The sequence below is a fragment of the Moorena sp. SIO3A2 genome (genome assembly GCF_010672265.1).
In the GTDB taxonomy this organism is placed as follows: domain Bacteria; phylum Cyanobacteriota; class Cyanobacteriia; order Cyanobacteriales; family Coleofasciculaceae; genus Moorena; species Moorena producens.
The window spans coordinates 113,334-171,004 of the sequence record NZ_JAAHHC010000002.1 but is presented as its reverse complement, the minus strand read 5'-3'; the positions used below and the strand labels follow the sequence as shown (position 1 = coordinate 171,004).

The 57,671-nt window shown below is 44.0% G+C and carries 55 protein-coding genes (1 of these 55 only partly in view); 19 read left to right on the top strand and 36 right to left on the bottom strand.

The window, feature by feature from the left end:
• The 3 genes from F6K64_RS03905 to F6K64_RS03895 form a co-directional block, all read right to left on the bottom strand.
• Positions 1-1,918, bottom strand: partial view of a CHAT domain-containing protein gene (locus F6K64_RS03905; RefSeq protein WP_287264885.1) — the 5' portion only. It extends 1,352 nt beyond the left edge of the window; the window shows 1,918 of its 3,270 coding nt (coding positions 1-1,918); the start codon lies at positions 1,916-1,918; its stop codon lies beyond the left edge, outside the window.
• Entirely contained in the window at positions 1,915-3,207 is a 1,293-nt protein-coding gene (locus tag F6K64_RS03900; protein WP_287264883.1) for an AAA-like domain-containing protein, read from the bottom strand. Before F6K64_RS03900 ends, F6K64_RS03905 begins: the two co-directional genes overlap by 4 nt.
• An 88-nt stretch (positions 3,208-3,295) precedes the next feature.
• Complete coding sequence (locus F6K64_RS03895) at positions 3,296-3,631, bottom strand: XisI protein (protein WP_287264881.1); 336 nt, start codon at positions 3,629-3,631, stop codon at positions 3,296-3,298.
• A 281-nt stretch (positions 3,632-3,912) separates the two neighbouring features.
• Here F6K64_RS03895 and F6K64_RS03890 point away from each other — a divergent pair, with 281 nt between their 5' ends.
• The 3 genes from F6K64_RS03890 to F6K64_RS03880 all read left to right on the top strand — a co-directional run bounded on the left by F6K64_RS03890 (position 3,913) and on the right by F6K64_RS03880 (position 7,495).
• On the top strand, positions 3,913-4,053 hold the full coding sequence (locus F6K64_RS03890; RefSeq protein ID WP_154659944.1) for a hypothetical protein: 141 nt from the start codon (positions 3,913-3,915) through the stop codon (positions 4,051-4,053).
• A gap of 470 nt (positions 4,054-4,523) precedes the next feature.
• Positions 4,524-6,497: an iron uptake porin gene (locus tag F6K64_RS03885; protein WP_229414746.1), complete on the top strand. Its 1,974-nt coding sequence runs from the start codon at positions 4,524-4,526 to the stop codon at positions 6,495-6,497.
• Between the two features lie 608 nt (positions 6,498-7,105).
• Positions 7,106-7,495, top strand: a complete 390-nt coding sequence (locus tag F6K64_RS03880) for a mannose-binding lectin (RefSeq protein ID WP_075873683.1) — start codon at positions 7,106-7,108, stop codon at positions 7,493-7,495.
• A gap of 250 nt (positions 7,496-7,745) precedes the next feature.
• Here F6K64_RS03880 and psbA read toward each other — a convergent pair whose 3' ends face one another.
• The gene (psbA, locus tag F6K64_RS03875; RefSeq protein ID WP_287247966.1) at positions 7,746-8,825 is read right to left on the bottom strand and encodes a photosystem II q(b) protein; all 1,080 of its coding nucleotides are present in this window, start codon (positions 8,823-8,825) and stop codon (positions 7,746-7,748) included.
• Between the two features lie 496 nt (positions 8,826-9,321).
• Here psbA and F6K64_RS03870 point away from each other — a divergent pair, with 496 nt between their 5' ends.
• Together F6K64_RS03870 and F6K64_RS03865 are read left to right on the top strand one after the other, a co-directional pair.
• Positions 9,322-10,317 (top strand): LysR family transcriptional regulator, encoded by a 996-nt coding sequence (locus F6K64_RS03870; protein ID WP_008182619.1) that lies wholly within the window; start codon positions 9,322-9,324, stop codon positions 10,315-10,317.
• Between the two features lie 30 nt (positions 10,318-10,347).
• Positions 10,348-11,457, top strand: coding sequence for an anthranilate phosphoribosyltransferase family protein (locus F6K64_RS03865; protein ID WP_008182617.1), 1,110 nt, complete (start codon positions 10,348-10,350; stop codon positions 11,455-11,457).
• A gap of 118 nt (positions 11,458-11,575) precedes the next feature.
• Here F6K64_RS03865 and F6K64_RS03860 read toward each other — a convergent pair whose 3' ends face one another.
• The gene (locus F6K64_RS03860) at positions 11,576-11,707 is read right to left on the bottom strand and encodes a hypothetical protein (RefSeq protein ID WP_267872019.1); all 132 of its coding nucleotides are present in this window, start codon (positions 11,705-11,707) and stop codon (positions 11,576-11,578) included.
• A 1-nt stretch (position 11,708) separates the two neighbouring features.
• Complete coding sequence (locus F6K64_RS03855; RefSeq protein ID WP_008182615.1) at positions 11,709-12,251, bottom strand: hypothetical protein; 543 nt, start codon at positions 12,249-12,251, stop codon at positions 11,709-11,711.
• A 498-nt stretch (positions 12,252-12,749) separates the two neighbouring features.
• Here F6K64_RS03855 and F6K64_RS03850 point away from each other — a divergent pair, with 498 nt between their 5' ends.
• Positions 12,750-13,430, top strand: coding sequence for a hypothetical protein (locus F6K64_RS03850; RefSeq protein ID WP_131827039.1), 681 nt, complete (start codon positions 12,750-12,752; stop codon positions 13,428-13,430).
• Between the two features lie 443 nt (positions 13,431-13,873).
• On the opposite strand, the gene F6K64_RS03845 is transcribed toward F6K64_RS03850, so the two are convergent.
• The 12 genes from F6K64_RS03845 to F6K64_RS03790 all read right to left on the bottom strand — a co-directional run bounded on the left by F6K64_RS03845 (position 13,874) and on the right by F6K64_RS03790 (position 26,866).
• Positions 13,874-14,803, bottom strand: coding sequence for a hypothetical protein (locus F6K64_RS03845; RefSeq protein WP_287263428.1), 930 nt, complete (start codon positions 14,801-14,803; stop codon positions 13,874-13,876).
• 879 nt (positions 14,804-15,682) lie between these two features.
• Positions 15,683-16,726 (bottom strand): D-alanine--D-alanine ligase family protein, encoded by a 1,044-nt coding sequence (locus F6K64_RS03840; protein WP_287264880.1) that lies wholly within the window; start codon positions 16,724-16,726, stop codon positions 15,683-15,685.
• Between the two features lie 48 nt (positions 16,727-16,774).
• On the bottom strand, positions 16,775-18,184 hold the full coding sequence (locus F6K64_RS03835; protein WP_071104738.1) for a sodium/proline symporter: 1,410 nt from the start codon (positions 18,182-18,184) through the stop codon (positions 16,775-16,777).
• Positions 18,185-18,358: 174 nt separating this feature from the next.
• Entirely contained in the window at positions 18,359-18,550 is a 192-nt protein-coding gene (locus F6K64_RS03830; RefSeq protein WP_137985527.1) for a hypothetical protein, read from the bottom strand.
• A 25-nt stretch (positions 18,551-18,575) separates the two neighbouring features.
• Positions 18,576-19,553 carry a DMT family transporter gene (locus F6K64_RS03825; RefSeq protein ID WP_071104739.1) on the bottom strand — a complete coding sequence of 326 codons (978 nt, stop codon included), beginning with the start codon at positions 19,551-19,553 and terminating at the stop codon, positions 18,576-18,578.
• Between the two features lie 273 nt (positions 19,554-19,826).
• Positions 19,827-20,828: an NAD(P)-dependent oxidoreductase gene (locus F6K64_RS03820; RefSeq protein WP_287264919.1), complete on the bottom strand. Its 1,002-nt coding sequence runs from the start codon at positions 20,826-20,828 to the stop codon at positions 19,827-19,829.
• Positions 20,829-21,013: 185 nt separating this feature from the next.
• Positions 21,014-22,339 (bottom strand): ATP-grasp domain-containing protein, encoded by a 1,326-nt coding sequence (locus F6K64_RS03815; RefSeq protein ID WP_071104740.1) that lies wholly within the window; start codon positions 22,337-22,339, stop codon positions 21,014-21,016.
• A 71-nt stretch (positions 22,340-22,410) separates the two neighbouring features.
• Complete coding sequence (locus tag F6K64_RS03810) at positions 22,411-23,244, bottom strand: O-methyltransferase (protein ID WP_071104741.1); 834 nt, start codon at positions 23,242-23,244, stop codon at positions 22,411-22,413.
• Positions 23,245-23,255: 11 nt separating this feature from the next.
• Positions 23,256-24,587 (bottom strand): sedoheptulose 7-phosphate cyclase, encoded by a 1,332-nt coding sequence (locus F6K64_RS03805; RefSeq protein WP_071104742.1) that lies wholly within the window; start codon positions 24,585-24,587, stop codon positions 23,256-23,258.
• A gap of 1,280 nt (positions 24,588-25,867) precedes the next feature.
• On the bottom strand, positions 25,868-26,080 hold the full coding sequence (locus F6K64_RS03800) for a type II toxin-antitoxin system HicB family antitoxin (RefSeq protein WP_071104743.1): 213 nt from the start codon (positions 26,078-26,080) through the stop codon (positions 25,868-25,870).
• Positions 26,070-26,330, bottom strand: coding sequence for a type II toxin-antitoxin system HicA family toxin (locus F6K64_RS03795; protein WP_071104744.1), 261 nt, complete (start codon positions 26,328-26,330; stop codon positions 26,070-26,072). The genes F6K64_RS03800 and F6K64_RS03795 overlap by 11 nt, the downstream gene beginning before the upstream one ends.
• A 170-nt stretch (positions 26,331-26,500) precedes the next feature.
• Complete coding sequence (locus tag F6K64_RS03790; RefSeq protein ID WP_229419995.1) at positions 26,501-26,866, bottom strand: hypothetical protein; 366 nt, start codon at positions 26,864-26,866, stop codon at positions 26,501-26,503.
• Positions 26,867-27,256: 390 nt separating this feature from the next.
• Here F6K64_RS03790 and F6K64_RS03785 point away from each other — a divergent pair, with 390 nt between their 5' ends.
• A complete protein-coding gene (locus F6K64_RS03785; RefSeq protein ID WP_287264874.1) occupies positions 27,257-27,382 on the top strand; it encodes a hypothetical protein in 126 nt (41 codons plus the stop codon).
• Between the two features lie 132 nt (positions 27,383-27,514).
• Here F6K64_RS03785 and ftsH4 read toward each other — a convergent pair whose 3' ends face one another.
• From ftsH4 to F6K64_RS03740, 9 genes are all read right to left on the bottom strand, one after another.
• Entirely contained in the window at positions 27,515-29,395 is a 1,881-nt protein-coding gene (ftsH4, locus tag F6K64_RS03780; protein ID WP_287264872.1) for an ATP-dependent zinc metalloprotease FtsH4, read from the bottom strand.
• A 625-nt stretch (positions 29,396-30,020) separates the two neighbouring features.
• Positions 30,021-30,212 carry a DUF2949 domain-containing protein gene (locus tag F6K64_RS03775; protein ID WP_287264871.1) on the bottom strand — a complete coding sequence of 64 codons (192 nt, stop codon included), beginning with the start codon at positions 30,210-30,212 and terminating at the stop codon, positions 30,021-30,023.
• Positions 30,213-30,223: 11 nt separating this feature from the next.
• On the bottom strand, positions 30,224-30,454 hold the full coding sequence (locus F6K64_RS03770) for a photosystem II protein, Psb35-related (protein WP_271970252.1): 231 nt from the start codon (positions 30,452-30,454) through the stop codon (positions 30,224-30,226).
• Between the two features lie 52 nt (positions 30,455-30,506).
• Positions 30,507-30,677, bottom strand: a complete 171-nt coding sequence (psb34, locus tag F6K64_RS03765; RefSeq protein WP_287264918.1) for a photosystem II assembly protein Psb34 — start codon at positions 30,675-30,677, stop codon at positions 30,507-30,509.
• A gap of 137 nt (positions 30,678-30,814) precedes the next feature.
• Positions 30,815-31,045, bottom strand: coding sequence for a photosystem II protein, Psb35-related (locus F6K64_RS03760; protein WP_287253274.1), 231 nt, complete (start codon positions 31,043-31,045; stop codon positions 30,815-30,817).
• A gap of 55 nt (positions 31,046-31,100) precedes the next feature.
• Positions 31,101-31,271: a photosystem II assembly protein Psb34 gene (gene psb34 / locus F6K64_RS03755; RefSeq protein ID WP_149031424.1), complete on the bottom strand. Its 171-nt coding sequence runs from the start codon at positions 31,269-31,271 to the stop codon at positions 31,101-31,103.
• 124 nt (positions 31,272-31,395) lie between these two features.
• On the bottom strand, positions 31,396-31,626 hold the full coding sequence (locus tag F6K64_RS03750) for a photosystem II protein, Psb35-related (protein WP_044492705.1): 231 nt from the start codon (positions 31,624-31,626) through the stop codon (positions 31,396-31,398).
• A gap of 52 nt (positions 31,627-31,678) precedes the next feature.
• Complete coding sequence (psb34, locus tag F6K64_RS03745) at positions 31,679-31,849, bottom strand: photosystem II assembly protein Psb34 (protein ID WP_287264917.1); 171 nt, start codon at positions 31,847-31,849, stop codon at positions 31,679-31,681.
• Between the two features lie 763 nt (positions 31,850-32,612).
• Entirely contained in the window at positions 32,613-33,854 is a 1,242-nt protein-coding gene (locus F6K64_RS03740) for a vWA domain-containing protein (RefSeq protein WP_008180349.1), read from the bottom strand.
• Between the two features lie 225 nt (positions 33,855-34,079).
• On the opposite strand from F6K64_RS03740, the gene F6K64_RS03735 reads away from it, so the two are divergent.
• The 3 genes from F6K64_RS03735 (at position 34,080) to F6K64_RS03725 (ending at position 37,141) form a co-directional block, all read left to right on the top strand.
• Positions 34,080-34,736: an ATP-dependent Clp protease proteolytic subunit gene (locus tag F6K64_RS03735; protein WP_044492366.1), complete on the top strand. Its 657-nt coding sequence runs from the start codon at positions 34,080-34,082 to the stop codon at positions 34,734-34,736.
• A 230-nt stretch (positions 34,737-34,966) separates the two neighbouring features.
• Positions 34,967-35,563 carry an ATP-dependent Clp protease proteolytic subunit gene (locus tag F6K64_RS03730; protein ID WP_008180354.1) on the top strand — a complete coding sequence of 199 codons (597 nt, stop codon included), beginning with the start codon at positions 34,967-34,969 and terminating at the stop codon, positions 35,561-35,563.
• Positions 35,564-36,517: 954 nt separating this feature from the next.
• Complete coding sequence (locus tag F6K64_RS03725; RefSeq protein WP_287264868.1) at positions 36,518-37,141, top strand: J domain-containing protein; 624 nt, start codon at positions 36,518-36,520, stop codon at positions 37,139-37,141.
• A gap of 34 nt (positions 37,142-37,175) precedes the next feature.
• Here F6K64_RS03725 and F6K64_RS03720 read toward each other — a convergent pair whose 3' ends face one another.
• The 4 genes from F6K64_RS03720 to F6K64_RS03705 form a co-directional block, all read right to left on the bottom strand.
• On the bottom strand, positions 37,176-38,282 hold the full coding sequence (locus tag F6K64_RS03720; RefSeq protein ID WP_287264866.1) for a T3SS effector HopA1 family protein: 1,107 nt from the start codon (positions 38,280-38,282) through the stop codon (positions 37,176-37,178).
• 17 nt (positions 38,283-38,299) lie between these two features.
• Entirely contained in the window at positions 38,300-39,481 is a 1,182-nt protein-coding gene (locus F6K64_RS03715; RefSeq protein WP_287264864.1) for a phosphotransferase family protein, read from the bottom strand.
• Positions 39,482-39,645: 164 nt separating this feature from the next.
• The gene (locus tag F6K64_RS03710) at positions 39,646-39,921 is read right to left on the bottom strand and encodes a hypothetical protein (RefSeq protein WP_287264863.1); all 276 of its coding nucleotides are present in this window, start codon (positions 39,919-39,921) and stop codon (positions 39,646-39,648) included.
• A gap of 353 nt (positions 39,922-40,274) precedes the next feature.
• Positions 40,275-40,703: a hypothetical protein gene (locus F6K64_RS03705; RefSeq protein WP_287264861.1), complete on the bottom strand. Its 429-nt coding sequence runs from the start codon at positions 40,701-40,703 to the stop codon at positions 40,275-40,277.
• On the opposite strand from F6K64_RS03705, the gene F6K64_RS03700 reads away from it, so the two are divergent.
• A complete protein-coding gene (locus F6K64_RS03700; RefSeq protein WP_287247625.1) occupies positions 40,684-41,199 on the top strand; it encodes a hypothetical protein in 516 nt (171 codons plus the stop codon). The two genes, F6K64_RS03705 and F6K64_RS03700, sit on opposite strands and share 20 nt — an antisense overlap.
• On the opposite strand, the gene F6K64_RS03695 is transcribed toward F6K64_RS03700, so the two are convergent.
• Entirely contained in the window at positions 41,162-42,808 is a 1,647-nt protein-coding gene (locus tag F6K64_RS03695) for an acetolactate synthase large subunit (RefSeq protein WP_287247623.1), read from the bottom strand. The genes F6K64_RS03700 and F6K64_RS03695 overlap by 38 nt on opposite strands.
• Before the next feature lie 159 nt (positions 42,809-42,967).
• Between F6K64_RS03695 and F6K64_RS03690 the strand changes: the two genes are divergently transcribed.
• Positions 42,968-43,114: a hypothetical protein gene (locus F6K64_RS03690; protein WP_154659688.1), complete on the top strand. Its 147-nt coding sequence runs from the start codon at positions 42,968-42,970 to the stop codon at positions 43,112-43,114.
• Between the two features lie 592 nt (positions 43,115-43,706).
• Here the strand turns inward: F6K64_RS03690 and F6K64_RS03685 are convergent.
• Positions 43,707-45,074 (bottom strand): NAD-dependent succinate-semialdehyde dehydrogenase, encoded by a 1,368-nt coding sequence (locus tag F6K64_RS03685; RefSeq protein ID WP_008180367.1) that lies wholly within the window; start codon positions 45,072-45,074, stop codon positions 43,707-43,709.
• 792 nt (positions 45,075-45,866) lie between these two features.
• On the opposite strand from F6K64_RS03685, the gene F6K64_RS03680 reads away from it, so the two are divergent.
• Both F6K64_RS03680 and F6K64_RS03675 read left to right on the top strand, forming a co-directional pair.
• Positions 45,867-47,474, top strand: coding sequence for an adenylate/guanylate cyclase domain-containing protein (locus F6K64_RS03680; protein WP_287247619.1), 1,608 nt, complete (start codon positions 45,867-45,869; stop codon positions 47,472-47,474).
• Between the two features lie 442 nt (positions 47,475-47,916).
• Positions 47,917-49,188: a serine/threonine protein kinase gene (locus tag F6K64_RS03675; RefSeq protein WP_044492365.1), complete on the top strand. Its 1,272-nt coding sequence runs from the start codon at positions 47,917-47,919 to the stop codon at positions 49,186-49,188.
• Between the two features lie 161 nt (positions 49,189-49,349).
• Here F6K64_RS03675 and F6K64_RS03670 read toward each other — a convergent pair whose 3' ends face one another.
• Entirely contained in the window at positions 49,350-50,252 is a 903-nt protein-coding gene (locus tag F6K64_RS03670; protein WP_008180375.1) for a Tll0287-like domain-containing protein, read from the bottom strand.
• Positions 50,253-50,312: 60 nt separating this feature from the next.
• Between F6K64_RS03670 and F6K64_RS03665 the strand changes: the two genes are divergently transcribed.
• From F6K64_RS03665 to hetR, 3 genes are all read left to right on the top strand, one after another.
• Positions 50,313-51,176, top strand: a complete 864-nt coding sequence (locus tag F6K64_RS03665) for a phosphate/phosphite/phosphonate ABC transporter substrate-binding protein (protein ID WP_287247616.1) — start codon at positions 50,313-50,315, stop codon at positions 51,174-51,176.
• Positions 51,177-51,650: 474 nt separating this feature from the next.
• A complete protein-coding gene (locus tag F6K64_RS03660) occupies positions 51,651-51,896 on the top strand; it encodes a hypothetical protein (RefSeq protein ID WP_008186642.1) in 246 nt (81 codons plus the stop codon).
• A 295-nt stretch (positions 51,897-52,191) separates the two neighbouring features.
• On the top strand, positions 52,192-53,091 hold the full coding sequence (gene hetR / locus F6K64_RS03655) for a heterocyst differentiation master regulator HetR (RefSeq protein WP_287247612.1): 900 nt from the start codon (positions 52,192-52,194) through the stop codon (positions 53,089-53,091).
• A 190-nt stretch (positions 53,092-53,281) separates the two neighbouring features.
• Here the strand turns inward: hetR and F6K64_RS03650 are convergent, their stop codons facing one another.
• A complete protein-coding gene (locus F6K64_RS03650) occupies positions 53,282-54,046 on the bottom strand; it encodes a TIGR00297 family protein (protein ID WP_008186648.1) in 765 nt (254 codons plus the stop codon).
• Positions 54,047-54,281: 235 nt separating this feature from the next.
• Between F6K64_RS03650 and F6K64_RS03645 the strand changes: the two genes are divergently transcribed.
• Positions 54,282-54,455 (top strand): hypothetical protein, encoded by a 174-nt coding sequence (locus F6K64_RS03645; RefSeq protein ID WP_154659852.1) that lies wholly within the window; start codon positions 54,282-54,284, stop codon positions 54,453-54,455.
• Positions 54,456-54,489: 34 nt separating this feature from the next.
• Positions 54,490-54,921 carry a VOC family protein gene (locus tag F6K64_RS03640; protein WP_008186652.1) on the top strand — a complete coding sequence of 144 codons (432 nt, stop codon included), beginning with the start codon at positions 54,490-54,492 and terminating at the stop codon, positions 54,919-54,921.
• A 223-nt stretch (positions 54,922-55,144) separates the two neighbouring features.
• Here F6K64_RS03640 and F6K64_RS03635 read toward each other — a convergent pair.
• Positions 55,145-57,671, bottom strand: a 2,527-nt coding sequence (locus F6K64_RS03635; protein ID WP_287247607.1) for a Calx-beta domain-containing protein, incomplete at its 5' end; no start/stop codon positions are given.

Below are 57,671 nucleotides of genomic sequence, written 5' to 3'. Positions count from 1 at the left end.
TATTATCTGCATTGGCTAATAGTTTCAAACTTTCTGAAACTGCCTTATTTGCCTGATCAAACTGTTCAAGTTGCTGATAGGCAATAGCAATATTGCTCAGCAGCATGGCTTGTTTGAGTTCATAGTCTTGAATCTCAAAGGACAGAGCTGCTTTTTTCCAGGCTCTTTCTGCCTGAGAGCGCTTATTGGCTTTGTAAAGTTTTCCAGCTACTTCAGATAGCTGCGAGACATTTTGAAATTCTTGCTTTACCTGGTTAAGTTCTATCTTGGCAGAATCAACCTGGCGATTCGCGTTTACCAATAGAATTACTGTTAGTATTCCAGAAATCCCAGCTCCCAATAACGCTAAAATTAAGACACCTAATCCGAACCGCATCTGCCCTTTGGCTTTCCGATTCGCCTCAGTTAGTACCAGATTTCTCTTCTGGGTTGCTTCCCTATCTTTCCTCTCTCTCTCTAATTCCGCATCTCGTTCTTTTTGAGCAATTTGCTCCTCTATCTGCTTTTTCTCACTTGCTGCCAGAAACTGCTGATCTAAATAACTTAAATTCTTACCCTTTGCCCAGGCTTGAGCATTCTTTAGAGTTTGACCCCGCAACAACAGTGACTGATCCTGACAATCCGAGGCCACCCAAGCCCTAAAGGCTTCGGAATAGGGACGTAACTGGGCTAATTCTTGCTTAATCCACTCCTGATTAAAGACTTCACGGTAGATCGGGTTATAGACTTTAAGCACTGGAGAGGTTCCAAGTCTGTGCTTGACCACTAACCCAGATAACTGTAACTTGCCCTCTTCAAAACTGTTATTAGCAACAACTTCCCCCTGCTGCCACACCTGCTGATACAATTCCAACAAATAGGCAGCCCGTTGCTCATTACAAAGAATGCGATCGCGTATGGTCTTCAAGTGTTCCGGTTGATCGGTAGCTTCCCAGTTCTCGATAAAATGCGATCGCACTAATGTCTCAATCCATTCCTTCTCCCTCTCCTTCTCCCCCCTTGTTAAGGGGGGTTGGGGGGGATCCAAACTTGTTAAGGGCTTCTCAATCGATTTATTCTCCCCCCTTATTAAGGGGGGTTGGGGGGGATCCAAACTTGTGAAGGATTGGGGGGGATCCAAACTTGTGAAGGATTGGGGGGGATCCCAACACCCAGAACTAACCACCAACTGACAGAGCTTTTGAGTAAGAAACGGTTGTCCTCCTGTCCACGTTACTATCTCCTCGATAACAGCTTGGGGGTTACTGACGTTTCCCTCCAATCCCTTGACTAACGGCTCAACTTCATGGAGTTGAAAGCCATGTAACTCAACTGCTCGGCCAATATTAAACGGGGTGCGGTCTTTATCTGCTATTAAATCCCCTGGTGTCGCCACCCCCAACAGCACAAAACTGATGCGATTATAGGCAGAATTTTCCGCCCGTTTGTTATAACAGGCTCGAATTAGGGCAAAGAAGTCATCTTTAAACGCCAGTTGCAGAACGCTATCAATTTCATCAATAAAAATAACAATCCGTTCGGCAATTTGGATCAGTAAGACTTCTTCGATAAACTCCCGAAAAAGCTGTACTGGGGGAATATCTTTGTGCTCATTGAGCCAGCTGCGAAATGATAATTTCTCCTGTAGACCGAATCGGTTAATCAGAGTTTTGGTTAAACCGCCATACCATTTCTCTGGGGTAACCTGTTGGGTTCCTAATTCCGTAATATCAATGGATGCACAAGCCACTCCCTGGTTTTGCAGCCGTTTCATGGTTCGCACTCTCAGGGAAGACTTCCCCATCTGGCGGGAATTCAAGACATAGCAAAACTCTCCAGCCAGCAACTGCTGATAAAGTTCCCCGTCAGCGGTACGCACCACATAAGTACTAGCATCCGGTGGTAGGCATCCCCCAACCTGATAGGCTCCTGTACTCATGACAGTTCCCCTAGGTGGTCTCTAAAATACTGTCGATATAAATTACAACTGAGCCTGACCTGATTGCCCTGCTTTTTCACTAGCCCCATGCTGTACAACTTATAGGCTGCTATCAAGTCCAGATGCACAGGAGTGTTAGCATCAATCACCTGTAACAGTGCTTTGGCCAAGTCTGGGTGTGGTTGCAGCATCCGCCACAGATGTCGCAGGTGGTTAGCGTAGATGCCAGCATCTGTGGGAGCAGCTTGCAACAGTTGCGCCAGGGAGTCATTACCGTGGATTTGGCAGTGAGATAAGGCTTGCTGTACCAGATCAGGATGACCTCCCACCATCCCCATCAGTTGCTCCACAAGGGATTCACTCCAATCCTGTCCATGTTGTCGGGCTAATTCCTGGACTTGTTCCGGGGTAAATTCTGGTAATTCAATCGGCACGCCCACATTAAACGGGGATTCATTAATATTTAGAGGAATATAGACATCTGTGGAATGGACAACCACCAACCGTAACCGTTTCCAGACCTGTTCCACTTTCCCCCGTTCGTGCCACGCCCTCAGCAATCCCAAAAACTCTGAAGCCACCTCAGGGTAGGGAAAAACTCGGTCTACTTCATCGAGACATAAAACCACGGGAGCCCCAGCTTCAGGCAGAAGATAGTTCTCAAAGTATTCGGTACAATCGACCTTAGCGGTGGAAAAGTCTTCATCCCAATAGTCTCTTAACCGATTTGGTATCTTCAAGCTTTGGGCAACACTGATACAAAACCACTTGAACAATCGATCCACATCGGTCAAGTCATTGCTATTGGCTAAGTGAAAATTTAAATAGGCCTTTCGGTAGCCCTTCTGGGCAAGCTGATCCAACATTCTCACCATCAGCAATGTCTTCCCCATCAGCCTCGGGGCTTTAATCCTGACCAAGGCACCGGGACCTAAAAGGGCTTGATAACAGGAGTGTTCAATGGGAGGACGTTCAACATAAATCAATGAAGAGTCTTCTTCAGGGCAGTGTGTGTACAATACTTCTGAATTTACTTTTACATTGGCTGACGTATCATTGTCAATGTTGTCCTCAAAAAATGCGATCGCATTCCAGTCTTGCCCCAGTTTTTCACTAATTTCTTTGAAATTCAGGTTATCTACAGCTCTGCCATTGAGATAATTATTGACGGTTGATAGAGATATCAATAACTCATCAGCTAAATCTTTCTGGCGAGGGAAACCGTTGCGTTGAACCGCTAATTTTACCTGGTCAATATACTCTGGGCGAACTCTAAGTGAGCGTGGCATGGTCTAGGTTAGATGAGCTAATCAAACTATAACGCTCTTTCCTAGGGACTTAGCCCAACTCAGGTACAACTCAGGCATAACTCACCTTTTAACCTACGGCAAATTCTGTCAACTTACGTGCGTTGGGGTCATGATAACCGATCACAATTTCTGACTTAGGTACTCCTAATTCTACGAGCTCATCGGCTACACCAACCCCAGTACCATCATGTTGAATCCAGATTTTTTCTCCCTTGATATCAATATGGATCAACGAACCACAAACTCGACGGTCACCTGACCAGCCAACTGTTACTAGTAAATAATGATCATCGTTGTGGTCAAACACTGTAAATTGTTCAATCTCACCATAAGAAGGTACAAACTGTTTATGTCGAGCTAACACCTGCTGAATCCATTGCCGATACTGGTTCAATCGTTCCACTGTACAACTACCTCCTTGTCTGGGTCAAAAACTAGTAGTTTTACCTTGTATTATTTTAGGCTTATTCGCCATTTTCAGTGGCACCGTCTCTAAGGAAGGCGCATTTTTTAAAAAATACATCCACAACTCATCGAGTTGGTCTAACTCCTCCAACTGCTTCTCAAACTTCGGTAATTCTACAAACACTAATTCTAAGTTATTTTCTACGTAGCTGATGTTGGGTGCATCTCATATTTGTAAAAAGGGAGTGTGGGGCCCGGGCGCGGGGAGTGTGGGAATTTTTGCCTAATTGCCAAACTCAGATGCACCCTCCCTGTTCCCTGTTCCCGATTCCCGATTCCCGATTCCCGATTCCCGATTCCCGATTCCCGATTCCCGATTCCCGATTCCCGAATTTAATAATTGTTTATTGTTACTTATAACAGTGTTAATTAAAATAAATATGTATCATATATCAAAAATTTGGATTACAGAGGTTAAACCTGATCTAATATCGAATATTATTACCATAATTGCATAATTAATATGCTTTAATTCCATCAAGCCTAAATTTTTTGTATTAAAAAATACAAACAAAACCTCCATCCAAGGTAATTCTTAAAATCGTTAAAGTTAATCGTCTCTTAACTATCCCTTGATCAAAAACTGATCAAAAAGGGCTCAAATGACACTAACTCAGGACAAAGGAGCATTACGGGATCGGGAGATGAGCAGAAAAACTACCAGAATTCTGAAGCTGGTATTTCCTGATCTGTTATCTCTGTGTGCCATGTTGTAATCAATTTGTCATGAATTAGTGACAGACCTGACAAGAGACGGTAGTCGTGTTGACTTGACGGTAGTCGTGTTGACTTGATCGAGTCAAAACCCTGATTGAGTGTGAGGAAACCCTGTGAACAGATCAAAAAATTTGTGGCTCTCTGTGCTAAAATGCCCCACCTTGTTTGTTGGGGCAACCCTATTGATTTCATCCTCAGCAGTAGCAGCAACTGAGGAAGCTTTGCCAGAAGAGACTATCTCTCAAGAATCCGCTGTCAAGCCTACCACTACAGTAGAAACACTGACTTTACAAGCACTCCCTGAGGTCACTTCCCTAACTCAGTCCGTTCTTGCCTCTGATCTGCCATTAGTGGCTGATGCCTCTGATGCCTCTACTGGGTATACGGTTAAGCTCAGTAATTCCACTACCAGTAATTCCACTACCAGTAATTCCACTACCAGTAATTCCACTATCAGTAATTCCACTATCAGTAATTCTGCTAGTGATTCAGTGACGTCATACGGTGACGAGGAAACTGCAGAGGATGACTTGATGGGACCGGTGACTGGTGTTTCTCAACTGAGTGGACAGACTGTAGAGGATGACTCTATGGAACAAGTCACTAATGTGTCTCAACTCAGAGACATTTCCCCTGGAGATTGGGCTTATGAAGCATTACGCTCTTTGGTAGAACGCTACGGCTGTATTGCTGGTTATCCCAATGCTACCTTCCGGGGTAACCGAGCTTTGACTCGCTACGAATTTGCTGCTGGTTTGAATTCCTGTTTGAACCAAATTGAGCGTTTACTGGGGGGCGTTACTGGAGATTTTATCACCCGTGAGGACTTAGAAAGTCTACAACGGTTAATACAAGAGTTTGAAACAGAACTGGCTACCCTAGGGGCACGAGTAGATAACCTAGAAGGACGGGTAGCCTTCTTAGAAGACCATCAGTTTTCCACCACCACTAAACTCAAGGGTGAGGTGATCTTTGCTCTAGCTGATGCCTTTGGAGGGGATGCTGATGATGTTCAGACTGTTTTTCACAACCGGACTCGTCTCAACTTCTTAACCAGCTTTACCGGTAAGGACATGCTCCAAACCCGTCTTCAGGCTGGGGATGCCCCAACCTTGATCACAGGGGCTGGTGGCGAGCTGGCGGGAACTCAAGAAGGTCGCTTTACCTACGATGGACCGAGTGGTAATGACGTTATTATTGATATCTTGCGCTATAAGTTCCCCCTAGGGGATAAAGTAACGGTTCAACTGTTGGCTAACCGAGCACTGCATCACTATTACGTCGATACCGTTAACCCTTTCTTTGAAGGTCGTGCTGGTGGTTCCAATGCTATTACCCGTTTTGCTGAACGTAATCCCATCTATCGGATTGGGCCATTCGGTGCTGGTGCTGCTCTTGCCATCAAGCCCATCAAGGATGTTCGGATTGATTTAGGTTACATCTCCAACACCGCTAGCAATCCTCAAGAAGGCCAGGGTCTATTCAATGGCAACTTTTCTGCGATCGCTCAGTTGGTTTATGGTAGTGATTTCAAAGTTGGATTCACCTACATTCGGGGTTACGAAAATAATGGTGCTGGACGACCCCGTTTAATCCTAGGGGGTACTGGCACAGCCCTGGCTAATCTCAATCCAACAGCTTTGGGGAATGCTACCAGTTTAGGCACAGTTGACTTTGATACCGCAAGAGTGGAAAGCAACTCTTTCGGTGTTGAAACCTCTTTGAGACTTACCCCCAACATCGTACTCAATGGCTGGGCAGGCTACACCGATGCTGAGTTGATTGGCTTGGGTGATGCTGAAATTTGGAACTTTGCTGCTGGTATCGCTTTCCCCGATTTGGGCAAAAAAGGTAATCTGGCCGGAATTTTTGGTGGTGCGGCACCAACCCTCAGAGGACTGGATTTGGATAATGGCAACAGTAACTTTGACAATGATTTTGCCTACCAGGTTTCAGCGTTCTATAAGTACAAAGTCAACAACAACATCTCCGTCACCCCTGGTGTGATTTGGCTTCTCAATCCTAACCAAAGTTCTGACAACGATGATGTGGTCATTGGTACTCTCAGAACCACCTTCACCTTTTAATTTTTAGGCTTGACGTCCCGCGCTCTACCCATGGTTGGTGAGCGTCGGGATCAAAGCTGTTAGGGAAATTTGACTGGAAACTTTACGACCGAGCAAGCCCCCTCACCACTGTCATCCCTTTGCTTACAGGAAGCGGGACCCCGAAACCTCCATCGCCTCACTATCGGTAGCGATCCCTTGAAGGTGCTAGCTCTTCGGGCTAATGGCGAAGCGGGACCCCAAAGCGTCCATGCTATCGCCACTTACTAATACATTTTTTGATAAATTTGTCAATTTGTAAAATATAATACAAATTCGTACCTTTCGCCCCTTTGGGATTGCCTGTTGAACCCTAGGCTAGGCAAAGGGAGAGGCCAAAGCGTCAATGCGATCGCCACTGACCAATACATGTTTTGATTTGTTTGTCAATTAGTAAATTTTGATACAAATTTGCAGGATTATAAGCACTTTTCTCTCTCGGTAGAAAAGTGTTGACTAGCTAAAAATGTGTAGGTAGATTTAATTTGTAAGCCTAAATAAGGGTTACATTACACCCGATAGCAGTTTTTTTAACAGGCTGTTATGGGTTCCAGATGCTAGTTAGTTATCCATTTTTGGAGTTAATGATCATGAAAGGTCTCTTGAAAACAATTGCTTGTTTTCTGTTTACCGTGGCAATCTCTTTTGGTGTATTTGCAAATAATGCTTTTGCAGGTGACTTTAGCCAAAGTTGCTCTGTTCCCCATGTTAGTGCTTCTGAGTTATGCGCTCATTGTTACACGAGGGATCATCAGTTCAACTACACTTGTATTGACCTGAACTATTACATTGAAAATCTTGATGGTAATCTTGTCTGGCAGCCTGACAACTTCATTGAGACTTGCAAGGAGACTTACCTCTCCGGTGAAAGTATCATGAATGCTAAGTGCGAGAAAATTGATGGAAGCTTGAATCAGGCCGACATTGATCTAGATGAGCACATTGCCAACGATGATGGCAATCTCGTATACGAGCCATAGATAGAATTTATTGAATTCTGTCTGGTGAGCATCCCTACCAAATAGTGGCTAGCTGTGCTCAACCAAAACTCAAAAATGAATTGATTTAGTAGTGGGTGAGCCTAGCAATTTGGCTTGGGTTTACCCATTACTAATTAAGCTGATAGCTGATAGCTGATAGCTGATAGCTGAATGCTTACTATCAAACAAAAAAGCGCTCCCCATCTGGAGAGCGCTTTTTTTTAATCAAGTAGATTAAGCCAAGTTGAGATTAACCGTTGATGACTGGAGCAGTCAAAGCTACGGGAGTAGCTTCACCAGCAGCTAGGTCTAGAGGGAAGTTGTGAGCGTTACGCTCGTGCATTACTTCGAAACCTAGGTTGGCACGGTTGAGTACGTCAGCCCAGGTGTTGATCACGTGACCTTGTGAGTCAATGATGCTCTGGTTGAAGTTGAAACCGTTGAGGTTAAATGCCATGGTGCTGATGCCCAGTGCAGTAAACCAGATGCCGATTACAGGCCATGCACCCAAGAAGAAGTGCAAGGAACGGCTGTTGTTGAAGGAAGCGTATTGGAAGATTAAACGACCGAAGTAGCCGTGAGCTGCCACGATGTTGTAAGTTTCTTCCTCTTGACCGAACTTGTAACCATAGTTCTGAGACTCAGTTTCGGTGGTCTCACGTACTAAGGAGGAGGTTACCAAAGAACCGTGCATTGCAGAGAACAAAGAACCACCGAATACACCAGCTACACCTAGCATGTGGAACGGGTGCATTAGGATGTTGTGCTCAGCTTGGAACACGAACATGAAGTTGAAGGTTCCGCTGATACCTAGAGGCATTCCATCGGAGAAAGAACCTTGTCCAATTGGGTAGATCAAGAATACGGCGCTAGCAGCTGCAACGGGTGCGCTGTAAGCGACGCAGATCCAAGGACGCATACCTAAGCGGTAGCTTAGTTCCCACTCACGACCCATGTAGGCGAATACACCAATTAGGAAGTGGAACACTACCAACTGGTAAGGACCACCGTTGTAAAGCCACTCATCGAGAGAAGCAGCTTCCCAGATTGGGTAGAAGTGTAAGCCAATGGCGTTAGAAGAAGGAACAACAGCACCAGAGATGATGTTGTTTCCGTACATCAAGGAACCAGCAACGGGCTCGCGGATACCATCGATGTCCACAGGAGGAGCAGCGATGAAAGCAATGATGAAGCAGGTGGTAGCAGCTAGCAAAGTTGGAATCATTAAGACACCAAACCAGCCTACATAGAGGCGGTTGTTGGTGGAGGTGACCCAATTGCAGAACTGAGACCACACAGAGGTGTTGCTCTGTTGTAATACAGTAGTCATGTTCTAATGATTGCGGGTATGAATATGAAGTTATCGAGGTTCGTCCGGCTTGTTTGCGCCTTCATGTATTTATATTAAGCAATATCTAAAGTTTTGTAAAGGGTTTTGAGAGTAATTTCCCCTCAGGTTATTAAATAATGTAAATAAGTAAAAGTTATATTACGTAAATATTGACTTAATAGTGTAATTGTGGTATAAATAAGGTTTAAAAATTTGGTTGTACCTGATCCCACTGAGAACCGCTATAAACTATAAAATTTATTTATCTATTTATTTATAATTTCTTAACATCCTCGATTTTCCACGGATCCGAAGTTCCCTGTTCTCCCAAGACCCGTGACGTTCCCGTTTGAAATTGCTTTACTGATTACATTGGTTGAGCTGATGGGTTTAGTTAAATGGCAGAGCCTCAATGTATCAAATTCTACCGAAGTTCCTCAAAAAATCTACTATGTTCAATGAATTATGATGAAACCTCATACACCTTAGACAAATCATGCGGATTGAGCAGTTGCAGGCATTTCTGGCAGTCACCCAGACCGGTAATTTTGGACAAGCGGCACAAAAATGCGGCGTAACACAATCGACTATTAGTAGACAAATTCAGTCTCTGGAAAGCCATCTGGGTATGCCACTGTTTCATCGCACTGCTCACGCCAAGTTGACTCTTGCAGGGGAACAGCTTTTACCCCGTGCTCGTAAAATCTGTCAAGAGTGGCAAACTGCTACCCAAGAATTAGCAGATTTGATCGCAGGTAAGCAGCCAGAATTGTGTGTAGCAGCAATCCAATCAGTCTGCGCTCACTATTTGCCACCGATCTTAAAGCAATTTTGTCGAGCCTATCCTCAAGTGCAATTACGAGTGACCGCCCTCGGAAGCGATCGCTCTTTGAAGGTACTGCGAGATGGTCTAGTGGATGTGGCAATTGTGATGAACAATCGCTTTTTGACCACTAGTTCAGAGATGGTAGTTGAGGTACTCTACGAAGAGCCCATCGAAGTCCTGATGGCATCAGACCATCCCTTAGTCAACTATAAAGCAGTGCCCTGGTCAGAACTGATTAAATACCCACAAGCAGTCTTTAAAAGTGGCTACGGGATGCAACGTTTAGTACAGCAGCAGTTTTCCCGCCTAGGGGCTAATTTGCGGGCAGTTATGGAGTTAAATACCCTAGAAGCATTCCAAGGAGTAGTGCGCCAAGGAGAATTGATTGCCCTATTGCCCAAATCAGCCGTGATCAATGTACAGCAAGACTCTACTTTGGCTGTGCGTACCCTAGAAAAACTACCAGAATCCCTGGCTAGCTCCAACAAACTAGTAGGTAACGTCTCTGCCTTGGATTCCAACTGGACTCGTCAGGTGGTCTTGGTCACGACTCGCGATCGCTTAGATATTCCACCAATTCAGCATTTTTGTAAACTGGTGCGTCAGCTGGACATGCCAACAGTTCAGGCTTGGAACCTCCAGCTGCCAGCCCTTGCTCAAGCTTGATCACTGTTTCCAGCTTTGGACTAATCACCGATGAGTAATGCCTTCAGGGAATTATTAAAGAAAGTGGGCAGTGGTGTGCACACTGGCAAAGCGTTAACTCGTGAGGAAGCCACCACTGCAACCCGCCTCATGTTGACACAAGAGGCTACACCAGCGCAAATTGGAGCATTTATGATTGCCCACCGCATCAAACGACCGACCAGTGAAGAACTGGCAGGGATGTTGGATGCTTATGACCAACTTGGACCAAGGTTACACCCCTGGGACATCAACCATGGGCAAGATACCTCTCGGTCAGTTTCTTCTTCTCCATCCCTGGGGGTTACAGCGTTAGGAACACCCTATGATGGACGAAGCCGTACTGCACCAGTCACACCCCTGACCGCCTTAGTCTTAGCTACTGCTGGGGTACCTGTGGTCATGCATGGGGGAGATTGTATGCCCACTAAGTATGGAGTCCCCTTAATTGAGATTTGGCAGGGATTGGGCATGGATTTCTCCCAACTTTCTGTGCCCCAGGTGCAACAAGTATTGGAGACAACTGGCTTAGGATTTATCTATTTACCCCAGCATTTTCCCCAAGCTCATCAGTTAGTTTCCTACCGCGACCAAATCGGTAAACGTCCACCCATAGCAACCATGGAACTCCTCTGGTCTGCCTATAGGTCTGCTGATCAAGCAGAGACTCATTATGTGGCCGGGTATGTTCATCCACCTACAGAAAATCTGTTTAGACAGACATGTCAGCTGCGTCTGGTCAAGAATTTTACCTTTGTCAAAGGCTTAGAGGGTAGCTGTGACCTACCACGCGATCGCACTGCCATCATAGCGATTAGTCAACCATCAGCCAGTCAAGGGTTTGAACGTCTGCTACTCCATCCGAGTGAATACGGTTTGGCTGGCAAGGAGGTACCGTTTGAGTCAACCACTAAACTGCTGGCACAGTACCAGGAAATCCTAAAGGGTAAATCCAACCCATTGATGCCAGCCGCGATCTGGAATGGTGGCTTTTATCTGTGGCGTTGTGGTGTTTGCCCAGATTTTAGAGCAGGTCTGGCCAGGGCTGAAGATTTATTCACCAGTGGTAATGTGGAGCAAAAATTTAAGGAAATTGTTGATTACTTACACAAGCTTAAATAAACAGAAGGTAAGTATTCAACTATCAGCTATCAGCTATCAGCTTATGTGCTACTTGATGTGCTTATGGGCTATGGGCAATCTAAATGAAGTCCCAGCGTCGAAGCCTGTGCCACCCACGCTACTTGATGTGCTTTTGAATAAAACAAGTAAGCATTGGTTTAATCTCTGTTACGTCAGCCATTCCCTTAGCGTGAGCCAAGGGAATGGCTGACGGCTGACGGCTGACGGCTGAATGCTTACACTCAACCAAATTACTGAACCAAGGTTCTTGCCGGAGGTGGCGCAAAGGTCGGAGACAATTGGGAGGGATATTGATTAACAGAAATACAAGTGTTTAGAGCCTTGTCAGGGCTAGCGACATTGGCACTATTCAAGCCAATAACACATTCAGAAAATTGCTCTGGCAGGAGGCTACGACGGCAGTGATCCAGCACTGAGTTAGCATTTATGTTTTCAATCTTATTGTCAATATCAACCACACAGCTAGCCAATTCCAAAGGTCGTCGGACTCGTGTACAAGCACCTAAGGCTTTTTGGCCTGCTAATGAGGTCAGTACCTTAATTTTCAGTACACACAAGGATAAATCCTCAGGTTGTAGTGCCTCTGAACAAGCTTGTGATGCGATTTCTGAAGTGATATTGGCCGCTTTAAGATCTTTGGCACACAAACTAAATTGATTCCCAGCAGTGGCAGCACCATTAGGAATCCCTAGGGTTACTAGGCCAGCGATTGCCAACTGAGTAGTACAAAATTTCAATAAAGATGTATGTCTAAACCTGCTTTGCTGCTTCATAATTAGTCTTAGTGGATAAAATTTTATAAGCTATCAATTATAAACGCTCAATTATAAACAATCAAGGTATTGATTATGTTAGACGTTGATTAGGGTTCCGTGGTAAATCCATCACTAACTACCAATCAACTTAGCTCGTTTTTAACAACTTGCTATGATAGTCGATATTTTCAACCCCTAATCTGACAATTAGTCATTCTTTGTAAGCTATCTCTAAGGTAAGCTCTCAGCTCTCAGCTCTCAGCTCTCAGCTCTCAGCTCTCAGCTCTCAGCTCTCAGCTTTTGAATAAAACAAGTAAGTATTGGTTTAATCTATGTTACGTCAGCTGACCGCTGACCGCTGACCGCACCTCAAGCAGCGTGCGCGTAGCGCATATGCTTACTCCCTAAGGAATATCTAATCTGTTTATACCTATGCCTATGCGATTCTACCAGTTTTTAAGTCAAACAGTTCGCTCACTTTACTCTAATAGGCAGGGGACTGTACTCCTAATGCTAATGGCATTGTGTGTCAGTTGCTCCCAAAAAAAATCCCCTGACCTTGAGTTAGAACTCAGTGTGAAACCGGCCAGTCGTCCTGGTGCGTATACTGTATCGGGTACTAGTAATCTACCTGACCAAAGTCAAATTGCTGTAGCTGCTATTCGCTATTTGCGTCCGACACAACAGCCTTTATTTGGTTCTAACCCCCTAGGCACTTATTCGATTTTGGATCGCCAAGTTGTTGAAGTAAACGAGCAGGGTCAATGGCAAGCTAGGCTTAACCTATGGGAGGTAGCACCAGATGGTCGCCTTCAGGAAGCTTGGCAAATCAATCAATCACAAGGACGATTCTCGGTTAGCCCCAATAATAGTGTCTCTTTCTTAGCTACCTATGAGCCCTATGGTCACCTAGGAAGGGCTGAAGAGCAACAGCCGCAGATTCCAGAGATGGAAGGTGACCTCGTCCGATTTAATAATGATGGTCAACCTTACGTAAAGGCGAGTTACACCCTACCGATAGCGCTACCTAGTGGCAGGAAATCAGTACCTAGCATTAGGGCAGCAGAACGCAATGGTGGCTGGGGAAACCGCTCAGAACTTAAACCCCAACCATCGGTTAGTGGTAGTATTCGCCCACAAACCAATTTAAAAAATCAAAACAATACTCCACTCTCGCCGTCAGAGTTTTTCCGATAAGACAAAACCTTTATCTTGGTTCATAGTTCATGGTCATGGTTCATGGTTGGTCACTATCAAGCCTGAACCATGAATAATATTAATAATAATACTAATTATAATACTCAGCCACACTGTGCAGGCTCTTACTGAAATACCCTAACAGTTTTATTTAATTAGCGCTATGGTCGCGTTTTGTTGGCGCTTTTTGTGGAAACGCTCACGGTGATCTCAATCGTGACAATCTAGTAATTGGCGAATGCCAAATTAGTCCATCGATAAATCGAGGTTACAATTATAGATTCGGAAGGCAGAAATGGTCAACCAAATTCAGCAATTTTAACTAATTACCAACAGTAAACTATTTATACATAACTATCTGGAGTCAATTCCAGTAGATGCTTTTTAGCTTATGGTTGGATCAGGATGCACCCTAATCGTCTATCAACTTGTCTTAAAAGTTCTTAACCCTTGACAGACCAGGACTTAACAAGTTGTTTGGATGGGTGATTCGCTACAGGTACCTCAATCCCTCGACTTCTCTGTGTGCCATCAAGGGCGGATTGTAAAGAAGCCATCTGAGCCATAATTGTTTGAAGTTGAGTGTTGAGTTGCTCCAGCTGCTCAGGTTTTGGTGAACTCACCTCAATAGGTTGGGTGACTACAGGTTTTGTGCGCACAAAACCTAAAAACGTTTGTGCTGAGGCAAACTTCTGGGTTACATCCTCTACAGACCTTGTCGGGGCTGTTATGGAAGGCTCTTCAACAAAATTCGACCTAGTCACTAGAGTTTCAAAGACTGGCTGGGATTCAAGGCTGTTATCCCGAGTTTCTATAACGTTTTCTATAACTTTGTCCGTAACGTTTTCCGGAACCTTTTCCGTAACGTTTTCTATAACTTTGTCCGTAACGTTTTCCGGAACCTTTTCCGTAACGTTTTCTATAACTTTGTCCGTAACGTTTTCCGGAACCTTTTCCGTAACGTTTTCTGTAAATGTTTTCGGGGTTTCTGCCTCATCTATAAAATCAGTGAGTCCAGAAGCTGCCAAACTCGACAGAGAAAGCTTAAGGTCTTCTAATTCTTTTTCTTTTGCCTGGATACCCTCAGCTAGAGTGGAAACTTTGTCCTGAGTTTGAGCAAATTTATGGGAGGAGTCTTGCCACCCTGAAATTGCCAAACTGGCTACACCGACTCCCAAACTCAAGGCTCCAACCAAGCCTAGGTAAGGGGGAGCAAGATCCTTAACTTCACCATCCATCCACTGTTCTCCCTGAATGCGAATGGAAACTGGTTGTGAGCCAAAAATTGCTACTGGTAAGGACAGTACTGACAAGACCGCTGCTGCAAGAAGAACGGGTTTGAAAAGGAATTTATTCAGAGGAGAGCCTGACATGTTTTATAGTTAACTGTTAAAACTACTCGTGTTACTATTTACCTCAAGGGCTGTGAGAGAAATTCCGCATAGTACGGTTTTTTGACTCTGGCTAGCATCTTGGCTTTTAAGTAGTGACCTTGAGAAACTGCATGCTTTGAGTACCTGACTTTTTGCTTCTTCTAAAGTTAACCATGTCTATCAGCCATTTTCCGTAAATTACTTGTGAATAGTCCCAGCAGATTGTAAATTTTCTGTGAACTCTTTATAAAAGTTAGCTTATATAGGCTATTTTAGCGCAAAAATGGAGGCAATCAGAATAAAACAACCGTTTTTAGCCAAATATCGGGATTAAATTGCTCTAATTAGCCAAAAAGCCAGCTTCAGCTAGCTTTTTTAGGTAGCTACTAGTGGGAAGTCTAATCCCTCCGATCGGTCACTTGTAGGGTAAAATCACTAATACCCAAATCATCGTGTCACCAATGAACACCCTGATCAGGAATCGGTTAAGGCCATTGAGAGCAATTTAGATAACAATTTAGATTTAGATAACGCTGATGGTGGTATGATTTCATCACCAAGACTACATGCGATCGCTAACTCGGGAGTGGCACTCTTCTTGCGGAAAAGTTAAACCTTACTTACTCATAATAGCAGTTCTCAATTGGCTGAGGTACCTCGTCCTGGGTTAATGGGAATAGGGAATAGGGAATAGGGAATAGGGACTAGGGAATACCTAGGCAGCACTGTCTTGGGGAGCTAGTTGCTAATCTGACTCCCCATCTCCCCACACCTCCCACACCTCCCACACCTCCCACACCTCCCACACTTCCCATATTATCCCCATTTCCCCACACCTGCCGCGCCCCCGCCTCAGACTATTTCCTGATCCAAAGTTCCCTATTCCCTACACGCAGCCTTATTAATTAACGTTTCATCAATCGCTATCATCAACAACTCATTTACAGATATCCCCGATGCTTTCGCCATAGAAGCAATCACACTTTTAGGCGAAAAAGAACAATACAACCCTGCTTCTAGAAACCAAGGTTGCCCCTGTGGGTCGATACGGAAGTCAAAAAGACTGTAGTGGCGACAGCCCAACGCCTGATGACACCTCTTGGCTACTTCCTGAACTGGCTTGGTTACAGGGTCCCTAGGGTCTAGCATCCAAGCCTTAACACCATCCTTAGCAGTCAAACTCAAGTCGCCATCTTCTGTTCGTTTTAGTTTATCCTCATAGTCGCGAATCGGGTGGTCATGGGGATTCACCAGATACTCTTCCAGGGGTAAACCCACTAACTCGCCGTCCTTGACAAGGATTCCACATCTAACTTCCCGACCCAGTTCGATGTACTCTTCGACTAAGACCTCATCTGAATGTTCAAACGCTGTTTTCAGGGCAGCGTCATAGTCAGCGACATTTTTGACTAAAGTCACCCCACAAGAATTGTCAGAACTAGCAGGTTTGATCACTACTGGCGGCTTAATGGTGGGAATGTCTCCCTGGCGAAGTAGTTCTCCAAAAGGTACTTTAACTCCTGCCGCTGCCACAATCGCCTTAGCTCTGGCTTTATGGGCAGTTAGTGCCATCAAATCTGGGGTATTGCCCACATAGGGAATATTAAGCAGATCGAATAGGGCGCGGTATTCAGTCATGCCAGGAATGCAAAACATTTGTGGCAGCACTAGGTCAATAGTTTGTGCTGTTATGAATTTTACAGCCTCAGAGAGGGACATGGGTTTGGCTGCGGCGATGTCTTCGCTACTGAGGGATTGGGGAAACCGCCACTGACGATCGGGGGTGATGTAGGCAATATGAAATTCGTAGAGAGAAGGATTCGCCGTTGCAGTAATACAGTCTTGGGCGTAAAGGCGTGACAAATCACAGTAAAAGTCATTGTCTGCAGACCCAACTAAATGAAGAATGCGAAGTACTGACATAAATAATCTCCTTTTATAAAGAACTAAACTAAACAACTAAAAACGGAATCATTTAGGATGTTTTAAAAACTGAGCAATTCCATAGACTGCCATTCCTGCAGCCATACCTGGAAGCACTTCATAAATCGCACTAGACAAATCAAGTCCTAAATTCCAAATCAAAGCTGTAGCAATCCCAATTCCCATCATTGCGATCGCTGTGATGAAATTCACTGGTCGCTGCCAAACTCTCAAGATTAATAAAGGACCCAAACCTGAAGCCAGAGCCGACCAAGAAAAAGTCACTAAAGCAAAGACATTGTTATTGCCAAGTAGGGCGATCGCCAAAACTACTGCTGTTACAGTTAGGGTTCCTACCTTTGCGAATTTGTAAGATTGAGCTGCAGCCGGAAAAATATCTTGGGTTAGGGCAGCTGAACAAGAGAGTATTTGAGAATCTGCTGTGGACATAGTGGCAGAAAACAGCCCAGCAAGCATCAATCCCACTAAAACTACTGGTAACAATTTCAACGATAGGTAAGGAAGTGCCAATTCAGGATCCCCTGAAGCCAACAAATCTGGTATCAACACTCGCCCTGCTAAGCCGATCCCCATAGCCGATATCGAGGTTAATAAACCCAAAGCAGCTTTGAGATTTCTGGCAAAAGCAATGTTGTCGGCTGAGTCAATTGCCATAGCGCGCACCATAATGTGGGGTTGTCCCACCACACCAAAACCAGCTACTATCCAACCAATAAAGAAAGGCGCAAATCCCCACGGTTGCTGAGAATAATTCCAGTTGATTAAAGCTGGATCAATGGCTGCCAAAGATTGCCACATTTGCCCGGTTCCACCACAACTCGCAACCGCCACTACTAACAACACTAACAAGGAACCGATCATGATTGTTGCTTGTAGGGCATCGGTCCAAATTGAGGCGCGAATTCCCCCAGAAAAGCAGTAGATCACGACAATTACTGCTCCTATAATGATGCCTAAATTATAGTTCCATCCGAACACAGCATTGAGTGCTTTGCTTCCTGCTACCAGTTGGGCTGCGGCGTAGGAACCTAGAAATACAATAGTAATTATAGCAGAGATAATCGCAATCAAACGGGAGCCTTTCATATTTTGACTGAGAAAAGAGGAGACAGTATCTGAAGCAGTTTCCTCAGAGAGCTGTCTCAACCGTTTGAAAATAAAATACCAAGCAAGATAGTCCCCAATTGCCCAACCAATGGTCAGCCAGAGGGAGGAAATGCCTATTTTGTAGGCAAAACCCACTTGACCGATGAATAATAAACCACTTTGACCAGTTGCCATTGCCGAAAGTGCTGTCAGCCAAGGGTTGACATTGCGACTAGCCAGTAAATAATCGGTGGTAGTATTTTGTTTGCGGGTTGCCGAGTAAATACCCACTGCTGTAAATAACAACAGGAAGATGATAAACGTCAGTGCAATCCCAACTTGTTTAGCCATTAGGTTTGTTTAGGGGTTAATTAACCATTGCTAGGAATGGTTAATCTTATTAACTAAATCTTCATTTGATTATATGGCACCACAAATGTTTAATGTTAATACTTCGATGGTAAGCATATGCGCTACGCGCACGCTACGCGAACAGCGGTCAGCTTTCAGTGGTCAGCCGTGAGCCTAAAGCTCACGCTGCTTGAGGTGCTTATTTTCTTCAAAAACTGTTCCCGTAGCGTGGCCAAAGGCGAAGCGTGCGCGTAGCGCATAAGCTGATAGCTGATAGCTGATAGCTGATAGCTGATAGCTGATAACTGATAGCTGATAACTGATAGCTGATAACTGATAGCTGACCTGCGATGTTGATAAGATCAAATTTTGATAGATTCAGTCGTTAAACTTAACTATTAGCCGATTCAATGGGAGATTTAATAGCAGACCTGCTAGAAATCGCTAAATACATTCCCACTAAAATGACAACAAAGCTGACTAAATTAAAAAAACTAAGAGGTTCTGAGAAAATTGCCCAACCTTCGAGGGAACTGAGAACAGGAACAATCAAACCAACTAGGCTAGCAAACCCTGAAGATATCTTTTTGAGGCAATAAGTCCAAAGTCCTATACCCAACATTTGACCAACGAAGGCTAGGGCAATTACTGAAAACCACCCAGTTACGGAACTCGGAAAAAGTTGCTCTTCGGTGATTGCAGCAACAGGAAATAGCAACAGAAAACTGGTTGTAGAAGACCAAGTCATAATTGTCACAGAGTTAAACTTAGTGCGAAGTTGCTCTGCAATCAATGGGTGTAAACCAAAAAATATTGCTGAGAGTAAAGCTCCAAAATCTCCTAGTAGTTGTGGGCCTATTCTAAATGAAAACAGGTCATTTATTTCTAGTAACATTACTCCTGCGATCGCAACAAACATACCCAAGATAAATCGACGGTCAAAGAGCTGACCAAAAGCTAGCCAGCCTCCTAAGATAGTAAATATGGGAGCCATATTATGCATGATACTAGAGTTGGCAACACTCGTCTGAGTTAAAGACCAAGTCCAAGCTATCAAAGCCATCGCTAAAAGCAAACCATCTGCAATCAGTAGCCTTTTTTCTGCTCCCAGATGATTTTTCTGTAGTTTAGGTTCAGTGTCCTTATTTTGGTGAGGCACATTTAACAAGTTACTCAGTAGTCCAAAGGCAACAGCTGCAATCCAGAAACGATTAAATGCTGTGGCATTTGGTCCCATTTCTAGTTCACTCAAACGTATAAAAATTGGTGATAAAGATAGACACATTATGCTACCTATTAATGCAGCCAAAGAATCTATTGGAACTGAATATAGGTATTGTATACGCAAATTTTTTGCTTGGATATTCATAGTTTTTATATATTAAAAATAATCTAACCTAAAAAAATGTATAATTTACTGATATTGCTTTCATTTATTTATTAATTTTTATGCTATTTCCCAAGTAATCATTAGTTGTATTTTGTTTCGAGTTTATAGACTATATGACTAGGGTTATAAAAACAGTATAAATGCAAAAGTAGCTGTCATATAATTTTTTATATGTAAAATGCCTAGCATTTACAGATTATTTTAAACCTTGCCAGCGGAGGAAAATTATAATTTTAATTTAGATTATTATTTTTAATTTAGGATCTCCAATAGCCAATGTAATCCTAATTTAAAAAGGTTGCTTCCTATCACTAGTACTAACACAGCCAACACAGAGAATATCCCTTTTTTGATGATCGCAGAATTCTCTGTCCCCGTGGGGGTAGACTGGGGTTGCGGTTGGGTGTCACTGGAGATTACAGGTAGAGCGGCTTTAGCAATGACTCCAGCTCGCTCCTCTTGCAGGCAGCGGACTTTGGTGGTAGCGTAGTTAGACCAACCCCGTCGCTCTGCTTCTTCATAGTCTTTGACTGTCAAGCTTAAGTGGTTAACACAGATATTACTCTGATTAGCCATCCCTAGAGCAATCCGCAAATCTTTATGCAGTAGTTTAACCGTAAAGGCTGGGTGCTTAGAGATGTCATCACAGCGCCGGGAAAACCAATAGTGGGGTAAACCATGAATGTCGCCAGCACTCTGACCAAAGGATCCAAACCGCAGGGTATCCCAAATAATTTCTAGGGGTATGCCTTGGGCTAAACCTAAAGTAATTCCTTCACTCACGGCTTGGACTGCAACAGCATTCACTGCGTTGTGGATCAGTTTGCATTTAGTCCCCGTGGTAATCTCTCCACAGTAGAGAACTCGATCAGCCATGAGTTCCAGGATAGGCTGCACTCGCTGGAATGTTACTTTTGAGCCACTGGCCATAATTGCTAAACCCATACCGCCTTTGCTTTGGGCACCTACAGGGCAATCATTAAAGGGGGCATCTAACATTTCAACCCCCAGTTGCTCCATGGCTTCATGAAGTCTGAGTATGGTTTCGGGAGAGTTGGTGGTAAGGTCTATGTAAACACTGCCGGAGCGCAATCCTTGAGAAAGGTTCTTCGGACCCTCTAGCACAGCTGTGATCACATCCGCTGGAGTTGGTAGGGCGGTAAAGATTATTTCCGCATAAGTGGCAAGTTCGGCACAACTCTCGACAATACAGGCACCTAAAGGCTGCAACTGAGCCATGGCATCTGGATTGATGTCCTAGACATAGACCGAGTAGCTATGGGCTATAAAATTAGCAGCTTGTCGCCCTCCAATATTGCCGCAACCGATGATACCGATGGTGGGATGATTGAGGGTAGATTCCCTTTCCGAAGTGCTGTTACTTGGTAACATATATTGCTTAACTTTTTTGATAGGGCGAATCTTAAGCCTATCGCTATTTAATCCCCACCCAATTCTACCAATTTACCAATATTAAAATCAATCCTTACCCAGCCTTTTAGTTTCCGTAAATTCTCTAATAATAGTAAGGTAATTTGCCAATGGGGTACGGTTAAAAATGGTAAGGGATCGTTGACTTGAAAAATGGCATCTGTACCCTTGACAATTTTTTGAATCCAAGCTTGTAAATCTGACCATGACCTGATCTCAGTCAGCCGCCAAATTTCATGATAGAGCCAGTAAGTTGGCTTACTGTCAGGGCGGGGCACAATCGGTAGTTCATTTTCATCCTCACTATCTTTAAGATAAGCATCTGCTAATCCTGGATGATTGTAAAACATGGTGATAGCAGAATGGGTGCGAGGATTACATTCAATGGGATAGACGGTGCCGTCTTCGGTTTGAATGAAGTCAAAGGAAATTTGTCCTGTCAAATTTAATTCCTTGACAAATTTATCCACCCATGAGTATATCTCAGGCTTATCAAGATGCTGATAATTGACTTGGAAAGGAGACGATGGGGAACAGCAGTGAAGTCTAATTTTTCCCTTGCGGACTGTACTGTGGGTACAATATTCCTGACCAGTAATAAACTCTTGCATTGTCCAAGGGTTTTCCTTTGTAATAGGAAGATTTTTGACATAATCTTCCATTCCTTCAAAGGGAAACTTGGTCATGTCCAAGCGAGAGACTGAATCATAGCGAATGCTTTTGATAATATACCGACTCCCATCTGATTTGAAGTCAAAATCTAGAATTTGTTGTGGATCGGTAATTAGGAAGGATTTTGGTGCTGATAATCCCAAACAACGGGCTTGCTCGCACAATGTAAATTTGTCGTCTAACATCTGGGTGATGTCAGGAGAAAAGTGGATGACTTCGCAGTAGGGGGAGAGTAACGTTCCAGCTACGGAATCATAATAGCTCGCTACTGGACTAGATACGGGAATGAAGGCATCAATGTTTTCTTTTTGAACAATTTTTAGTAAGGCTTGGGAATAACCATTGGGATATTTTTCTGGTGCTGGTACGGTATAAAACCCTTTAACCGCATTAGAAAATCGGTGACCAGATAGCCAATATTTATGAGTTTCAACTAAAAAGACATTGTGCCCAGACTTATGAAAAGAGCGAGCCAGTTGTAGGGCTTTGGTCATTTTGCCCCCGGTAATCAAGATGTTTTTGGCACCTTCAACAGCTATTTGTCTGGGAAATGGGGAAGTTATCCAATTGATTACCAGGGAAATAAAGACAAGAGTGGCATTCAGAGGTAAGGCAATTAACAGTAACGTTAAGGTGCCGATATTTTTTAGTAAAGCAATCATTATTTACTAGGGGAAGAACAAGGCAATGAACAGCTCCATTGCCTTTTGTTTATTGTCTGATCGTAATTTATCTAGGTGCGTCGGATGATAGTTAGACCATCTCGCAAGGGTAGTAACACTTGTTCCACTCGGGGGTCATCCGCTACAAACTGGTTAAATTTAGCGATCGCACTTCCATTGGGAGTCTGCTGCTCTGGGGGTAAATAAGGTTGTCCTTGAAGGAGGGTATTATCCACACAGATAAAGCCACCAGGAGTCAATAATTCCCTGTCTAGCAATACCTTGAAATAATCTACATATTCCTTCTTATCGGCATCAATAAACACCAAATCAAAGGATTCCTGGGCATCTGCCAACTTTTCTAGGGTTTCCAAAGCTGGAGCCACTTCCACCTTAATTTTGCTGTTGTGGGGGGACGCTTCAAAGCAAGCACGGGCAAAGTCTGCCACATATTGATCGACTTCACAGGCAACCAAGTGCCCATCTTCAGGCAAAGCTTCTGCCATGGCTAAAGCTGAATATCCAGTGAACATTCCGACTTCTAGGATGCGCTTGGCCTTAGTCATGTAGACAAACAACTTGAGGGTTTGTCCTTCAATATGCCCAGAGAGCATTTCCTGCTCCAACTGGCGCACGGTTTCTTCATCTGAGAAAAGCTTGCTCCAATCTTCTGTTGCCGTTTTCTGGGCTAAGGCCGCTAGGGCAGGAGACTCTGGAGTTGCACATTCTTCAAGGTAAGGGTCGATTCCAGCGGCTAGGGCTAGTGCTTGTTGGAGAGACGCCATCAGAGCAGCGGGCACTTTCTCCTGTTCGGCCATCTCGACAATCCCTTCCAGCTGTTGGACTAAAATCCCTAAGGGAGTTACGGGCCTTGGAGTTGGGGGACTTTGTAGTAGGTTAGTCATTTTTACTCCTTTTATTCAAGGCCGAGGTCACTGAGGTACATTTCTGTGCCTTTTCCAGCATCAGGAAAAGAAGAACATAATTGCTTATGCTTGTCAATGGCTGCTTCTAGCAATCCTGACGATACCTCTTGAGCGTAATCACAAGAACCAATCCCTGTCGGCAGTGGAGCCCACAAACCCCCTTCTCCTCGCTTGCGCCGCATATTTTTCTGACCTTCAAGCATCAGGTCAATATCTTCTAGGATGGGGTGGTAAACAGACAGACCGAGAGAGCGACACAATGCAATAATGCGATCGCGTTCTTCTGGTTTGAGCCAGCCCATCTCTGCAGCTAAAGTCGCGCCGAACGCCATGCCAATGGTGACAGAATGACCGTGCATTAATTTAGCAGCAGGTTCAAAGCGAGGACTCCAGGTGTGACCATAAGCGTGGGGACGGTCTTGGTAAGTCTCGAACATATTTGTTCCTTCATGCTTCATGTAGGAGAACAATGCCCGATAGATTACTGTATCAGCGATCGCTGCCAGTTTCTCATCGCCATCTATGGTCGCAAAGTGAGTCTCTACTAAGCGAGGACCGTATTGTTCCATTAACTCAAACAGAACCAGATCATCGGTGACTGCCATTTTAATAATTTCTGCCATACCGTTGCGGACATGACCTGTCGCCAAAGTACGGAAGAAACTCCGGTCTACTAAAGTCACTACCGGAGGATGATAGGATCCAATGCTGTTCTTGAATTGGGCACCGTTGGTGCAAGTGCGGGGCGACGGACCAGCATCGATAGCAGCCACAACCGTGGTTCCGACCATAATATAAGGAGTGCGTCGGTGCTGTAGGGCGCAGGCAAGTCCGGCTACGTCACTGAGAACACCGCCGCCTACCACTAGTACGGGTTCGTTCCGGGACACGTCGCAGCCATCTTTACCTAAAAATTTCAGCAAGCGGTGGACAGTTTCCGGAGTTTTGTCAGATTCCCAAGCACGGCAAGCCTGCAACTTTAGAGGAATTTCATACTCCTCGAAGTAGCGGCGAATTGAGGCTCCGTAAAGCTCATCTACGGTCTGATCCACAATTGCCACACAACGACCGCGACGACTGTAAACTTCCGCCAAGGTGGGATTGGCAGGGTTGAAAACCCCGTCCACTAACTTAACTGTTGCCTTTAGCGCATAGGTAGCAGAGATTTCAAAAGAGCGACCGTCTCCACTAGCAGCGATTTCTCCATGACCGGTGTACCACTCTGAGGTGCGGTACTTCTCTGGATGGTGGAATTGAATAATTTGCTCTGACTCTGAAGGAAAGAGCTTTGGTGATGTTGGATTAGGTTTAGCTTGAACCATACTTCTGCTGCTGCGATATTACTTGTTTGGGTGTTCCGAATGGTATGGAAAAATTTACATGGCATTGCTGATGCTCGGTATAATTCCATTCCCCTAGCCTTCCAATTTGGCGGTGTGCACCTTCAGCGAATTAAATTCGACGACTGTAAGCGCACCGGGGGATAACAAAAGCATCAACTCCGGCCAAAGTTGGGGAAGCAACGGGGGATTTACCAAAACCAGACGATCTAAATTGATTTTTCAATGTCTTGATGCAAAGCGCGAGTGGGGGAAACCCTTTTTCGCGACGCTGCATCGCTTGAGCAACGACGAATTTATATTTTCTTTAGATTTGCTTTGTCAGGAGTGAATAATCTAACCTGAGCGTTGCTACTTAATTAATGTAACAAAAATTTACAAATTTTCCTAGGGGTAGCAACAAATTTTTTTAGAGAACTGTATTGTTAACAACAGACTCAATCGGTCCTAAAGGTTTACCAAAAGCGGAGGATTGCACTGCCACTGGAGGCAATACAGGCATGACGACGAGCCTCTGCTACGGTGAAGGACATCATTCCTCGTGGTTGACATTAGGCAGCCATCCTATTAAAATAGGTATTTGTTACTACTAACCTCCTGCTCGGGCTAACCCCACTCACACCAGTGATACCCGTAATCATCACCCTCCTCAATTCCCGATTGCGACCGGTACACCTGTTGTGCTAGTAGGGCCGTTTCAACCTTGGAAAAAATAGGTAGGGAGATGGTCGGGTGGTCAGATGGGGATAATGTTTGACAAGCGATGCAGCTTCGTCTTACGGGTTTTCTTGATGAGCAAGTGCATCAAGAAATAGTCATAGTCGGGGTTTCCGTCAAATTTAATCAACACTAATTTCTGTTAGTTAACATTTCTTTACCCACGCCAGTAGATTAAAGCAGACTAATTAGTCTGGTGTCAAAGGTGCTTTTTCGCTTATTTTTAATCAAATTTAGTTTTATTGAGCAATTTAGCTACCTCTATATCCTATTATCTCCACAAATCGTCAACTTATTGCCTTTTAAAGCTGTATTTACTGTGGTAACAGGGGCTGGGGTGGTTCAGGCTTTCCAAATTTTGTTCAGGGTAAACACATGTTAGTTACAAATACCTACTGGATATGAGAGTCATTAGATAAGTATTTTTGCTTATTATTTCTGATTAAGGTTTCGAGAATTTAGATGGGTTTACCCTGGGGAGACTTTCAGATAGCATCCCCTCCAGCTGAAGAAAATGGGCTCTAATCTGATCTAAGAAGGATCTATTAAGCATAAATTAACCGTCCTTTGGGAGTAGGAATATAACGCCCCAACTCCTGAGCCGTTTCGATCCATTCTTGAATTACCACCTCTGCATTAGTCACTGCTTCGACATAAGTTTGACCATCTGCCATACAACCAGGTAATTCTGGTACTTCTACAATAAAAGCTTGGTCTGATTCACTCCAATAGATAATTAATTCATACTTAATTGACATCGCTATCTCCTAAACCGTATTTCACAATTAGATTTCTAACTTGCCTGACTTGATAAGCTTTGGCTTTGGTACCTTTAGGCTGAATATTAATGATTTCCTCTACATTATCCTTGGTAAAAATGTAGTGGTCGCCTCTGATTCGTTCGTCAAAGCCCAATTTTTTGAGTAGCTGACACAGTTCGGAAAACTTGATGTTGTTGTCGGATGTACCCGTAAGAATCTTTTGCAGCAGTTTTTCATATTTGCCCATTTCCTACCCCAAAATCTTCTCTAGTTCGTCCAAGTCAGAATTTATTTCTGCTTCAAGGGCTCTAAACTTTCCCATAATCATCCTTAATAGTTTTTCATTAATTATTTATCACCATCGAAATATAATTATTAAACTAAGCATTCATCTTTTAACTTAAGCAATAATAATTATTATTGACGAACTAAACCATGACTAGATTCTGTAGCTAACAAGCCATGGTTTTGTTTAAATTCAGCCAACAACCGAAAAAAAGATTCAAAACCTACTTTTTCATCATGACAAGAAAGCATAATTAACTTAGCCCATGACGTAACCGAATTAACCCCCAGTTTTTCCTGTAGCCAAGGTTGAAACTCATCATAAAATTTTGCTTCTGCTTCAGTCAAATCAATATCCATCTCACTGCGAGCATATTCATAACCAACTAAAAACATAAATAAATCGGTTACCGAAGAACGATCAATATACATACCAGGACATTTTTCGATTTTTTCTAGAATATCAAATAATCCATTTATAACAACACTACTATTCACCTATTTAAGTTATAAGGATGTTAATTCGTCCACAATAAACTTCGATATCAGGGGGACACTCACCATATTTACCACACTTCCCACACTTCCCATACTTCCCACACTCCCTGCTCCCTGCTCCCTAAAAAAAAAAAATTTACAAAATTTCAAAAAATATGCTATAATATTAAACTTTTTGTGCTAAACTGAAATTGTGGAAAATAAAATCCACGGGAAGAGCCAGCCTTAGAGTTTTCCAAGGCCATAGGCTGGCTCTGGGTCCCCTTTACAGGAGATAACTTATTATGTCCGATAGTCAACACCTATACCCAGCGATGCAGCGCGGTCTTGGGGGTTTCCCCCATGAGCGACTGCATCAAGACATGGGTGGTGGTTAGGTTGTTACGACCGATGCCACCAGTCGTTTTCGCTCGGTTCGAGAACCCTGCTGATGCCAAGGGCTATGTGCAGGTCCTGAAACTGCTGATGCCTGGTGCCAAGTTTCTACTTTTTTTTGACCAGCGAGTAATTCCGTAGCCTCACGGGGTTGTCACTCCGTGAGGATTTTTAGTCTAAAACTATTTCATTAAAATGGGGGTGCTAATCACCCCCATTTTAATGGCTATACAGTGGTTAATTTTTAGTTAAACAGGATGAACTAATTGGGTGTTAAACTACAGCAGCCTCCTTCTCGGCAGACTTAACTTTACTCAAAAGCTCTTGCAATTTGTCACCCTCAATTACTTCTGTGTCTAATATTTGTTGAGCAATGGTTTCGAGCAACTCCCGATTCTCGTTCAGAATCGCTAATGCTTGTTGATGACCTGTTTCTACAATCTCTTTGACTTCATCATCAATTGCTTTAGCAGTTTCATCACTGACATTGCGGCGGGGATTCATCATCCCATCTCCGAGAAAGTTTGACTGCTGACCTTTCTGGTAAGCTAAGGGTCCGAGCACTTTACTCATGCCATAGGTGGTTACCATTTGCTCCGCTAAATCCGTAGCTCGTTGGAGGTCATTGGAAGCCCCGGTGGTAATGCTATTAAACACAATCTCTTCCGCTGCCCGTCCACCAAGCAAGGTAGCAATCTGACCCTGGAGTTCTTTTTCATCCATTAAGAAGCGGTCTTCTGTAGGCATTTGCAGGGTGTAGCCTAGGGCTGCCATCCCCCGTGGCACAATCGAGATTTTAGCGACTTTACTACCACCAGGCATCAAGGCACCAACTAGAGCATGACCGACTTCATGGTAAGCAACGATAGTTTTCTCTTTGTCATTGAGTACCCGGCTTTTCTTCTCTAGACCAGCCACTACTCGCTCAATGGCTTCGGCAAAGTCGGCCTGGGTTACTTTTTCCTTACGGTTGCGGGCAGCTAACAGCGCTGCTTCATTGACGAGATTAGCGAGGTCAGCACCAGCAAAACCAGGAGTACGAGTTGCGATCGCTTTTAGATCCACATCTTCCCCAAGCTTCACTTTCTTAGCATAGATTTCCAGAATTTTCAAGCGACCGGATAAGTCTGGACGGTCTACTAACACTTGCCGATCGAATCGTCCTGGACGTAACAGAGCTGGGTCTAGGGTTTCAGGGCGGTTAGTCGCTGCTAAGACAATTACCGTGGCATCACCAGCAGCAAATCCATCCATTTCTGTTAGTAACTGGTTGAGGGTTTGTTCCCGCTCATCGTTACCACCAACAAAACCAGAACCACTAGCACGGGACTTACCAATAGCATCCAACTCATCAATGAAAATAATACAGGGAGCTTTCTTTTTGGCCTGTTCAAATAAATCCCGGACTCTGGCCGCACCAGCACCCACAAACAGTTCTACAAACTCCGATCCAGAAATACTAAAGAATGGGACACCAGCTTCACCAGCTACTGCTTTAGCCATTAGGGTTTTACCCGTTCCAGGAGGTCCAACTAATAGCACTCCTTTTGGAATTCGCGCTCCTATGTTAGTAAACCGTTGGGGCGTTTTGAGAAAATCCACAATTTCCTGTAATTCAGTCTTTGCTTCTTCTACCCCTGCCACATCATTAAAGGTAACTTTCGTGGCATCATCTTGCACATAAACCTTAGCTTTACTCTTGCTAATAGACAGAGCACCTTGGGGTCCGCCACCACCAAAACGTCCTGCAAAAAACTGCAAAATGCCAACAAAAATCAGTGGAGGTATCACCCAGCTGAGCACGATGGCAAACCAGCTTCGTTTAGGGGGAGGAGCAGCAGCAAATTCTACTCCTTTATCTTCTAGCCGTTGGGGTAACTCTAGATCATAGATTGGGGTGGTAATCAGAATTTGTCCTGGCTGTTCAGTATCAGCTTTGAGCTGATACTGGATTTGGTCTTGCCCAACATAAACCCGCGCTACCTGTCCATCTTGGACTTGGTCAATAAACAAGCTGTAGGGTACCCGAGAGATTTTCTGTCCGAAGAACCCAGGCAAGAATAGGTTAGCTACAAGAAATAAACCGCCTAAAAATAATAGAATATTGCCAATTAGGCGAGATCGAGGGGGTTGAGGTTTGTCTTGAATACTCATAGATGCAAAGTAGTTAAATGCAAACTAGTCTTTGTTTAAAATGCTTTTGTTATAGAGGGTGAAAGCCCTCATTCTTAGCCTACCAGGGTATGGTTAAAAGTTATACCGATTGTTCAAAGTAGGACTACAGATGCAGATGAGGAGATGGGGAGATGGGGAGATCAAATTAACGTGTAGCGGTGTCAGCCCTAAGAATTGGTATTAACTCTAAAATTCCAGACTTACTTGATCAGGGTAAACCCATCTTATTTTGAAATGCCTACGATAAGTATTTTTGCTTATTAATTGTGAAATCTTTGGTCAGTAAGGCTTTTAGTATTTAGATGGGCTAGATAAGTATTTTTGCTTATTAATTGTGAAATCTTTGGTCAGTAAGGCTTCTAGAATTTAGATTGGTTTATTATATATAGCATTTCGTGTAGGAATTGGAAAAAACGATTACCGTTTTTGACCTTGTCTTTATGCGGTCGCTCATGAGGGAAACCCCCGCAGGTCGGCGCTGCATCGCTACCAACAATCCCTATATCTTTGATTAACTCTTGCTAACATGCCTATTGCCTCTTGCCTTGACCTAAGGGATTCTGTTCACAACTCAACTATAAATGCTATATATCGAGAGATAGATTTAGACGGCTTCCAACCAATCAAAGATTTGATCTAATTGATCTAATGAAATTAGTCCGTATTGCCACAGAATCATGGGTAAAAAGTTTGGGCTTGGTTCGCCCTGGCGTAGGGCCAGGGCAATGGAAGCCCCAGGAATCTCTAACTCTTCCTGTAACCAGCGAATCAATCTAGTTAGCACTGAAGACTGCATCGACCTCTGGTTTAGGAATTGGGCAGAGAGTTGCTAGCAAAAGCATCCATGGCATAGGCCGGAGTGCGTACGCTATAGTCAGTGTCTTGACCAGTCACAGATTTAGCCAGTTTGTTGAAAGAGTCACTACGCCAGTTGCGCTCATGGATGGGCTTGGTTTGCTCACCACGGAAGTAAGCTTGAGTACCAATTAGCGCAGCAGCAGTCCAACCAACAATTAACAGTGCAATTACAATAGTCATGATTTTCTCCTTTGTGTTTTATAAGCTAGTGGTCAAACAAGTAACGAATGGTTTAGCTGATACCGAAGGCAGTCAAAATTAACAAGCTGACTAAAAAGCTAGCAATAGCACCTTGGGTAATATAATTACGTTGCTGTTCTACTGAAGGGAAGTCTGCGTAGTAAATCTCGGTTTCAGGAGCGTAGTTATTGAGGACTCCGGTTTCATCAACGGTGGTGTACATAGTGGACTTGGTAATAGTGTTAGTGCTGAAAGTCATTTGCTTTTTTTCTCCTTTGGTCTTTATGTAAATAAATGGGTCAAACCGTTAAAGCATTGCTTGATCACAGTGTCAAAATCACAGTGTCAAATGCTTCAAGATTAGGAATTGGGCAGAGAGTTGCTAGCAAAAGCATCCATGGCATAGGCCGGAGTGCGTACGCTATAGTCAGTGTCTTGACCAGTCACGGATTTGGCCAGTTTGTTGAAAGAGTTACTACGCCAGTTGCGCTCATGGATGGGCTTGGTTTGCTCACCACGGAAGTAAGCTTGAGTACCAATTAGCGCAGCAGCAGTCCAACCAACAATTAACAGTGCAATTACAATAGTCATCATTTTCTCCTTTGTGTTTTTTACAAGCTTTGGGTTTAACAAGTAATGAATGGTCTTAGCTGATACCGAAGGCGGTCAAAATTAACAAGCTGACTAACAAGCTAGCTATAGCACCTTGGGAAATATAATTACGCTGCTGTTCTACTGAAGGGAAGTCTGCGTAGTAAATCTCGGTTTCAGGAGCGTAGTTGTTGAGGACTCCGGTTTCATCAACCGTGGTGTACATAGTGGACTTGGTCATGGTGTCAGTGCTGAAAGTCATTTGGTTTTTTCTCCTTTCGTCTGTGTTTTACAAGCTTTGGGTCAAACCCTTAAAGCATTGCTTGATTAAAGTGTCAAATGCTTCAAGATTAGGAATTGGGCAGAGAGTTGCTAGCAAAAGCATCCATGGCATAGGCCGGAGTGCGTACGCTATAGTCAGTGTCTTGACCAGTGACGGATTTGGCCAGTTTGTTGAAAGAATCACTACGCCAGTTGCGCTCATGGATGGGCTTGGTTTGCTCACCACGGAAGTAAGCTTGAGTACCAATTACCGCCGCAGCAGTCCAACCAACAATTAACAGTGCAATTACAATAGTCATCATTTTCTCCTTTGTGTTTTACAAGCTAGTGGTCAAACAAGTAACGAATGGTTTAGCTGATACCGAAGGCGGTCAAAATTAACAAGCAAACTAACAAGCTAGCTATAGCACCTTGGGAAATATAATTACGCTGCTGTTCAAGTGTTGGGAACTCTGCGTAGTAAATCTCGGTTTCAGGGGCGTAGTTGTTGAGGACTCCGGTTTCATCAACGGTGGTGTACATAGTGGACTTGGTCATGGTGTCAGTGCTGAAAGTCATTTGCTTTTTTTCTCCTTTCGTCTTTCTGTAAATAAATATAACACTATGTAAATTTTTGTTGCAATAGCTTGACAGGGACTGGCGGTAGGGTTAGCCGTATAGGTGATAGGTGTAAAAACCCTACAAAAAGGTAAAAAGCCTAAATTTAGAATATTAAACAAGAGTAAATAGGCGCAATTAGCATTAATTACGCCTATAACACCAAATAATGGCTGCTAATCCTTATTTATAACTATTTAAATCTAAGTGTTTCAGTCTAAGTGTTTCAGTCTAAGTGTTTAAGTTATTACTTTAGGCATATATCTTTGGGCATAGATGAGATCCCCCCAGCCCGACTCTACTCAGCCTTTCGATGATGAGGAGTTAATAGACTGATCAGATGTGTAGCAAGATGTTTGGACAGGACTGACTGGGTAAGTCCTGTTGATAGAAGCAAATGTTTTGGCAAAAAAGTAACTTCAGATATAGCGTTTCTTATACCTATGAGGTAAACAGGGTTTTTTCCCACTTCTGACTTCCCTGCTCCCAGCTCCGTTCGCACCTCAAGCAGCGTCTGGCTCTGCCAGTAAGCGTGGCCCACGGCCTTAGCTCCCATTAACCCCAAGGGCGTAAGTACCTCATCCAATTGAGAACTGCTATATGCGATCGCATTTCAAGAGCCCATGATTGGACAGCAGCAAAGGGTGGCAAGGATCATGCCTACCCTTTTGATTACTCCTACAATTGATCACTCCTGTAACAGAGTCTTAGACACAATTCTGGTTTTCTTACGATCAGCTTCTGAGAGGTCTTCCCCAGTTTGCAAAATCGTAGCATTAGTTTGCAGTACCGTTGCGGCTCCTTTATCCCCCATCTGGATAGCAGTTTTTGCCGCAGTTTGTAACATGGTGGCAGCCCCGACGCGATCGCCCTGCTGTAATTTCGTTTCCGCAATTTGAGTCTGACGATATTTAGCTAAAGCTAGAATATGCTTCTGTACCTCAGGATTGGGAACTGGTTGATAAGCCTCCTGGAAATTTGCCTGGACTGGCACGATTTCCGAGAGTAACTCTTGGGCACCACTGGATGGATCATCATATTTGACTTGTACATGGGCAATGGTTTGACGACCCTCTGGCATTTTCCCAACATACAAGTTAGCGAGAATCACCCGTTGTGAATCAGTCATCAAATCTCCCAAACGTACCATAAAGCGATCGCCTTCTGATTGTGCTGGGAGTTCAATCGCATCTGGTTCTACTTGGGCGATGGGTTTGAGTTCTGCTAACCGCACTTTTGGCATTAAATCCAACAACAGATAAGCATTAGTTAAGCCAACAGACTGCATGCGGTTGAACAAACGTGCAAACTCACTCAGGGCTTGCTCTGGTTCTTCAATGTAAGACAAGCTACCAGTAGCAATATCCGCAATTTTTTCCAAAATATCTTGGTTCCAGTTGGCACCGAATCCCAGACTGTTGATAGTCAAGTTATTTTCAGCAGCCAGTTCAGCTAATTTTATGCAGCTTTCATTGTTTCCATGTTCGTTTTCCCCATCAGTGAGGAGAAACACCTGAGATACCGTGTCTTGTTTAGCTTTAATTAATTCTTTAACCCCTAGCTTTAGACCTTCATCAATGGCAGTACCCCCATCAGCCCCAAGTCGGTTAATCTTTCGTTTGATTTGGTCTAGGTTGCCCATCGGTTGATTGCGAACCAGCACTTTCGCTCTGTGGTCAAAGGCCACAATCGAGAGGCGGTCATCCGGTTGCAGGCGCTCAATTAACCCTACTGCTGCTTGCTTGACAGTTTCCAGAGGCTGTCCATGCATGGAGCCACTGTGGTCGAGTACCAGACACAAATTCAACGGTACATTTCGACTGGAGGAAGCAGCGATCGCAGAAATCGCCATGGATAACTGACGCTGACTACTCGGTTGATTAGCATCAATATTAGTATCGTTAAGGGCTGGGTGCAAACCAACTTTCATTTTAGATAGCTCCTCAGGCAGCAAGGGTAATTGATAATGGGTGTAGGGGCATCAGCCAACATGGGTCGAGCCATTGAGCTGCTTACAATAACCCCATATAAGGCAGTTTTCCCCCATGTTACAGTTTTTACCTTTCGGGGGCTAACCGGCACGAATAAAATCACGAAGAAAGTATGGCAAGCTACACTGGTTAAAGATAGTGCCATTATTGCAGCCCCAAATATCATGAAACGACCCATCCAGGCTGTTCAATCTACCTATTATGGTAGACCTGCCTACCGCACACCGCCACCAGACTTACCCTCGCTGTTGTTAAGTGAGCGGATTGTATATTTGGGTATGCCCTTGGTGAGTGCGGTAACAGAATTAATTATTGCCGAACTGTTGTATTTACAGTACGACGACCCAGACAAGCCAATTAAAATTTACATCAATTCCACCGGCACATCCCGTTACGATGGCCAACCTGTGGGTTTTGAAACCGAAGCTTTTGCCATCTGTGACACCATAAATTACATCAAGCCCCCTATCCACACTATTTGTATTGGTTCAGCCCTCGGGATGGCAGCCATGCTCCTCTCCGCAGGAACCAAAGGCTGTCGGGCAAGTTTACCCAATGCCACTATTGTCCTACATCAGCCCAGGAGTTATGCCCAGGGTCAAGCGACGGATATCCAAATTCGTGCTCAAGAAGTTCTGACCAATAAGAAGACGATGCTCGATATCCTGTCTCGCAATAGCGGTCAAGACCAAGAAAAAATTGCCAAAGATATGGATCGCTTCCTTTACATGACACCTCACCAAGCCCAAGAGTATGGTCTGATCGACAGGGTGCTAGAACCTCAAGAGCTTGATACTCCGATTCCTGCTGGTATTACTTAGGTCGTAAGCTATCAGCAATCAGCAATCAGCAATCAGCAATCAGCTTATTCGGATCAGTAAAACCAGCAGGGATTTTCAACCAGCCGTATAAGTGCACCCGATGCTTGTTTACTACCTCCCGTTGATTAGCATGATAGCTGACGGCTCACGGCTGATAGCTGAATGCTTACATAAATTGATCAATCTTTACATGCCCTTTTCCACAATCTAGTACTAACTCGGAGCAAATTATGCCAATTGGTGTGCCCAAAGTTCCCTACCAGATGCCAGGAAGTCAGTATACTGAGTGGATTGACATCTACAACCGTCTCTACCGGGAACGGATTATTTTTCTAGGCAAAGAGGTGGATGACGAAATCACCAACCAGATCATTGCGGTAATGCTATATCTCGACTCTGAAGATAATAGCAAAGATATTATCCTCTACATAAACTCTCCTGGTGGTTCAGTCACCGCAGGCATGGCAATATACGATACCATGCAGCATATCAAATCCGATGTAGTAACCGTTTGTGTTGGTCTAGCTGCCTCTATGGGGTCGTTCCTGCTAGCTGCAGGTAAAAAAGGAAAACGAATAGCTTTGCCTCACTCCAGGATTATGATTCACCAACCCTCTGGGGGAACCCGTGGACAAGCTACGGATATTGAGATTGAAGCTAGGGAAATTTTGCGGATCCGCCATCAACTCAATGAAATCTACGCCCAAAATACCGGTCAATCCCTAGAGAAAATCGAAAAAGACATGGATCGGGACTTTTTCATGTCAGCGGATGAAGCCAAGGAGTATGGCTTGATTGACCAAGTCATTGACCAGAGAGCACCCTAGACTGTTGCTCTGGTAAATTTGATCAGGACTTACGCCGCCAAGCCGGTTATTAACCGTAATGGCACCAATTGCAGCCTTTGATTGATCATCCTCTTGGTGCCCTTTCACCCTTAGCTTTGAAAAAGCGCGGAGCCGCACCGCAAAAACTGGGTTGTAACCGTCTTGGTGGTTGACACTCCCCGCTTTAAAAAGACGGGGATTCTTAGATCTACGACCGGCCTTAAACCTCCGTGTCCAAATGGCAATATCTAAACCGAAATCCCGTCAAGACTAAGATTTTAGTTCAGTTCACGAAAGACCCAGCGGGCTAGTCTCCTTAAGCGTTCGGTTATTTTTTGAGAAGTGCCTTATCAAGTCCGTTGCTTCCCTGTTTCACCTGGTTTCGGCGTGCCCCGCCGTACCGTTGTTTTCTCAAGTTGTGTCTTGCTGGGTTCACACACCGATTGTTAGTCGTTCGCGTAGCGTGGCCATAGGCCAATGGTTGGGTTTTTAAGGAGGATTTTCCCAGAGACGAAACCTTAGTAGAGTGGAGCCTTACTACAAAACCTTTTCCCTATGCTGCATAACCTGCCGACTATAAAGGCTCCACTCTACTTACGGTAACTTCAAGCCCTCCGGGCATTACTACTTTCAGGTCGGTAAGTTACGGGTCTCTCTCCCGGCTCAGCCTGCGGTTTTTCAGCCTCTACCCTATACTTCAATTATACTGTGGCGCTAATGTAGCGATAACTTCTTGATGGAAGTTTTTTTTACGGCTACTAAACTCGCTGGTCACTTTCATCCCCGATAATCGCGATGCGGGGCTTTCAGTGTTGGGATTTCTAGTAATGGCTATTTGATGATCCCCTGATCAAGTAGTATAAAGGGAAAAGTAGTAACATTATTCAGAAGGGTACTCTATATATAAAAAGCAGATAAGTCTGTCTAAACCCTTATTGATTACTTATCCCATTGATGAATCTGGCTGATTGTTATCGCTTACTGGGTGTGGATCCAGGAGCGAAACAGGTTGAAGTAAAGGAGTCTTATCGGCGTCTGGCACGTCGGTATCATCCTGATATTAACCCTGGAGACAAGCTTGCCCAAGAAAAGTTTATTCGGTTTACGGAGGCTTATAAGCTTCTCCTCAGTGTTATCAAAGAGTCTGACCGTGAACCAGTCTTAACCTCCGCCACTAGCTTTGGTAATCACAGTAATCAGCCTGAGGAATCACATCCGACAACCTCAACTTGGGTCACGCCTCAGCCACCATCCGTTGAGTCCAATCAACCCCTCTCAGCAGTTGAACAACAGCTGAAGTGGGATTCCTATCATCAACTCCAGCAATTGCTTCGGGAGCGACGGTTGATGAGAGCGATCGCATTAGTCGAAGCCTTGGCTCAAAGAATGCCCCAAGACCCAGAAGTGCGTCAGTGGCAAGCGATCGCTTATCAAAGTTGCGCAAGACATTTGGTTAAACAGCACAAGCTGGATAAAGCTAGAAATTATCTCAAAAAAGCCCTCAAGACTGACCCCTACAATAAGTCTCTCTCGGCTGAGATAGAACAGGATTTTCGTTTGATCGAGCAGATGATATAACGCTACGCGCAAATCAGAAAAGTGAAATGGTTTTCTAATAAATATCTTTAGAGTTAGCATTCAAGTAAGGACGCTTGATATCAATTCCAAGCAAAGAAAAGTTGTGGAGGATAAAATTCATCCGACCTTCTGCAGAGTCGTGACCTTGTAGCCAAGCTTCTAGTAACGCATTAGCAACAATTTGGCAGCGATTCATCCCAAAATCTTCTTTAGGCGTAAATTTATAATCAGGTTCTTCTGATAGAGCCAGTCCTGGTAACAGCTGCTTCGTAAACAGAGGCACCCCTTCCATAAAATAGGCTTTGTGTTGAGTATAAACAGTCTTAAGGATGGGTTTAACTGTTTTATAATTGCCCTTTTCAAAGCACAGAACCCCTGAATCATAACGCCCGTAGTCAGAAGGATTGTATAGCACCTTAAACGTGAACGGAATTTTGACTCGGTTCAATCCCTCAGTGATAGCTTTCATAACAGCAACTGCACCTTCAGGACTCAGATTAAAATAGACATTTACTGTCTGGTGTTCACCATCTGAATGGCAAGGATTAACTCGACCAGCATTCCCAACCGCTACATAGAATCCGTTTTGCACTAAATTAGGGGGCATCCGGATTGCCACTAAGCTCCCTATAGTAGCAGCCCTATCAATCGGTTGTAAGTGGAAATCACGTCTAATGTGCAGAATTAGACCCTTCTTTTCCACAGTCAGACTACCATCACTTTCCTGTCCTAGCACTAACCAGCCTGGGTCAAAGTAGCCTTGAGAGCGATTACTTTCGCACAATCGCTGGCAAAACTCTAGGTTGAGCCCCCTTACGGTATTGTTCTCCAAATCCTCCTCAAGCGCCCAAGCATTTGAATTGTGATCCGCTGGAAGAGTAGTTTGATAAGAGCCGTTGTAGTAGATACGGTAGAGAAACGTTCGTAGTTGCAGGCTTAGATAGGTATTCTGGATCTTTAAAGGTAGTTGCTGAAAACGAGCTACCACTTCATCAGGAAGTTCCAGGGGTTTGTACTCTGGATGAGTAATATAGAAATTAGATTGAATCTGAACATTGCTAAGAATGTCAGAAAAAACATCCAGCAGTCCAGGTATAGAAGAATCGAGTCGTTGATTTCGTAGAGTATCCAGTAATTGCATAATCAAGACCAATAGACTTAGGCAGGAATACGGCTAGGAAAAGTGAGTTCAGATTCTGTGATGCCAAAAACAATCGAGATTGATTGCTCTGGATGGCATAACAAGGTCTTAGCAACCTGAAGCATACAGATACCTGTGTTGTCAAAGGGTTTGAGGTGATTGATCTTTAAATGAATTTTGCGAATCAAGACAAACCCAGCAAATTGCATCGCTCGTCTCAAAAAATTCTGACGTCGCTCAATAATTTCTGGAAAGTGAGCCAAATAAGCTTGAGTTAGAGTAACAAGGCTAGGTTGAATTACCTCAAGGGGAGTTGTGGCTAGACGCAAAGCAGTTTCAACATCAATTGCTGTACTGATCACCAAGCTACTCAGCCAAATTTGTAGATAGCTAGCGATAATGGTGCCTAAATCTAAGCTTGGATCACCCCAAGTGAATTTCTCCCAATCAATTACTCTAACCATGCTTGTCGTTTCTAGCTTGTTTGTCGAGAGGCATTGCTCCCACTCAAGGTGCAGTAATATGTTTTTCAGTTTTAGGTCATTGTGGATCAGACAGCAAGGATCCCAAACTTGGTTAAGTTCTGCGAGGGCTTGCCCTAAACTGTCGTAGCGCTGATAAAGTCTAAAAAATTCAAGAGAATCTTCAGAATAGATACCAAAAACTTCTGGTTCAATTCGTTCTAACCTTTCAAGAAAGTCAACCTCTTCATCAATCGGTAGCTGTTTAGAATTAGAGTTCAAGAAGTCTTTATATGCCTGACAATCTAGAGTCGTGCGATGGATTGTCGCTAGAATAGCTCCGATTTTGCTAGCGATATCAGTCGGAAAAACCTGCTCTTTACTATAAAAATACGCTAAATCACAATAGTCATTAAGATAGTTAAAAACCAGAATTGAGCGATTTGAATCAAAATGAATCGCCTCGGAAATTAGTGGGCGAATAGAGCTTAGATCTGGAAACTCTTGTAAAAACTCATAAAAAAGCCATTCGTACCAAAAATCACCATTAGTTTTCCCTTCATGATCGTGACGCTCTTGCTTAATCAGAAAATAGCGATCCTCTGTGAAACTCACGAGCAAATTAAAGTTTTTGCCGGATTTTGCTTCAATCTGGAGCAGAGATTGCTGATTTTGCTCACAAATACCCTCTTCGATTAGATACTGAAAAATGTTTTTAGAGCTTAACAAAAAAGTCATTAAAAACTACGGATTGCAACTAATGGTTGATAAATTAACCCAGGATAACGCTAGTCATATGAGATGGGAATTGGGAAGAAGCGAATGGGCAATGTTAAAGAAATTATCCATTACTCATTCCCTAATCAGGATGTATTGGTAGCAAGTAAAAGCGTGAATTGGTATTAACTAGAGCTACCACCACGCTTCTGAAAGAATCCTGGAATTATGAAGATAAATTTGTTGAAAATGTTAACGTTTTGGTTAACGACTGCAGTACCACCCTTCTTAGGGATCGCGATCCCTTCCAAGTTCACGTCATTACTAATGATAATAGGCTGGCCATTGCCGAAAAAGTCATTAAAGTCTTTGATGTTAGCGGGGCGGCGTTTGCGGCGGCGTCCGCTACTGTCGTCACCTCCTTCAATCTTGTTGAGCTGATCTTCCGACACATCTGTCATGAAGTCCAAATCTTTGATAGAATCGATGAAGCTTTCCGAAGTTTAAAACAGAGCCGAACCAGCAGGACGCTGATTATAAATTTCCATCTCATCCATATTGAGTACTCTCCCTTTTCAAAAGGTTTAATTTGGGTGAAATTAGCTCTAGAGAATCGATCCAGTAATGACGATTATGGGTAGGCATTAAACATCAGGGCAATCATATATATATCGCCCAAAGTTTAGTTATTCGTTCCGCAGCCAGTAAAGCAGTTTTCCTTCCCAGTTAGGAAGAGTTTTGTTCCTAAACCCTAGAGGTTTGGTGAAGGGTAAAGTAGACTTTGCCAATCCAGAGTAAAATCCTTCACCTATTCTTACTGGATTAACTCTCTAGTGCCAAATTTATTGATGTAATGATTGGTTGTTGAAACCAACCTAGTTGTATTTAATTTAAGATAACTATATAAATTCCTGCTGTCTCGCCATTGTGGCGCAAAGGTTTTTTGAAGGTTAACCGGTTGAAGGTTAACCGGTTGTTCGCCAAAGGCGTTCCCGTAGGGTAGGTTAACAAGTTGAAGGTTAACAGGTTGAAAGTTAACAAGTTGAAAGTTAACAAGTTGAAAGTTAACCGGTTGAAGGTTCTTCACTGTTGAAGGTTCTTCACTGTTGAAGGTTAACCGGTTGAAAGTTAACCGGTTGTTTGCCCTGGGCATCCCTTGTAGGGTAGGTTGAAAGTTATTTACTGTTGAGGGAACAGGGAACAGGGAACAGAGGGTTAACAACTTGAAGATTAGAACCTGCAACCTGCAACCTGCAACCTGCAACCTGCAACCTTCAACCTTCAACCTGCAACCTTCAACCTGCAACCTCCAACCTGCAACCTTCAACAACCTGCAACCTTCAACCTGCAACCTCCAACCTGCAACCTTCAACAACCTTCAACAACCTTCAGCAACCTGCAACCTTCAACCTGCAACCTCCAACCTGCAACCTTCAACAACCTTCAACAACCTTCAGCAACCTGCAACCTTCAACAACCTTCAACCTTCAACCTTCAACCTTCAACAACCTCCAACCTTCAACAACCTCCAACCTTCAACCTTCAACCTTCAACCTTCAACAACCTTAAACCTTCAACCTTCAACAACCTTAAACCTTCAACCTTCAACAACCTTGGCCAAAAGGCCACGCTACGCGAACAACCTTGGCCAAAAGGCCACGCTACGCGAACAACCTTCAACAACCTTAAACCCAAATAACCTTAAATCTTGCAAGTTAAACCACCAGTCTTTTGGCTAAAGCGTAGGTTTTCGCCATAGTCCACCGGACAATCAATCACCGTAGGCACATCTTGAGCTAATGCTTCTTGTAGGGTAGGAATCAACTCATCCACTGAATTGACACGATAGCCTTTTAGTCCCATACTTTCAGCAAATTTGACAAAATCTGGATTGCCAAAATTCACAAAAGCCGACTCACCAAAGTGATTTTGTTGCTTCCAATCAATCAAGCCATAGCCACCATCATTGAAAATCAGTGTCACAAAGGCAGTCCCTACTCTTAGTGCTGTTTCAAGTTCCTGGCAATTCATCATAAAGCCCCCATCACCAGTCACTGCCACGATATTCCGATCTGGGTAAACCAGCTTAGCCGCTACTGCTCCTGGCAAAGCAATCCCCATGGCTGCGAAACCATTAGAAATGATACAGGTATTGGGACAATCACAATGGTACTGACGAGCCATCCACATCTTGTGAGCTCCTACATCAGAGATCACAATATCTTCTGGTTCCATGACCTGGCGTAGGTCATAGATCAGTTTTTGCGGCTTGATCGGAAAGCCTTCATCATTAGCATACTGTTCGTAGTCCTCTCGGATTTCCGACCGCAGTTCAGCAGCGGATGGTATCGGTTTACCTTCCCGGTCTCCCTGCTTCATAATTTCCTTGAGAGAGTCAGAAATATCCCCCACTACCTCCACTAAAGGAATGTAGCTTTTATCAATTTCTGCTGGACTGGCACCGATATGAATAATGGGAATCTTGCCCTCTGGATTCCACTTTTTCGGAGAATATTCAATCAAATCATATCCCACCGCAATCACCAAATCCGATTGCTCAAAAGCACAGGTGATGTGGTCCCGTTGTTGTAATCCCAGGGTCCACAAGGCCAGGGGATGAGTATAAGGAATACACCCTTTACCCATGAAGCTATTGACCACTGGAATATTCATCCGGGTGGCAAATTGGGTTAGGGCTTCAGCAGCATTAGCACGAATTGCGCCATTACCCGCCAAGATTAGGGGATTTTTCGCCTTAGAAATTGCCACAGCTGCCTTACCCAAACTACGGAAAGACGCAAAGGTTTTTTCCCGACCATCTTTGCCTAGGGGTTGGCTATTGACTGGCATGGCCGCAATGTTTTCTGGCAAATCTATGTGTACCGCTCCTGGTTTTTCGGTCTGAGCGAGTTTAAACGCTTTACGGACAATTTCTGCGGTCGTATCAGGGCGGACAATTTGCCGGTTCCACTTAGTCACTGGAGCAAACATTGCCACCAAATCCAAGTACTGGTGGGACTCAATATGCATCCGGTCTGTTCCCACCTGACCAGTTATCGCTACTAGAGGTGCTCCATCCAAATTGGCATCAGCAACCCCAGTCATTAAGTTAGTTGCCCCTGGACCAAGGGTAGACAGGCAAACTCCAGCCTTTCCTGTCAGCCGTCCGTAAACGTCTGCCATAAAGGCTGCTCCCTGTTCATGACGAGTGGTAATAAATTGAATTGAAGAATGTCTAAGAGCTTCTAGAACATGGAGATTTTCTTCTCCAGGTAGTCCAAAAACGTACTCGACTCCTTCGTTTTCTAAGCAATTTACCAATAGTTCAGCGGTATTCATGTCACCCATATCTAATCATCCCTGGTATATATAGTTTTGGTATCAAAATAATCTTTGATTGTAAAAATTCCTGTTTAGATTTCTTTTGAGATTCCTTTTTAGCTTTTTCTATTAGCCTTCGTCCATATTTGTTATTAGTTCATGACAAGCGATGCAGAGGTGCGACCCGTGGCGAATTTAATTCGCCAACGGAAAGCGCACCTAAGCGGTCTTGGGGGTTTCCCCCATGAGCGACTGCATCAAGACAAGGATTTAGCATTTGAGATCCGGTGCATCCCAATTTTTCAGAAGTCAGTAGGGATCGAGCAATGTTAAAGCAGCCTTTGATAAGCTTTTGATAACTATCAAAGAACGGGAATACTGAGTTGTATAGCCATTCTGGCTTCTATCCGGGGAACTTTAATAAAAGTTAACAGTCAAAAATTGATGTAAAAAAGTTAAAAATGTTACATAAAAACTTCCTATTTTCCCCTTCACCAGCACCACAGGGACGGATACACAGATAGCCTCACCAACAAGGTTAATTTTAAGAATAGTGCTGAGTCCTGAGTCCTGAGTCAGAAAATCCGTCAGTAGTAACTATCACTGTTCAGGATTCAAATAGAATTGCTATAGGCTAATGGTTTTAGGCTAATGGTATTAGGCTAATGGTTGTAAGCATTCAGCAGTCAGCCGTCAGCTGTCAGCTTATTTTATTCAAAAGTACCTCAACTAGTGTGGCACAGGCTTCGACGCTGGGACTTGACCCATAAGCACGGCTGATAGCACCTCAAGTAGCACCATCTGTAGCGCATAGACTGTTCGCGTAGCGTGGCCGTAGGCCTTTAGCTGTTCGCGTAGCGTGGCCGTAGGCCTTTAGCTGATAGCTGAATGCTTACTAATGGTTTTAGCCTAATACCTAGGATTTTTACTTCACCCAAACAGTTTTGATGTTTACGAACTCATGTATCCCTTGAATGCTTAGTTCTCGCCCATAGCCAGAACGTTTGATGCCACCGAAGGGTAAACGGGGGTCGGATTTGACTAAGCCATTGATAAACACTGCTCCAGCTTCAAGTTCATCAATCAGCCTGGGGATTTGCTCCTCATTGGTTGTCCAGGCACTAGCTCCTAATCCAAATACTGTGGAATTGGCAAGCTTAATAGCAGCATCAATATCCGGAACTCTAAACAATAGGGCAACAGGGCCAAAAAATTCTTCGTTATCAGCTGGAGTGCCTGGTGGGAAGTCAGTTAGAATTGTGGGGGGGTAGAAGTTACCAGCGCGATCGCTTAAAGGATGGCCACCGATAAGAACCTTTGCCCCTTGTTCAATGCAGGCTTGTACCTGTTGGTCTAAGTCTCTAAGAATACCAGGGGTTGCCAATGGGCCAATATCGGTATCTTCCGCCATGGGATCTCCCACTTTCAAGGCTTGGAATTTGTCCAGTAGGCGTTGCTGAAAGTCCTCGGCTACTGCGTCCACCACAATAAACCGTTTCGCTGCAATACATGATTGACCGTTATTGAGCATCCTAGCAGTCACACCCGTGGTAGCTGCTGCTTCTAAATCGGCACTTTCTAGGACAATAAACGGGTCACTTCCCCCTAGTTCCAGGACAGTTTTCTTGATTTGTGTCCCAGCCGCTGCGGCTAAAGCTGCTCCTGCTAGCTCACTACCAGTTAGGGTGGCAGCTTTGACCCGTGGATCCTGAATTACTGCCTCTACTTGGTCAGCACCAATCAGTAAGGTCCCAAACACCCCTTCGGGAAATCCTGCTTCAACAAAGATTTGCTCAAGGGCTAAGGCGCATTGAGGCACATTAGAGGCGTGTTTTAGCAACCCCACATTTCCCGCCATCAATGCTGGAGCAGCAAAACGGAAGACTTGCCAAAATGGAAAATTCCAGGGCATGACTGCTAGAATTACTCCTAGAGGTTGGTAGCGCACAAAGCTTTGGGTGGCATCGGTAGAGGCTGGGACATCTGCTAGGAATTCAGCTGCGTGTTCAGCGTAGTACCGACAAACCAAAGCACATTTTTGCGCTTCTGCGATCGCACTTTTGAGGGGTTTTCCCATCTCCGTGGTCATCAGCGTGCCGAATTTGACTCGATCCCGCTCTACAATCTCCGCCGCTGCGTTTAGCCACTCTGCTCTTTGCTCCATTGATGTTTGGCAGTATTGCTCAAACGCCTCTTGGGCAACTGCTAGCTTGGTCGCAATCGACGACGGACTCTCTGGCTCAAAGGTTTTGATGGTTTCCCCGGTTGCTGGGTTAACTGTAGCGATCCCCATGGCTTCCTCCTCCCCCCAATGGGGATAGTACTTCCAATTCTTTGATTATAACTAAGTATTTTCACTATGACTTATTTTTGCCAAAATGGCTTAATAGTTTGATATACTTTTAAAAATCGTCAACCCATTGCCCTATAAACTACCAGTCAAGCAAGTGTTAACCTAATATCAAGTTTTATCCTACTACCACGAAATTTATCTCACCAGTTTTTAAAACAGTTATCAACCAAATTCTAGGGATTAGAGCTTAGGGGTTAGGGATTAGACATTAGGCATTTAGGGGTTAGGGATTAGGCATTTAGGGTAATGGTGTTAGGGATTAGAGATTAGGGGTTAGGGATTAGGCATTAGGCATTAGGTAAAATACAAGCAGTTGACAGCCTCAGTGCTTGACGCGGAGCTAGGAAACTAGGTCAGACCACAAATTCTAGGTATTAGGTGTTAGGTATTAGTTACAACAGGGGCATTTGATAACCTCCTTGCTAAATAGGCTTGTCAGAACCCCCTTAGCCATTAAACCTAGTCCTAAGTAGTCGGACACAATTAAAGTTAACTGTGAGGACTTCGGAGCAGGTAGCTAAGGCCGTGGGCTACGCTTTTGGGCTTTGCCCGACGCTGCGCGAACGCGAACGGAGCAGGGAGCTTCGGAGCAGTAAGGGTTTGAGTCTAAGTAATATTTCTTAATACAGTGATCAAAATTTATGTCCGACTACTTAGAACCTTAAATTAGTAGTTTGATAATTTAGTCGATTATACTTAACTGAGATAAGAACTAATGACGAGAGCTAGATTGTGCCGTATTTAATTGCTAAATCAGAGCCGAATAACCAAGAAAGTTATAAATTGAGCAGTGGAGCCAATACCATAGGACGGGAAATAAATAATAGTATTACCGTAATCCATAAAAGTCTTTCCCGCCATCATGCTCAGGTTACAATCACGAATGATCGGGTTATCCTAAAAGACTTAGGTAGCCTAAATCACACGTTTGTTAATGACGCCAAAATTGACCAGTGTGAACTCAAAGACGGAGACTTAATACGTCTGGGCAGTGTAATCTTTGAATTTGTGAGTGATGATGGCAGAATCACCCCAAATATCTTGAAGGATAATGATTCCAACTTTTCGATTGTCAGCAGGTTATCCCCAGAACAAACCCGTGTCGAAATTCAGGAATTACTGCACCATGACAGTTTAACTTATAAAGGCTCAGCCCTGAAGCTGCGAGAGCAAGAGACAGGTCAACGCTCAGTAGACAAGTTAAAAATCTTATTGGAGGTGAGTAAGCAACTTTCCTCTCCCGATGAGCCTGATCACTTGTTGAGAAAAATTCTTGACCTGCTGTTCGAGATTATGAATGTAGACCGGGCAATCATCCTCATGGTTAATCAAGACACGGGAATGCTAGAGGAAAAAGCTGTCAACTCCCGAACAGGCATACCCACCCATGAGCGATTTTATAGCAAACGAATTACCAATTTCGTACACCAGAAGGGGGATGGGGTTTTAATTGCTGATGCTGCCATTGACCAACGATTCAGTAATTCCCAGTCAGTGCTCCAGCAAGAAATCCATGCCTCCATGTGTGTACCTCTAAAACCGAGAGAGGAAGTGATTGGGGTATTGTATGCGGATAATCTCTCTAGAGCCAATATTTATTCTCAAGAAGACTTGGAGTTTTTGACGGCTCTAGCTAACCAAGCTGCGATCGCAATTGACAATGCTCAACTTTACCAGAAGATGCAGGAAGAAGCAGTAATGCGGAGTAAATTTGAGCTTTTCTTTCCGGAAGCTGTGAGTAAAAAGCTCAAGGAAGAAGGCCACTTAGAAATTATAGATACCGAAGTAACCGCCCTGTTTGCCGACATCAGTAAATTTACCCAAATGTCCTCTCGGATGAAGCCACGCCAAGTGATTGAGATGCTCAATGAATACTTCCAGGTGATGGTAGAGGATATTGTGTTTAAATACGAAGGCACTTTAGAAAAATATATTGGGGATGCCTTACTGGCTGTGTGGGGAGCCCCCTATTGCCAACCGGACGATGCTGACCGAGCCGTCCAAGCTGCGATCGCAATGCAACGAGCAGTTATTCACCTAAATCAGGATTGGTTCCAGCGGCGCAATTTAGAGATTGAAATCCACATTGGACTAAATACTGGCAAAGTAGCAGCAGGTAATATCGGTTCACACAAGCTGATTCAATACGCTACTATCGGTGACACTACCAATGTTACTAGCCGCATCTGTAGTGCCGCTCAGGAGGGAGAAATTCTAATTTCCCAAAGCACCTTCGACAAGCTGAGGGATAAAACTCTACCGTTGGAAAAAATGTCCCCGGTTAAGGTTAAAGGTAAAGACCAGCCCCTGCAACTGTATCGCCTACAGTGGGATACTTAATTCCGGGGAAGCTATAAAAGTTAAAGGTTACAGGTTGAAGGTTACAGGTTGAAGGTTACAGGTTGAAGGTTACAGGTTACAGGTTACAGGTTACAGGTTACAGGTTACAGGTTACAGGTTACAGGTTACAGGTGATTAAACCTTCAACCAAACAACCTTCAACCTTCAATCTTCAACCAAACAACCTTCAACCTTCAACCTTCAACCTTCAACCAAACAACTAAACAACCATCTCCTCAGGTTGGAAACCTAAAATCCAAATAGCCCTTTAAAATATCATGTGTAAAACTTGTTGTGACATGGTGGGTGCATAAATTGCCACGGCTGACCAGATAAGTAAATATAGATACCTAGCAAAAATTGACTGTTGCTAGAACTCTATTGACTTTATGCCTAAGTCCTGTACCTGCTCCTACCTTGCTCCTGTACCAGCGTGCTTCTGATGAGTCTGTGCATTAATCCCAACTGCTCAAATCCCCGCAACCCTGACAGTAAACTATTCTGTCAGAGTTGTAATTCTGAGTTGTTGCTGGAAGGGCGCTATCGAGTGATCAGTCAACTGGGAAATGGCGGTTTTGGCAAAACCTATGAAATTGTTGATCGTCAAGGCAACCCTAGAGTTCTGAAAGTTCTCATTAAGAATAGTCCCAAGTATATTGAACTATTCCAAAGAGAAGCCGAAGTCCTCGGCCGACTAGAGAATAGTGGCATTCCCAAAGTAGAACCTGATGCCTACTTCACAGTCTACCCCAGAAACAGCGACGAGCCAGTTCATTGTCTGGTGATGGAAAAGATTGAAGGATTGAATCTAAAGCAATACATCCAAAAGCGGGGTGCTCCCATTGACCAGAAAATTGCCATTCGGTGGCTGATCCAGCTAGCTACCATCTTACAGGCAGTACACAGTCATAACTTTTTCCATCGGGATATCAAGCCCTCTAACATTATGCTCAGGACAGATGGACAACTGGTGTTAATTGACTTTGGCACTGCCCGGGAAATTACAGGTACCTTTGTGACCAAAAAAGCCACTGGTATGGTAACAGGGGTAGTTTCCGCAGGGTATACACCACTAGAGCAGCTTAACGGTCAGGCAGTCCCCCAATCAGACTTTTTTGCTTTGGGGCGCACCTTTGTTTATCTACTCACTGGTCAAGACCCGAGTAAATTTTATGAATCCTATAATGATGAGTTAAGCTGGCGCGACAGTGTTCCGAATATTTTGCCACAACTGGCAGATTTCCTCGACTATCTGATGGCTCGTTTACCCAATCAGCGTCCCCAAACTGCTGAAGAAATTTATCAGCAGTTAGTAGATATTAACAATGCGTTGTATCCCACCAAGATACCTTTCCATACCAAAACTAGCCAAGCCTCCAAAGAAACAAAAAGCCATAAGTCAAGAATCAGTAATGGTTCTTCCCCAAGACGGCCAGCCAGTACAACTCAACCCTGGGTTGGTCCTACAGCACTGCCAATTTCTTCTGCCCCTAATCGGAATAGTAATTTACTAGACCCCAATTTTGTAGCTCTTTGCCAACAGGAACTCGCTGAGTTAATTGGCCCGATGGCTACCATTGTCTGCCAGCGTACTCTTGTCCAGCATCCTAACTCTTCCGCCCAAGAATTTGTAAAAGCTTTATCTCAACAAATTCCCAATCAAAAATATGCCCAAGACTTTCAACGGCGTTTAATGTCATCGGGTCAGTTATAGCGCTACGCGCAAGTCAGAAGTGAGAAGTCAGAAGTCAGAAGTAAGCTATGACTAAGTTTCGGAGATTAGGACATTCCTAATCTCAATGGGTAGTGCTATATAAGTAATACTTAGTAATCCTTCAGGCATCAGTTGAGCAAGCAATTAGTAATTTTGGATTACTAATTAGTTTCTGAATTCAGCATATTCATCGCCATTTCTAAACTAACTTTCATCCGATTCAGAGATTTGGCGAGTATACCAATTTCATCATCTGAATCATGGTCAAATTCTCCAGCCATATTGCCAGTACTAACTTCCTTAGCTAATTGAGCCATCTGCTTAAGAGGTTTGGTCACCGATACCTTTAGGAAACGATTAATCAGCAAGATTGCTACCAGGAAAAAACCAGTAATAATCCCAATCACCAATACCTGTAACTGCTTAGCAGAATTAAAGATTTTAAACGCTGGAACTGATACAATTTTGGCACCAACAATTTCATCGAACTTCCAACCAAAACCATGCTCATCACCGTAGGTAGCAATTTGGCTAGCAGGGGCGGCTTCAGGAGTACTGTGGCATCGTAAACAGCTTTTTTCAGAAACAGCGAGAGGACGGGCAACATAAAAAATTTTTCCACTAGGAAGGGAGCGAAAACCGGTTTTTTCTGTTAGCTCTGGCTGCTGTCGAAAACTCTCCACGATTTCAGTCTCGAAACTATCAGCTTTATCTCTGAGGTTAGTTGGATTAAGGGTCGCTTCTTTATAGAAAAAATCACGATATTGCTCACGTTTACGTAAATTTTCAAAAACTTCCCGAGCTGAATAAGCAGGTACTGTTTGGGGTAAAAATCTGTCTTCATTTTCTAATCGATCAGCTAATTCTGGATTCACTTGATTATTGGTATACTCCCGCACCGAACCCATGGTTTCGATCAGAATTAGGGCTTGGTCAGTTACGACTTTTTCCCCATAGCCTTCTAAAAGTTGAGACAAAACCAAGCCACCAGTCAGTACAAGTCCTATAAAAATGGATAGCAATAGTAAGTTTAGCTTGATTCCTAAATTAAGTTTTTTTAACATTAGCCATCTCCCATAGTATCATTAGTGCCACAGCTGTTTTAGTTCTTAAGGTAATTAATTATGTTTTCCCGCCGTCTATTCTTGTTGAATCTTATATTGATTTTCACAGCTTGTAACTCACCCGATACTCCTATGCTAGGGAAATTAAGTATTGGGATCGTAAGTTACGGGGAAAGCGATCGCTTTATAGAGCCATACTCAAAGTTAATCGAATATCTTGGTGCTCGACTTAAGATGATTATAGAATTAGAACCGATTTACAACGAGCGCAGAGCACTAACTTTGATTAAGCAGAGCAAGTTGTCTATAGTATTTGCTCCTCCTGGTTTAGCAGCCATCGCCATTGCTGAGGCACAGTACATACCAGTGCTACCTCTCGAAGGAGTCAAAAAGTCACGCTCAGTGATCGTAGTAAAACTCGAAAGCCCCATCCAAGACTTGACTGAACTAGCGGGTAAAGTCATTGCTTTAGGTCAACCTGGTTCTGCCACAGGATATTATCTGCCCATCTACAATCTCTACGGTCTGACCCTAGCGGAAGTGCGTTTTGCCCCCACACCAAAACAAGTCTTAGAGTGGATTGCCTCTGAGGAGGTAGTCGCTGGAGCTTTGTCTTTAGAAGAGTTGCAACGCTACCGCCTAGACTTTAGTCAGACTAGGTTCCGGATTTTATATATAGATTCTCATAAAATTCCAAGTGGTTCTATCCTGATCGGACCAACAGTCGAGAGAAATCTACAACAGGAGATCCACAAGGCACTAGAATCTGCCTCCAGCAGCATGGCAGCATCAGTAGGATACATCCCCAATGCTAAAGCACCTGATTATGATTACTTAATTGATGTGGTTCAGAAGGTTAGACCGATTGCCGAACGGATTCAAGAAAAACCTGCTCCTTTATACAGCCTTCCATTTGAGTTGTAAAACTTCCAAACAAGGGGAGAGACCGGCAGTAGCGGAAGAGAATCGATTATATTACCATTGGGGATTTTTAACAAATAATTTAGGATTGCTACATAAGCCGTTGGCAATGTGAATGGTTGCTAGGTAATCCCCTTTGCCTACTTAGCAAGTTTGCAGTTATTTAAAGACCCATAATCACCAGGATTACCTATCCTTATTTTTATTCAAAGTAATTGCAATTATAATTTTTTAAATAACATTCATGGCGGTAAATAAATAAATTGTTAACATGAGATAAATCCTTCTCATATAAGGATTACAGTCGCTAAACTTACACAAGTTCGTCAAAACTTTTTTTTTAAAATAAAGAATTTCACGAGGTATTTACAATAACGGTATTTTTTTTAAAATTTCATTATAGTTTATATTTTTCCCTGAACCATATGCGAGCCATCCGTATCAGTAATTAGAGGAACATTTATACGGATATAGGCTATGCGAATTTACACTACTCTTGCTTTAATTACTGTTTTAACCATCTGGTTTGGGGTTAATTTACCGATGATTGCCCATGGCTCAAATGCACCACTAAACTATAGTAATGATTGTCCCAGTGTAGTAGAGCAAACAGGACAAATTTTTTCTTATGGAAGAAAAGAAAACCACAAATTTGTCTCATCACCAGTAATTCCGACTACCCTGATCGCCCATCGTGGTAGCGGACGTGTGTCTCTTGTGTGAGAGTCAACTGACTGGATTCCGTTTGATGGCATATCTGGCTGCATTTCAATCCCACTGTTGGGTACGAGTAGCGGGCTACAGTGGGAAAGTGCTAATTCAATATAGTGTACTTGTAGTTGGCTTATTTTATATAATATATTGGAATAAGACATGATTAGGGTGCCTCTTAATTGGTCAATTTTCTGCCAAGCAACCTCAGCTCGCTTTCTTCGATGACAGTGAGTTAGTTCTAGTGTGGAAAAATGAAACTAAATAAGCTTGATAACCAACGGAAGTAGATGTGATTGCCCCTAAGATGATCAACCAATCCGATCTGATCAAAACCCTAAGCCCCAGTGCAATGGATCAGATCATGCTATACCTGGCTTTCAGCGCCCTGCGGACGAGTGGACACCGACATGGGGCGTTTTTAGATGCAGCAGCAACCGCTGCCAAATGTGCCATTTACATGACCTATCTGGAGCAAGATGGCAATATCCGCATGACTGGGCATTTGCATCACATTGAGCCAAAGCGGGTAAAGGTCATTGTTGAGGAAGTTCGACAAGCGTTAACAGAAGGGAAACTGCTCAAGATGTTGGGGTCTCAGGAACCTCGCTATCTGATTCAGTTTCCCTATGTCTGGATGGAACACTATCCCTGGCAACCAGGGCAATCTCGGATCAATGGCACCAGCCTTGACCTGGAAGAAAAGCGCAATCTTGAGATTAAGCTGCCAGATCACCTGCCGGATGCCCAGATCATCAATTCCTTACAATTCTTTGAATTAATAGAATTTCTCCACCGGAGATCCCAAGAAGACTTACCACCAGAGCGACGTCTGCCATTGAGTGAAGCTCTAGCTGAACACATCAAGCGTCGCTTAACCTATTCAGGAACTGTCACCAGAATCGATCACACCGGTGGCTTACCCTACTACGCTCTAACCAATGCATATTACTCGCCAGTAGATGACAAAGCCCGCACCTACACCATGATTGACGAAACAGCGCGATACTTCCGGTTAATGAGAAACTGGGCAGAGCGTCAGCCGCAAGTCATGCGAGGGTTGGAGGAACTAGATATCCCGCCAGAGAAAATCAATCAGGCCATGGAAGAGTTAGATGAAATTATCCGCCAGTGGGCAGATAGGTATCACCGCGATGATGGTGAACCAATGGTTCTACAGATGGTCTTTGGACCAAAATCTGAATAAAGTATGAAGTATGAAGTATGAAGTATAAAGTGGGAACTCGGAAGTCGGAAGTCTAACGCTATCTCAATTTATTAGATTGATTAGTTGCTTAGCAAGTTGTATGTTTTCATCCTTCATCCTTAATACTTCACGATTAACACTTCATGCTTCGCAATTAACACTTCATACTTCATGCTTCATGCTTCATGCTTCATACCTGGCTGATCCAGTGCCATGCTAGAGCTAACAGCACAACAGCGATCGCACCAATAATCGTATTAATAATATTCACGACTTCATTGGTCAACCATTCTAATTTAGATTGTAGTGTCGCACCAATTACACTCTCCAGATTGGTGGCGATGAAGGCAGCAATAACACAGAAAAATACTCCTGTCAAGTTAACCAAACCAACGCCCCAACCCACAAATGCGATCGCAGCTGAAGCAATTACTCCAGCTAGGGTTCCCTCAAGACTTACAGCTCCTTCTGTTCCCCGGGCTACTGGCTGTAAGGTAGTAATCAGGAAAGTCCGTTTGCCGTAAGCCTTACCCACCTCACTGGCAGTGGTATCGGACAGCTTAGTAGCAAAACTAGCAACATAGCCCAGTAACAATAACTGCTGGTAAGGAGCATCCACCAGTAGGGTACCCAAGGCACAAATCGCTCCAGTCAGTGCTGAACCCCAAACATTCTCTGGTCCCCTAGCACCGGAACGCTTTTCCGCAATTCCTGCCGCTTCCTTTTGCGCCATACCAATGCGGGTGACACCAGACCCTACCAAAAAGTAAAATCCGACTACTGTGTAACCTGGCCAGCTCAGAGTACCCCAAATCAGTACGCCTAATATCCAAGCGTGGACAATCCCAGCAGGGGTGAGTAATTTTTTGGGGGCTATCCATACCATGGCAAGGAAAACTGTGTTCACTGCAACAGCAACTAGCCAAGGATTTAAAGAAAGACTATCATCAAGCATAGCAAAATAGTTATATTGGTAATTAGTAATTGGTTAATTGGTAATTAGTAATTGATAATTGGTAAGTGGTAATTGATAATTGGTAATTGTAATTGCTTCCGAGCCATTACCCCAGCACTCATACCCTATTACCCATTCCCCATTATCCAAAAAACCAATAACAAAGCACACTACTGAAGCAACCGGATCCCAGATTAGGTCAGATTCTTGAATAAAGTTGAATTTCTTTAAAACCTTGGCCAAAAGGCCACGCTACGCGAACAACCTACCCTACAAGAGATCCCTGGGCAAGAACAACCTTCAACCCTTTTGCCTTCAACCGTCAAAACCTTCAACCTTCAACCGTCAAAACCTTCAACCTTCAACCGTCAAAACCTTCAACCTTCAACCGTCAACCTTCAACCTTTAAAACCTTCAACCGTTTTCCCCTCAAACCAAAACTTATGAAACCAGTCCTATTTCATCTCGCATTTCCCGTTACCGACATTGAGCAAACTAAAGTCTACTACGGTGATGGACTTGGCTGCGAAATCGGTAGAGAATCTCGCCATGCGGTGATTCTGAATTTATACGGTCATCAACTCGTGGCTCACCTAACCAAAGAAACCCTGACACCTCAGCGGGGTATTTATCCTCGACATTTCGGGTTAGTTTTTACATCCCTGGCTGATTGGGAAGCCTTACTTTACCGTACTAAACAAAAACAATTATCTTTCTACGAGCAACCCAAGACCCGCTTTCCCGGTCAACTTACAGAGCATCGCACTTTCTTCCTCCAAGATCCATTTTATAACTTAATGGAGTTTAAGTTCTACTGTCATAGTTCAGCAATTTTTGGTGGACGTGAGTTGGCAGAAATTGGCGATCGCGTTTAAGCCAAATCCTTTTCAGCAATTCTCAAACGAGAAACACACCCAAGAAGGGTTGATGAACACAAAGGTTGATAAAACTAGAAAAACCCCTTACTGAGTAAGGGGTTTTTTCAGCTAAGCTGATTGGAACTACTGATACCAAGTCCCTATAGCTTCCACGGTCGCTGTTTTGGGGGGCTAGTTCTGATCGTCAATCAGCTCAGGTTATAACCGTGTGCAGTATAGCTTAGATAAGGTTGGGGTTGAAGCCAGCCTCGGGTGGCTGGTCGATGACCATTGCATCCCTCAATTCAGACCCATTCAAGTGCCAAAAAGCAATAGTATTATTGTTGTTCCAGACAATATCATACTTGCCGTCATTATCTACGTCTGCAATACCCTGAATGCTCCATCCAGTTGAGCTTAGTATTCCTAAGGGCTCACCATCCCGTGTGAGGATGTCACCTTTGACTAGTTTCTTATTAGACATCTGCCATGTGGCAATCTGTCCACTCTCCGAGTGGTACCACAGAATCTGGTCTTGGCCATCGCCGCTGAAGTCCGCCACAGCTTCGATTTGCCATCCAGTTGATGATGGTGCTAGTACCGGCTCATCGTCTCGTGTTACCACGGCAGCATCGACTAGTTCGTTGCCATTTATCTCCCATATGCCAACCTGTCCACTATCCTGGTTGTACCACAGAATCTGATCTCGATCCCCACCACTGAAGTTACCAGCACCGTGGATTTCCCATCCACTGTCTTCGGCTATCAGTAAAGCCTGACCATCCCGTTCAATGCTCCCCTTATTCACCAGCTGGTCACCATCTATTTCCCAGATTGCAACCTCTCCAGTATCTCGGTTGTAGGCGAGAATATCATGTTTGAGGTCACCGTTAAAGTCAGCAAACTCGGTGATTTCCCATTCCATGGGGTCTACCTCACCAGACTCAATAATCACCTCCTTGATCTCGTCACCTTGCCCTTGCCAGTATTTAATGGCTCCGGTTACTTTGTTAAGCCAGAATACATCATCCGTTTCACCGTCGCCATCAAAGTCTCCAGTACCTTGGATTTCCAAATTGAGATCTTTTTCCGCAGGAAGGCTAACTGTATTTACCTGGTGAGTATCATCTATCTTCCACAGCTTATTCTCTCCTGTCAGTGAATTACGCCAGACAAACCTGGTACTATTGTCAGGAACTGACGATGTGTCATCAGCAATGGTAATCTGAGCAAACCTTTTGCCAACTAAGTTATAATCTTCGCTGGTATTTAAGACCAGGTTAACAGTTTCATCACCTTCGTCGATTCGGGAGTCGATTTCTGGAGTGATTTTCAGCTCGACGGAAGACTCACCAGCGGCAATAGTGACTGACCCATTGAGGGTTTCACTGTAGTCATCTGCGGTAGCAGTGCTACCAAAAGTCATGTAACTGACAGTAAGGTCTTCACTAGTGTCTCCGGAACGAGTGATGGTGATGCTGCCTGGGTCTTGGTCTTTTTCCGCTGCCTCAAGGTCACTAGCAGTGATCGTGACAATCGGGATGTCATTATCAAAAATATTGGCAGTGACTAACCCAACATTGCCCAGGGGATAGTTCACACTGTCCTCGGATTTGGTAATCTCGTGGCTGATGGTACTTTCGTGATCCCCTTCAACCTCTTGATCATCCAGCCCTCGCACTGTGATAGTTTGGAGTTTTGCCTCATTGAAGGTAAGCACTTGCTCTGAAGCAAAGGTAGTTCCATCTAAACTGATTTCAGTTTGATCATCAGCTTTGATAGTAACTTCTACTTCTCCAAGGGGCTGTTTAGTTAACGCAACAGTGTAGATACCAGTACCACCCTCAAATAGTATTGGGTTTTCACTGATGATAATCTCTGGGGTTGTGGTAACAGTCTCATTATCAGTAATGGTAATCTCGGTGGATGGGATATTGAGAGTTGATGGATATTTGACCTCATCCCCGGTGTTGATAATGGCGTAGCTGATGGTGCTGGTGTGCTCACCTTCGACAACGGTGTCATCCACCGCCATTACCTTAATGGTTTTGGCAGCAGTATCGACTAGGCTGACCACCACTTCGTTGTCGAAGCTCTCTCCATCAACACTGATTTCACTGTTGTCATCGGCAGTAATGGTGATTTCTACTGCCCCAGCTGGAACAGTGTCCAGAGCAATAGTATACTCCTGTGCCTCTCCCCCTTCCGTCAGAGGAGAAATTGGGGTGATGATCACTTGACCAGCAGCATCTGCCTCATTATCAGTAATGGTAATTTCAGTGGATGGGATATCGAGAGTATCAGGATATTTGGCCTCATCCTCGGTGTTGGTAATGGCGTAGCTGATAGTGCTAGTGTGCTCACCTTCTATACTCTGGTCATCCACTGCCTGTACCGTAATGGTTTGAGCAAGAGTATCACTTAGGCTGACCACCACTTCGTTGTCGAAGCTCTCTCCATCAACACTGATTTCACTGTTGTCATCGGCAGTAATGGTGATTTCTACTGCCCCAGCTGGAACAGTGTCCAGAGCAATGGTATACTCCTGTGGCTCTGCACCTTCCGTCAGAGAGGCAATCTCGCTGATCAGGACTTTACCAGCAGCATCTGCGTCATTATCAGTAATGGTGATCTCGGTGGGTGGGATAATCAGAGTATCAGGATATTTGACCTCATCCCCGGTGTTGGTAATGGCGTAGCTGATGGTAGTGTTATGGTCACCTTCCACACTCTCGTCATCCACCGCCTGTACCGTAATGGTTGTGGGG

Coding starts and splice junctions, on each gene's coding strand:
- F6K64_RS03900 (WP_287264883.1), bottom strand. CDS start 3,207: ATGCCACGCTCACTTAGAGTTCGCCCAGAGTATATTGACCAGGTAAAA.
- F6K64_RS03685 (WP_008180367.1), bottom strand. CDS start 45,074: ATGGGGATCGCTACAGTTAACCCAGCAACCGGGGAAACCATCAAAACC.
- F6K64_RS03840 (WP_287264880.1), bottom strand. CDS start 16,726: ATGTCAGTACTTCGCATTCTTCATTTAGTTGGGTCTGCAGACAATGAC.
- F6K64_RS03810 (WP_071104741.1), bottom strand. CDS start 23,244: ATGACTAACCTACTACAAAGTCCCCCAACTCCAAGGCCCGTAACTCCC.
- F6K64_RS03795 (WP_071104744.1), bottom strand. CDS start 26,330: ATGGGCAAATATGAAAAACTGCTGCAAAAGATTCTTACGGGTACATCC.
- F6K64_RS03815 (WP_071104740.1), bottom strand. CDS start 22,339: ATGATTGCTTTACTAAAAAATATCGGCACCTTAACGTTACTGTTAATT.
- F6K64_RS03845 (WP_287263428.1), bottom strand. CDS start 14,803: ATGTCAGGCTCTCCTCTGAATAAATTCCTTTTCAAACCCGTTCTTCTT.
- F6K64_RS03740 (WP_008180349.1), bottom strand. CDS start 33,854: ATGAAAGTTGGTTTGCACCCAGCCCTTAACGATACTAATATTGATGCT.
- F6K64_RS03775 (WP_287264871.1), bottom strand. CDS start 30,212: ATGCAGTCTTCAGTGCTAACTAGATTGATTCGCTGGTTACAGGAAGAG.
- F6K64_RS03850 (WP_131827039.1), top strand. CDS start 12,750: ATGGCATTGTGTGTCAGTTGCTCCCAAAAAAAATCCCCTGACCTTGAG.
- F6K64_RS03720 (WP_287264866.1), bottom strand. CDS start 38,282: ATGCAATTACTGGATACTCTACGAAATCAACGACTCGATTCTTCTATA.
- F6K64_RS03710 (WP_287264863.1), bottom strand. CDS start 39,921: ATGACAGATGTGTCGGAAGATCAGCTCAACAAGATTGAAGGAGGTGAC.
- F6K64_RS03870 (WP_008182619.1), top strand. CDS start 9,322: ATGCGGATTGAGCAGTTGCAGGCATTTCTGGCAGTCACCCAGACCGGT.
- F6K64_RS03675 (WP_044492365.1), top strand. CDS start 47,917: ATGAGTCTGTGCATTAATCCCAACTGCTCAAATCCCCGCAACCCTGAC.
- F6K64_RS03880 (WP_075873683.1), top strand. CDS start 7,106: ATGAAAGGTCTCTTGAAAACAATTGCTTGTTTTCTGTTTACCGTGGCA.
- F6K64_RS03660 (WP_008186642.1), top strand. CDS start 51,651: ATGCGAATTTACACTACTCTTGCTTTAATTACTGTTTTAACCATCTGG.
- F6K64_RS03800 (WP_071104743.1), bottom strand. CDS start 26,080: ATGTCAATTAAGTATGAATTAATTATCTATTGGAGTGAATCAGACCAA.
- F6K64_RS03730 (WP_008180354.1), top strand. CDS start 34,967: ATGCCAATTGGTGTGCCCAAAGTTCCCTACCAGATGCCAGGAAGTCAG.
- F6K64_RS03640 (WP_008186652.1), top strand. CDS start 54,490: ATGAAACCAGTCCTATTTCATCTCGCATTTCCCGTTACCGACATTGAG.
- ftsH4 (WP_287264872.1), bottom strand. CDS start 29,395: ATGAGTATTCAAGACAAACCTCAACCCCCTCGATCTCGCCTAATTGGC.
- F6K64_RS03865 (WP_008182617.1), top strand. CDS start 10,348: ATGAGTAATGCCTTCAGGGAATTATTAAAGAAAGTGGGCAGTGGTGTG.
- F6K64_RS03670 (WP_008180375.1), bottom strand. CDS start 50,252: ATGTTAAAAAAACTTAATTTAGGAATCAAGCTAAACTTACTATTGCTA.
- F6K64_RS03855 (WP_008182615.1), bottom strand. CDS start 12,251: ATGAAGCAGCAAAGCAGGTTTAGACATACATCTTTATTGAAATTTTGT.
- F6K64_RS03725 (WP_287264868.1), top strand. CDS start 36,518: ATGAATCTGGCTGATTGTTATCGCTTACTGGGTGTGGATCCAGGAGCG.
- F6K64_RS03650 (WP_008186648.1), bottom strand. CDS start 54,046: ATGCTTGATGATAGTCTTTCTTTAAATCCTTGGCTAGTTGCTGTTGCA.
- F6K64_RS03735 (WP_044492366.1), top strand. CDS start 34,080: ATGAAACGACCCATCCAGGCTGTTCAATCTACCTATTATGGTAGACCT.
- psb34 (WP_287264918.1), bottom strand. CDS start 30,677: ATGTACACCACCGTTGATGAAACCGGAGTCCTCAATAACTACGCTCCT.
- F6K64_RS03835 (WP_071104738.1), bottom strand. CDS start 18,184: ATGGCTAAACAAGTTGGGATTGCACTGACGTTTATCATCTTCCTGTTG.
- F6K64_RS03825 (WP_071104739.1), bottom strand. CDS start 19,553: ATGAATATCCAAGCAAAAAATTTGCGTATACAATACCTATATTCAGTT.
- F6K64_RS03760 (WP_287253274.1), bottom strand. CDS start 31,045: ATGACTATTGTAATTGCACTGTTAATTGTTGGTTGGACTGCTGCTGCG.
- psb34 (WP_287264917.1), bottom strand. CDS start 31,849: ATGTACACCACCGTTGATGAAACCGGAGTCCTCAACAACTACGCCCCT.
- psb34 (WP_149031424.1), bottom strand. CDS start 31,271: ATGTACACCACGGTTGATGAAACCGGAGTCCTCAACAACTACGCTCCT.
- hetR (WP_287247612.1), top strand. CDS start 52,192: ATGATCAACCAATCCGATCTGATCAAAACCCTAAGCCCCAGTGCAATG.
- F6K64_RS03715 (WP_287264864.1), bottom strand. CDS start 39,481: ATGACTTTTTTGTTAAGCTCTAAAAACATTTTTCAGTATCTAATCGAA.
- F6K64_RS03665 (WP_287247616.1), top strand. CDS start 50,313: ATGTTTTCCCGCCGTCTATTCTTGTTGAATCTTATATTGATTTTCACA.
- F6K64_RS03770 (WP_271970252.1), bottom strand. CDS start 30,454: ATGACTATTGTAATTGCACTGTTAATTGTTGGTTGGACTGCTGCTGCG.
- F6K64_RS03805 (WP_071104742.1), bottom strand. CDS start 24,587: ATGGTTCAAGCTAAACCTAATCCAACATCACCAAAGCTCTTTCCTTCA.
- F6K64_RS03695 (WP_287247623.1), bottom strand. CDS start 42,808: ATGGGTGACATGAATACCGCTGAACTATTGGTAAATTGCTTAGAAAAC.
- F6K64_RS03750 (WP_044492705.1), bottom strand. CDS start 31,626: ATGACTATTGTAATTGCACTGTTAATTGTTGGTTGGACTGCTGCGGCG.
- F6K64_RS03785 (WP_287264874.1), top strand. CDS start 27,257: ATGCCACCAGTCGTTTTCGCTCGGTTCGAGAACCCTGCTGATGCCAAG.
- psbA (WP_287247966.1), bottom strand. CDS start 8,825: ATGACTACTGTATTACAACAGAGCAACACCTCTGTGTGGTCTCAGTTC.